General features: G+C 43.3%; 52 protein-coding genes, 2 pseudogenes, 1 riboswitch and 1 other annotated feature (2 of these 56 running past the window's edge). Of the genes and pseudogenes, 21 read left to right on the top strand and 33 right to left on the bottom strand.

Features of this window, described 5'->3' with window-relative positions:
* A protein-coding gene (locus tag M1K46_RS06455) for a DHH family phosphoesterase (RefSeq protein ID WP_256225412.1) crosses the window boundary here: on the top strand, nucleotides 1-389 show its 3' portion. It extends 883 nt beyond the left edge of the window; the window shows 389 of its 1,272 coding nt (coding positions 884-1,272); its start codon lies off the left edge, out of view; the stop codon is at nucleotides 387-389.
* Between the two features lie 32 nt (nucleotides 390-421).
* On the opposite strand, the gene M1K46_RS06450 is transcribed toward M1K46_RS06455, so the two are convergent.
* Both M1K46_RS06450 and M1K46_RS06445 read right to left on the bottom strand, forming a co-directional pair.
* Nucleotides 422-721: a DUF5658 family protein gene (locus M1K46_RS06450; protein ID WP_053354972.1), complete on the bottom strand. Its 300-nt coding sequence runs from the start codon at nucleotides 719-721 to the stop codon at nucleotides 422-424.
* Nucleotides 722-809: 88 nt separating this feature from the next.
* Nucleotides 810-1,436: a LysE family transporter gene (locus M1K46_RS06445; RefSeq protein WP_053354973.1), complete on the bottom strand. Its 627-nt coding sequence runs from the start codon at nucleotides 1,434-1,436 to the stop codon at nucleotides 810-812.
* Between the two features lie 154 nt (nucleotides 1,437-1,590).
* Between M1K46_RS06445 and M1K46_RS06440 the strand changes: the two genes are divergently transcribed.
* The 3 genes from M1K46_RS06440 to M1K46_RS06430 all read left to right on the top strand — a co-directional run bounded on the left by M1K46_RS06440 (nucleotide 1,591) and on the right by M1K46_RS06430 (nucleotide 3,137).
* Nucleotides 1,591-1,854: a hypothetical protein gene (locus M1K46_RS06440; protein ID WP_053354974.1), complete on the top strand. Its 264-nt coding sequence runs from the start codon at nucleotides 1,591-1,593 to the stop codon at nucleotides 1,852-1,854.
* 37 nt (nucleotides 1,855-1,891) lie between these two features.
* Nucleotides 1,892-2,923, top strand: coding sequence for a glycosyltransferase family 2 protein (locus tag M1K46_RS06435; RefSeq protein ID WP_256225411.1), 1,032 nt, complete (start codon nucleotides 1,892-1,894; stop codon nucleotides 2,921-2,923).
* Nucleotides 2,924-2,987: 64 nt separating this feature from the next.
* Entirely contained in the window at nucleotides 2,988-3,137 is a 150-nt protein-coding gene (locus M1K46_RS06430; protein ID WP_156418799.1) for a hypothetical protein, read from the top strand.
* A gap of 283 nt (nucleotides 3,138-3,420) precedes the next feature.
* Here M1K46_RS06430 and M1K46_RS06425 read toward each other — a convergent pair whose 3' ends face one another.
* The 14 genes from M1K46_RS06425 to rpiA form a co-directional block, all read right to left on the bottom strand.
* Nucleotides 3,421-4,350, bottom strand: coding sequence for an ABC transporter permease (locus M1K46_RS06425; protein WP_256225833.1), 930 nt, complete (start codon nucleotides 4,348-4,350; stop codon nucleotides 3,421-3,423).
* Between the two features lie 4 nt (nucleotides 4,351-4,354).
* Nucleotides 4,355-5,281 carry an ABC transporter ATP-binding protein gene (locus M1K46_RS06420; RefSeq protein ID WP_256225410.1) on the bottom strand — a complete coding sequence of 309 codons (927 nt, stop codon included), beginning with the start codon at nucleotides 5,279-5,281 and terminating at the stop codon, nucleotides 4,355-4,357.
* 14 nt (nucleotides 5,282-5,295) lie between these two features.
* Nucleotides 5,296-5,985, bottom strand: a complete 690-nt coding sequence (locus tag M1K46_RS06415) for an ABC transporter ATP-binding protein (protein ID WP_256225409.1) — start codon at nucleotides 5,983-5,985, stop codon at nucleotides 5,296-5,298.
* On the bottom strand, nucleotides 5,978-6,364 hold the full coding sequence (locus M1K46_RS06410) for a GntR family transcriptional regulator (protein ID WP_053354978.1): 387 nt from the start codon (nucleotides 6,362-6,364) through the stop codon (nucleotides 5,978-5,980). The genes M1K46_RS06415 and M1K46_RS06410 overlap by 8 nt, the downstream gene beginning before the upstream one ends.
* Before the next feature lie 3 nt (nucleotides 6,365-6,367).
* Nucleotides 6,368-7,126 carry a hypothetical protein gene (locus M1K46_RS06405; protein ID WP_256225408.1) on the bottom strand — a complete coding sequence of 253 codons (759 nt, stop codon included), beginning with the start codon at nucleotides 7,124-7,126 and terminating at the stop codon, nucleotides 6,368-6,370.
* 289 nt (nucleotides 7,127-7,415) lie between these two features.
* Complete coding sequence (locus M1K46_RS06400; RefSeq protein WP_256225407.1) at nucleotides 7,416-9,215, bottom strand: IucA/IucC family protein; 1,800 nt, start codon at nucleotides 9,213-9,215, stop codon at nucleotides 7,416-7,418.
* 144 nt (nucleotides 9,216-9,359) lie between these two features.
* Complete coding sequence (locus M1K46_RS06395; protein WP_256225406.1) at nucleotides 9,360-10,403, bottom strand: MFS transporter; 1,044 nt, start codon at nucleotides 10,401-10,403, stop codon at nucleotides 9,360-9,362.
* Nucleotides 10,382-11,722, bottom strand: coding sequence for a lysine N(6)-hydroxylase/L-ornithine N(5)-oxygenase family protein (locus tag M1K46_RS06390; RefSeq protein WP_256225405.1), 1,341 nt, complete (start codon nucleotides 11,720-11,722; stop codon nucleotides 10,382-10,384). The genes M1K46_RS06395 and M1K46_RS06390 overlap by 22 nt, the downstream gene beginning before the upstream one ends.
* Nucleotides 11,688-12,281, bottom strand: coding sequence for a GNAT family N-acetyltransferase (locus M1K46_RS06385; RefSeq protein WP_256225404.1), 594 nt, complete (start codon nucleotides 12,279-12,281; stop codon nucleotides 11,688-11,690). The genes M1K46_RS06390 and M1K46_RS06385 overlap by 35 nt, the downstream gene beginning before the upstream one ends.
* Nucleotides 12,271-14,031 (bottom strand): IucA/IucC family protein, encoded by a 1,761-nt coding sequence (locus M1K46_RS06380; RefSeq protein WP_256225403.1) that lies wholly within the window; start codon nucleotides 14,029-14,031, stop codon nucleotides 12,271-12,273. Before M1K46_RS06380 ends, M1K46_RS06385 begins: the two co-directional genes overlap by 11 nt.
* On the bottom strand, nucleotides 14,031-15,560 hold the full coding sequence (locus M1K46_RS06375) for a pyridoxal phosphate-dependent decarboxylase family protein (RefSeq protein ID WP_256225402.1): 1,530 nt from the start codon (nucleotides 15,558-15,560) through the stop codon (nucleotides 14,031-14,033). The genes M1K46_RS06380 and M1K46_RS06375 overlap by 1 nt, the downstream gene beginning before the upstream one ends.
* 8 nt (nucleotides 15,561-15,568) lie before the next feature.
* Nucleotides 15,569-16,921, bottom strand: a complete 1,353-nt coding sequence (locus M1K46_RS06370; RefSeq protein WP_256225401.1) for an aspartate aminotransferase family protein — start codon at nucleotides 16,919-16,921, stop codon at nucleotides 15,569-15,571.
* Between the two features lie 668 nt (nucleotides 16,922-17,589).
* On the bottom strand, nucleotides 17,590-19,509 hold the full coding sequence (gene thrS, locus M1K46_RS06365; protein ID WP_256225399.1) for a threonine--tRNA ligase: 1,920 nt from the start codon (nucleotides 19,507-19,509) through the stop codon (nucleotides 17,590-17,592).
* A 53-nt stretch (nucleotides 19,510-19,562) separates the two neighbouring features.
* Nucleotides 19,563-19,793: a binding site (T-box leader), on the bottom strand.
* Between the two features lie 332 nt (nucleotides 19,794-20,125).
* The gene (gene rpiA / locus M1K46_RS06360; protein WP_256225398.1) at nucleotides 20,126-20,800 is read right to left on the bottom strand and encodes a ribose-5-phosphate isomerase RpiA; all 675 of its coding nucleotides are present in this window, start codon (nucleotides 20,798-20,800) and stop codon (nucleotides 20,126-20,128) included.
* 176 nt (nucleotides 20,801-20,976) lie between these two features.
* On the opposite strand from rpiA, the gene M1K46_RS06355 reads away from it, so the two are divergent.
* Nucleotides 20,977-22,800 carry an APC family permease gene (locus M1K46_RS06355; RefSeq protein WP_062239796.1) on the top strand — a complete coding sequence of 608 codons (1,824 nt, stop codon included), beginning with the start codon at nucleotides 20,977-20,979 and terminating at the stop codon, nucleotides 22,798-22,800.
* Between the two features lie 54 nt (nucleotides 22,801-22,854).
* Here the strand turns inward: M1K46_RS06355 and M1K46_RS06350 are convergent, their stop codons facing one another.
* Both M1K46_RS06350 and M1K46_RS06345 read right to left on the bottom strand, forming a co-directional pair.
* Nucleotides 22,855-25,005, bottom strand: coding sequence for a type IA DNA topoisomerase (locus M1K46_RS06350; RefSeq protein ID WP_256225397.1), 2,151 nt, complete (start codon nucleotides 25,003-25,005; stop codon nucleotides 22,855-22,857).
* 113 nt (nucleotides 25,006-25,118) lie between these two features.
* On the bottom strand, nucleotides 25,119-25,658 hold the full coding sequence (locus tag M1K46_RS06345) for a DinB family protein (protein WP_256225396.1): 540 nt from the start codon (nucleotides 25,656-25,658) through the stop codon (nucleotides 25,119-25,121).
* Between the two features lie 159 nt (nucleotides 25,659-25,817).
* Here M1K46_RS06345 and M1K46_RS06340 point away from each other — a divergent pair, with 159 nt between their 5' ends.
* Complete coding sequence (locus M1K46_RS06340; RefSeq protein WP_053354993.1) at nucleotides 25,818-26,366, top strand: GNAT family N-acetyltransferase; 549 nt, start codon at nucleotides 25,818-25,820, stop codon at nucleotides 26,364-26,366.
* Between the two features lie 398 nt (nucleotides 26,367-26,764).
* Here M1K46_RS06340 and M1K46_RS06335 read toward each other — a convergent pair whose 3' ends face one another.
* Nucleotides 26,765-27,211 (bottom strand): OsmC family protein, encoded by a 447-nt coding sequence (locus M1K46_RS06335; protein WP_053354994.1) that lies wholly within the window; start codon nucleotides 27,209-27,211, stop codon nucleotides 26,765-26,767.
* Between the two features lie 202 nt (nucleotides 27,212-27,413).
* On the opposite strand from M1K46_RS06335, the gene M1K46_RS06330 reads away from it, so the two are divergent.
* Nucleotides 27,414-28,574 (top strand): SpoIIE family protein phosphatase, encoded by a 1,161-nt coding sequence (locus M1K46_RS06330; RefSeq protein ID WP_256225395.1) that lies wholly within the window; start codon nucleotides 27,414-27,416, stop codon nucleotides 28,572-28,574.
* Between the two features lie 47 nt (nucleotides 28,575-28,621).
* Here M1K46_RS06330 and M1K46_RS06325 read toward each other — a convergent pair whose 3' ends face one another.
* The gene (locus M1K46_RS06325) at nucleotides 28,622-29,479 is read right to left on the bottom strand and encodes a CheR family methyltransferase (protein ID WP_256225832.1); all 858 of its coding nucleotides are present in this window, start codon (nucleotides 29,477-29,479) and stop codon (nucleotides 28,622-28,624) included.
* Between the two features lie 15 nt (nucleotides 29,480-29,494).
* Nucleotides 29,495-32,239: a CHASE3 domain-containing protein gene (locus tag M1K46_RS06320; protein ID WP_256225394.1), complete on the bottom strand. Its 2,745-nt coding sequence runs from the start codon at nucleotides 32,237-32,239 to the stop codon at nucleotides 29,495-29,497.
* A gap of 169 nt (nucleotides 32,240-32,408) precedes the next feature.
* Nucleotides 32,409-32,601: riboswitch (cobalamin riboswitch) on the top strand.
* Between the two features lie 158 nt (nucleotides 32,602-32,759).
* On the opposite strand from M1K46_RS06320, the gene metE reads away from it, so the two are divergent.
* From metE to M1K46_RS06305, 3 genes are all read left to right on the top strand, one after another.
* Nucleotides 32,760-35,015, top strand: a complete 2,256-nt coding sequence (gene metE / locus M1K46_RS06315) for a 5-methyltetrahydropteroyltriglutamate--homocysteine S-methyltransferase (RefSeq protein ID WP_256225393.1) — start codon at nucleotides 32,760-32,762, stop codon at nucleotides 35,013-35,015.
* A gap of 1 nt (nucleotide 35,016) precedes the next feature.
* Complete coding sequence (locus M1K46_RS06310; protein ID WP_053354998.1) at nucleotides 35,017-35,511, top strand: acyl-CoA thioesterase; 495 nt, start codon at nucleotides 35,017-35,019, stop codon at nucleotides 35,509-35,511.
* 140 nt (nucleotides 35,512-35,651) lie between these two features.
* Nucleotides 35,652-36,026: a n-acetylglutamate synthase gene (locus M1K46_RS06305; protein WP_256225392.1), complete on the top strand. Its 375-nt coding sequence runs from the start codon at nucleotides 35,652-35,654 to the stop codon at nucleotides 36,024-36,026.
* 104 nt (nucleotides 36,027-36,130) lie between these two features.
* Here the strand turns inward: M1K46_RS06305 and M1K46_RS06300 are convergent, their stop codons facing one another.
* The 4 genes from M1K46_RS06300 to M1K46_RS06285 form a co-directional block, all read right to left on the bottom strand.
* Nucleotides 36,131-37,519, bottom strand: a complete 1,389-nt coding sequence (locus tag M1K46_RS06300; RefSeq protein WP_256225391.1) for an L-cystine transporter — start codon at nucleotides 37,517-37,519, stop codon at nucleotides 36,131-36,133.
* Between the two features lie 168 nt (nucleotides 37,520-37,687).
* Entirely contained in the window at nucleotides 37,688-38,128 is a 441-nt protein-coding gene (locus tag M1K46_RS06295) for a GNAT family N-acetyltransferase (protein ID WP_062239769.1), read from the bottom strand.
* Complete coding sequence (locus M1K46_RS06290) at nucleotides 38,115-39,065, bottom strand: nucleoside hydrolase (protein WP_256225390.1); 951 nt, start codon at nucleotides 39,063-39,065, stop codon at nucleotides 38,115-38,117. Before M1K46_RS06290 ends, M1K46_RS06295 begins: the two co-directional genes overlap by 14 nt.
* Nucleotides 39,066-39,102: 37 nt before the next feature.
* A complete protein-coding gene (locus M1K46_RS06285; protein WP_053355003.1) occupies nucleotides 39,103-39,291 on the bottom strand; it encodes a hypothetical protein in 189 nt (62 codons plus the stop codon).
* 221 nt (nucleotides 39,292-39,512) lie between these two features.
* On the opposite strand from M1K46_RS06285, the gene M1K46_RS06280 reads away from it, so the two are divergent.
* From M1K46_RS06280 to M1K46_RS06270, 3 genes and pseudogenes are all read left to right on the top strand, one after another.
* Entirely contained in the window at nucleotides 39,513-39,833 is a 321-nt protein-coding gene (locus M1K46_RS06280; RefSeq protein ID WP_053355004.1) for a hypothetical protein, read from the top strand.
* A gap of 218 nt (nucleotides 39,834-40,051) precedes the next feature.
* A pseudogene (locus M1K46_RS06275) lies at nucleotides 40,052-40,422 on the top strand (DUF4385 domain-containing protein); the annotation flags it as partial.
* 316 nt (nucleotides 40,423-40,738) lie between these two features.
* Nucleotides 40,739-41,848 carry an AI-2E family transporter gene (locus M1K46_RS06270; protein ID WP_256225389.1) on the top strand — a complete coding sequence of 370 codons (1,110 nt, stop codon included), beginning with the start codon at nucleotides 40,739-40,741 and terminating at the stop codon, nucleotides 41,846-41,848.
* A 104-nt stretch (nucleotides 41,849-41,952) separates the two neighbouring features.
* On the opposite strand, the gene M1K46_RS06265 is transcribed toward M1K46_RS06270, so the two are convergent.
* Nucleotides 41,953-42,366, bottom strand: coding sequence for a VOC family protein (locus tag M1K46_RS06265; RefSeq protein ID WP_256225388.1), 414 nt, complete (start codon nucleotides 42,364-42,366; stop codon nucleotides 41,953-41,955).
* Between the two features lie 131 nt (nucleotides 42,367-42,497).
* On the opposite strand from M1K46_RS06265, the gene M1K46_RS06260 reads away from it, so the two are divergent.
* Nucleotides 42,498-43,733, top strand: a complete 1,236-nt coding sequence (locus tag M1K46_RS06260) for an aminopeptidase (RefSeq protein ID WP_256225387.1) — start codon at nucleotides 42,498-42,500, stop codon at nucleotides 43,731-43,733.
* An 87-nt stretch (nucleotides 43,734-43,820) separates the two neighbouring features.
* On the opposite strand, the gene M1K46_RS06255 is transcribed toward M1K46_RS06260, so the two are convergent.
* The 3 genes from M1K46_RS06255 to M1K46_RS06245 form a co-directional block, all read right to left on the bottom strand.
* Entirely contained in the window at nucleotides 43,821-45,056 is a 1,236-nt protein-coding gene (locus M1K46_RS06255) for a sensor histidine kinase (protein ID WP_256225386.1), read from the bottom strand.
* Nucleotides 45,057-45,068: 12 nt separating this feature from the next.
* Nucleotides 45,069-45,740, bottom strand: a complete 672-nt coding sequence (locus M1K46_RS06250) for a response regulator transcription factor (protein WP_256225385.1) — start codon at nucleotides 45,738-45,740, stop codon at nucleotides 45,069-45,071.
* Between the two features lie 248 nt (nucleotides 45,741-45,988).
* A complete protein-coding gene (locus M1K46_RS06245; protein WP_091006026.1) occupies nucleotides 45,989-46,636 on the bottom strand; it encodes a C40 family peptidase in 648 nt (215 codons plus the stop codon).
* Nucleotides 46,637-46,876: 240 nt separating this feature from the next.
* Between M1K46_RS06245 and M1K46_RS06240 the strand changes: the two genes are divergently transcribed.
* On the top strand, nucleotides 46,877-47,410 hold the full coding sequence (locus M1K46_RS06240; protein WP_256225384.1) for a sporulation protein: 534 nt from the start codon (nucleotides 46,877-46,879) through the stop codon (nucleotides 47,408-47,410).
* A gap of 194 nt (nucleotides 47,411-47,604) precedes the next feature.
* On the opposite strand, the gene maa is transcribed toward M1K46_RS06240, so the two are convergent.
* Nucleotides 47,605-48,168 carry a maltose O-acetyltransferase gene (maa, locus tag M1K46_RS06235; RefSeq protein ID WP_256225383.1) on the bottom strand — a complete coding sequence of 188 codons (564 nt, stop codon included), beginning with the start codon at nucleotides 48,166-48,168 and terminating at the stop codon, nucleotides 47,605-47,607.
* 227 nt (nucleotides 48,169-48,395) lie between these two features.
* Nucleotides 48,396-49,409 (bottom strand): annotated as a pseudogene (locus M1K46_RS06230) (fatty acid desaturase family protein); the annotation flags it as partial.
* 348 nt (nucleotides 49,410-49,757) lie between these two features.
* On the opposite strand from M1K46_RS06230, the gene M1K46_RS06225 reads away from it, so the two are divergent.
* Both M1K46_RS06225 and M1K46_RS06220 read left to right on the top strand, forming a co-directional pair.
* Nucleotides 49,758-52,235 (top strand): DUF6359 domain-containing protein, encoded by a 2,478-nt coding sequence (locus M1K46_RS06225; RefSeq protein ID WP_256225382.1) that lies wholly within the window; start codon nucleotides 49,758-49,760, stop codon nucleotides 52,233-52,235.
* A 155-nt stretch (nucleotides 52,236-52,390) separates the two neighbouring features.
* Nucleotides 52,391-52,747 (top strand): hypothetical protein, encoded by a 357-nt coding sequence (locus M1K46_RS06220; RefSeq protein WP_256225381.1) that lies wholly within the window; start codon nucleotides 52,391-52,393, stop codon nucleotides 52,745-52,747.
* Here M1K46_RS06220 and M1K46_RS06215 read toward each other — a convergent pair.
* Complete coding sequence (locus M1K46_RS06215; protein ID WP_256225380.1) at nucleotides 52,744-53,040, bottom strand: hypothetical protein; 297 nt, start codon at nucleotides 53,038-53,040, stop codon at nucleotides 52,744-52,746. The two genes, M1K46_RS06220 and M1K46_RS06215, sit on opposite strands and share 4 nt — an antisense overlap.
* A gap of 286 nt (nucleotides 53,041-53,326) precedes the next feature.
* Nucleotides 53,327-53,590: a zinc ribbon domain-containing protein gene (locus tag M1K46_RS06210; RefSeq protein WP_256225379.1), complete on the bottom strand. Its 264-nt coding sequence runs from the start codon at nucleotides 53,588-53,590 to the stop codon at nucleotides 53,327-53,329.
* Nucleotides 53,591-53,784: 194 nt separating this feature from the next.
* Here M1K46_RS06210 and M1K46_RS06205 point away from each other — a divergent pair, with 194 nt between their 5' ends.
* The 4 genes from M1K46_RS06205 to M1K46_RS06190 all read left to right on the top strand — a co-directional run.
* Nucleotides 53,785-54,774, top strand: coding sequence for an NAD(P)H-dependent flavin oxidoreductase (locus tag M1K46_RS06205; protein WP_256225378.1), 990 nt, complete (start codon nucleotides 53,785-53,787; stop codon nucleotides 54,772-54,774).
* A gap of 256 nt (nucleotides 54,775-55,030) precedes the next feature.
* Nucleotides 55,031-56,359, top strand: coding sequence for an arsenic transporter (locus M1K46_RS06200; RefSeq protein ID WP_375162184.1), 1,329 nt, complete (start codon nucleotides 55,031-55,033; stop codon nucleotides 56,357-56,359).
* Between the two features lie 19 nt (nucleotides 56,360-56,378).
* Nucleotides 56,379-57,062: a DUF2642 domain-containing protein gene (locus M1K46_RS06195; protein ID WP_256225376.1), complete on the top strand. Its 684-nt coding sequence runs from the start codon at nucleotides 56,379-56,381 to the stop codon at nucleotides 57,060-57,062.
* A gap of 107 nt (nucleotides 57,063-57,169) precedes the next feature.
* Nucleotides 57,170-57,671 carry the 5' portion of an NAD(P)-dependent oxidoreductase gene (locus M1K46_RS06190; protein WP_256225375.1) on the top strand. 365 nt of this gene lie beyond the right edge of the window, so 502 of the gene's 867 nt are visible here — the first part of the coding sequence; the start codon lies at nucleotides 57,170-57,172; the stop codon falls past the right edge of the window.

The raw sequence follows: 57,671 nt of genomic DNA, 5'->3' as shown, positions 1-57,671 counted from the left end.
CCCTGACACCTGAAGGATTCCAGCGCTTCGTTCTTCCTGCCTTTGAGATTCCGCCAAGACGTCGTGATGCACACGACAACGAATGGAACGTGCGAGAAAATGTCTATGGTACACTATTTATTAATTACAATAGAGAAATTACAAACCTCTTTCAAACAAGCGACAAACAATGGAAGCTTATTCATAACAGCCTTCCCGTACCGAAATCATTTGAGGAATTTCAGTCTGCAGAAAATTACTTGAAACGACAGTACAATTCATGGCTTATGCCGGATGAAAAGTATATAGACTACATCAGTTCCAGCCTGGGGATTTCTCAGGACAAAGTAACTTCAGATTACAAAGAAATAATGGACAAACATCGATCCTTCTTTATCAAGGAATCATAAAACAAGCGCACAGACTGAGTCTGTGCGCTTCTTTATTGCATGGACAAAATCAGCAGTATGTAGATATGCCAGCCCATTATTAAAAGGTAGACAAAAAAAGCAATGTAAACAAAAAACTTTATCTTGCTGCGAAGCGGTAAAAAAGACAGAAGCAAAACAAGGAACGAAAACAAAATTTTCACCGCTATAAAGGCAAATGGATGAAAATCAAAGAGAAGCCGCATGACCGGGTTTAATTCTTCCCCGCCGTGCTTCAGAAGCCTGTAGGTCAGGAAAGCATCAGCCAGATTGAATAGTGCAAGTAAATAGCAAATCCATTTATAGAGTCTCAACTTCCTGCCACACCCATTGACTCATCTCCCTTCTCTACCATTGTATACCCAAATGATCCTCTATATTATCTTCTCAAAAAGGCACTGCCTAATTCCATAAAAATTTAAAGGCCTGATATCCGAAATAACAGCCAAAGCAGATGAGTGAAAGGCCAGATATACGTGAGATCAATTTAAGCAAGGAATCTGCCAAATACCGCCTGAAACTGCTGGCTACCAGAGCCATCGTAAAATCCCAAAGCAAAATTCCGCTGAAAATCGCCCCGCTGATCAGAAAAAGCTGCTGTTTATGATAAGTCGCCGCTGTCTCTGCCAGAACAGAACCATAAATGCCAAGCCAAAAAAGAATAGTCAGAGGATTGGTCAGTGACATGAAAAAGCCTGATAAGAAACATCTCCATGTTTTTTCGCTTCCCTGCTTTTTTGAAAGAACCATCACTCCAGAACTTTGAAAGCTTTCAATGCCTGTGTAGATTAAAACAAAACACCCAAACAGCCAGAGAAAGGCTTTGATGACGGGAGCATCCAAAAAATGAACCAATCCCATATAAACAAGAGCCATGTAGATTGCATCTGCTGTCGTTGCTCCAAGTCCCACCATCCAGGCATGCCAGAAACCGCTTCGTATACCTTTATCCATCTGTGCAGCATTAATTGGTCCAATTGGAGCGGCCAACGACAATCCTAAAAGCATGTATTTAAGTAAAATCCCCACTGAAAACCTCCGCCTGTAATTTCTGTTTGTACAAGTTTATTCAGCTATCAGAACTTGTACGCCTTTTTTGTGATGGGATTTATGGCATAAACGTATAACAAAATTCTCCAAAACACATGTTAAGAATAAGAAAAATAACAGGAGGAGTCGGCCGATGGATCATCAAAACCTATACAGCAATGCTTTAGAGTGCGTAGAGAATGCAAGAAAAGCCATTGAAGAATCACAAGGAAACAACAATCCCGAAGAATTCCAGCAGGCGAAACAATTGCTGGAATATGCCCACGAAATGGTTCAGCAATCCCGACAAACGGATGGATTGACAGAGGAACAGACAAAGAGGCTTTTTCATGCCCGTGAACATCTCCGTCATTTACAAGAAACAACAAATGCCATTGAAGCCACCCGTTACGAGTAAGCGGAGAGATGAGAAATAAGGAGGTCTTTACCATAGAATGAACAGTAATCGATTGCCCGTCTTGACGATTGTGGTTCCTTGCTATAACGAAGAGGAAGTGCTCATGATCACCGCAAGGGAACTGACATCCATACTCAAAGAAATGATTTCAGAAACACTTATTTCTCCAGAAAGCAGCATGCTCTTTGTAGATGATGGAAGCAAGGACAAAACATGGGAGCTTATTACCGCTTTACATAAAACAAACCACCATGCGAACGGAATTAAACTGGCGAAGAATGCCGGTCACCAGAATGCCCTCCTTGCTGGAATGGATACGGCAAAAGCCTATTCTGACTGCATTATCACAATCGATGCTGATTTGCAGGACGATGTGCAGGCGATACGGCAATTCATCCACAAGTATCGCGCAGGACATGATGTAGTTTACGGAATACGAAGAGAACGGAAAAACGACACCGCCTTCAAACGGCATACTGCTCAATGGTTTTACAGAGTTATGGAAAAGATGGGCGTCGAACTCATCTATAACCATGCCGATTACCGGCTGCTGAGCAAAAGAGCGTTAGAAGAACTTGGACGGTACCGTGAGAGAAATTTCTTCATGCGCGGGGTCGTCCCCCTTCTCGGCTTTTCTTCAGCAGAAGTTTATTATGACCGGAAAGAAAGAGCTGCAGGAGAATCGAAATATCCACTTCGAAAAATGCTCGCCTTTGCGTTCGACGGAATTACATCATTCAGCATCAAGCCAATCCGCTTCTTGACCATTTCCGGCTTCTTATTCTTAGTGTTCAGTGCAATCGCAGGGATTTTCGCTATAGTTCAGAAGTTTAACGGATACACTGTACCGGGCTGGACATCCATCATCCTGTCCATCTGGTTCATTGGCGGACTTCAGCTGATGGGAATCGGACTTGTTGGGGAATATGTTGGAAAAGTATTTAAGGAGGTCAAGCACCGGCCGCGTTATGGTATAGACAGCGGCCTTATCAGAAATACCTCACAACCCAAAAAACCCTCTGCCACACCCCTTCGTACCCGGCTGAGGTCGAGCAGAAAGCTTTCCTGACTCGCTCAATACGTGTAGCATCCACCACCGAAGGGAAAGGATAAAGAAGGGAGGTTTGATTATAATGAATAAGAAGAATAACTCAGAAAAGACACGCCTTGAAATCAACCAGGATACAGCCAATGACACCGATGGACTTAATCAGGTTCTTGAATTCATAAATGCCAAAGGAAACACTAGAAAATTAAACGATGCCGTGAAGGATGAAAAATAAGAAAGCTGGCGCATATCCATTGCGCCAGCTTTCCTTTTTTAATCGGCATTGTTAAAGCATATTGTTGATTTTCTTGGATATTGGGCATCGCATACTGATGCTTAAAAGAGACCCTCAAGTCTTTCCCCAATAATAAGGGGTGATCGCTGGCGATGATAAGAGCCGGCTGATTAGTGAAACAAATGAAGCGCGGGAAAAGCTTGCTTTTACCCTTCTGCTTTTCAAAAGGCGGTTCAATCACCCCCACCAAAAATCAACAACATGGACTAACAGAGCTTTTTAATTAAGCAGCCACGTCACGTTTCTTGAATACAATCCAGGTAAGCGCAATGAAGATGACGAAGTAAACTGCAAGTACAGTCAATGAAAAATTCAGGGTCATCCCTTTGATGAAAGGTGTTCCATCAAAATACTGCTTTAAATCCACATTAGCGAACAATATATATTTTACCCAGTCATACTTAGAAAAGAAGTTAACGATCAGTGTGCCTGAAAGCGATAAGAAGATAGAAAAACCGATCGCTAGCGAACTGTTGCGGAATACGGTGGACATCATGAAGGCAAAGGTAGCCATCATGACCAGCATGATGCTCGCAAAGCCGTATTCTTTCCACATGTGCCAGATCATGTTTTCCTCTACGACTTTACCATCCATATAACTGAGATAGGACTGAGGGCTTCCTTCGAACCCGAAGAGCACTCCGCCAAGCAGCCATGATACAACAAACGTGATGAGAATCATCAACAGTGCATAAAGAAGAGTAGAAATGTATTTGGAAGCGAGTATGGTCGTTCGGCTTACAGGACGAATCAGAAGCAGCTTAATCGTCCCCCATGAAAATTCACTGGCAACCATACCGCCCGCTATTATAATGGTAAAGATTAAGATAAACTGAATCGCATCCGGGCTTTCACTAACAAACGACCATTGATTTTTCATTTCCAGCGGCTTGATATTATGGGAGATACGATACTCGTTGATCGCGATCAAGCGCTCATTATGCTTCTTCATCATCGGCTCTTTTTTCAGCGTCTTTTCCATAGAAGCGTTGTCTACCCTAAGCTCCTGCTTCCAGTTGTCTTTTATTGGGGCCGATTTTTCTGTCTTTGTGATGATTCCGCTCAGGCCGATAAAACCGATGAGCAAAGCAAGCATGATCAGATTTCCGATACGCCGGTATATTTTCAAATTTTCATTGCGGATCAATCCCATGAAGTTAGACAATCTCTCTTCCTCCCGTCACTTCCAAGAATTTATCTTCCAGCGTTTTCGTTTCTGATGAGATTCCATAGACTTTTAGTCCTTCAACCACAAGAGTGGCTGTCACCTCTGGTATCAGTTCTCTTTCCATCTCTGCCTCAATATAGCCATTGCCAAGAGATATCCGTTCAGCCTTCACATGATGGCTCACGGCATGGCGTGCCGCAGCCACTTCATCCACAAGGAATCGCACTTTTCTCGTTCTGCCGCTTTCCACGAATTCCTTCGTGCTCTGAACGCCAATTAATTTTCCGTGCTGGATAATAGCAATCCGGTCGCACATGAGCTCCATCTCGGATAAAAGATGACTCGATACGATAACAGCAATGCCTTCTTTCTCAGCCAGTTCCCGAAGATAGTGGCGAATTTCCCGGATACCTGCTGGATCCAAACCGTTCGTCGGTTCATCTAAAATCAGAACAGATGGAGAGTGAAGCAAAGCCTGTGCAAGACCCAGTCTCTGACGCATCCCAAGCGAGTAGGTTTTTACTTTTTCGTGAATCCGATCTGTTAAACCGACCAGTTCCACCACTTGTGCAATCCTTGTCTTGCTTACCCCTTTCACCATTCGGCTATAATGGATGAGGTTTTGGTAACCCGTAAGAAACTTATACATTTCAGGGTTCTCAACAATAGCACCAATATGAGAAATCGCCTTCTTGTATTCCGTCTCAATATTTTTACCGTTAATTAAAATTTTTCCGCCGCTGAGCTTCATTAATCCAACCATCATACGAATGGTTGTCGTCTTCCCAGCCCCATTCGGTCCGAGGAAACCAAACACTTCTCCCCCATAAATATCAAACGATAATCCGTGAATGATCTCTTTCTTCCCAATCTTTTTCTTCACATCTTGCAGTTCTACCAAAGGTTTTCTGCTCATTGTCTTCTCCTCCATTACTCATATTCTTTCTTCATCCATTTCACGATGGACACATTCTGATGGATCCGGATTTCCTCTACTTCTTCCATGCGGAGTACCCTTCCATCCTTAATTAAGACGACCAGATCAAGAATAGGTTCAATCTCTTTAATCTCGTGTGTTGTAATAATGATGGTTTGAGTTTCAAAGTCTACAAAAGACAGCAGACCTTTCACAATGGAATCCCTTACCATAGGATCCAGCCCAGACAGCGGTTCATCCATGAGAATCACCGGGACTTCTCTCGCCAGTGTCACAGTGATCTTTAACCGGCCCCGGTTTCCTTTGGATAGGTTCTTCACTTTTTTGCTGCGGTCGAGCTTCATATAGTCCAGAATTTCTTCCGCCTTGCTGCGGTTAAAATCACTGTATATGGACGCGTAATAATCAATCGTTTCTCCAACGGTATAAAAGGAATAATACGTATCCAGTTCTGAAAGATAGGAAACTTTTCTGCTGATATTACGGGACACTTCCTCCCCATCAACTGATACACTGCCCTTAGAAGGCCGGATTAGTCCAGAGATTAATTTCATCGTTGTTGACTTCCCGCTGCCGTTCTCCCCTACAATTCCGATGATTTTCCCCTGCGGCAATGACAGCGAAAGGTTATCCACTGCACGATGGTTTCTATATTTCTTGGTCACATTCTTAAATTCAATCACGCTGTTCACCGCTTTCTTCGGATGAGATAAACTCTTGTAAGCCTGCCATCATTTCTTCTGCTGAAAATCCCATTTCTTTCATGTCGGCAAAAAAGGATGAAATCTGTTCTTTTTTCAAATTTTGCCGAAGTTCGTTTAATACTGATTGGTTTTCCGTTACAAACGTCCCTTGACCCCTTTTTGATTCCACACTACCCATCCTTTCTAATTCACTGTAGGTTCGCTGAACAGTATTCGGGTTGACTCCCGACTGGATCGCCATCTCCCTGACTGACGGCAGCTTCTGCCCGGTTACCAGTTCTTTACGAAGAATTTGGCGGTTAATCCGGTCGGCGAGCTGCATGTATATCGGTTTGGATGCATTAAAATCGTCTGCCATGTGCTACACCTCAACTTTTCGTTCGATTAACCAGCTGGCTGCAAGAAATAGTACAATTGCCAAAAGCAGATGGTAAAAATAATAGCCAATATAAACGTGCTTAAAGACTCCATATACGAAGTCGCTATATTTAAGGTTGACTTTCCCCCAGATAAATAGAGCATCAAATACTTTGGTATCTTCCCATTTTGCGAGAAGCCACGGCCCAAAGAAAAAGACTCCGAGCCCGATTACCCATCCGCTTACTTTACCGAGGTTTTTTGTGGTTACGAGATAAATCGCCCACAAAAACGTTAAACCTAGTCCAATGTAGAAAGAAATAAGCAGGATATGAATGACTAGAAAGGTGCCAATGTAAATGACATCAGACCATGCCATATCCGAATTGAATTGAAAAATGTCCATTACCATCGTTCCGGCAATAAGCGTTACAACGCTAGTAATGAATAATGAAAGTGCAAGAGCCGCGAACCCGTTTACCAGCTTTGCCAACAGCAGCTTACATACAGACATCGGGGTCTGCAGCCATATATGCAGTGTTTTTTGCTCGAGAAAGTAACTCACACATAAATATCCTGCCATATAGACTACATGCATCATCACCGCAAACGCACAAAATGCAAAAAAGGTTTCAGGCTTGCCCATCCTCCATGCTGTATACACTCCAAGTCCCAAATATAAAAACAAAGCAATTAAAGCACCGAGCACCCCGCCTTTTCCCAACCTGTATTCTTTTTTTAATTGTCCCAACCAAGGATTCATTAAACAGTCCTCCATTTCACATTGTTCGAATGAACTAGTGTACTAGTGATATAATACACTGGTATTCAAGAAAATGTCAAACCCATTTTTCGAGGTAGTTTACCGTAATATCAGTTTGGCTAGTATTATTGGGGTTTTGGACAGTAATTTTTTTCTTTTGGACAGTAAAATTCCGCTTTTGGACAGTATTTTGGGATTTCTGGACAGTATTTCTTCTGTAAGGCTTCCTGCCAAACAAAAAACCGGCTGATCTTCGTAAAAGATCGCCGGTTCTCTCCACATTACCTATTTATTTCGCTTCCTGCCTTGAGAAAAGGCTTAATGCATTGTTTACTTTTCCAAATTCTGAGGCATGCGGACGATCTTCACCATCACCATAACCGTAATCGACCATCCTATTTCGATTAAGACAAAGTTTGGTCATCTGCGGTTTAAAGAAATCAAAAAGCTCGAAACGGTCCTTGAGGGCTGGGAACCGATCTTGATAAGCATAAATTTCTTCAGCGAGCAGCTTCCAAAATTCCCGTTCATCCAATAGGTTGTTTTTTACCAGCTGATCGGATAAATAACGCAAGTGGCAAATGAATAAGCCGGTGAAAATAAACTGCGTCAAACCTTCAGGAGGCTCACTGCGCAAAACAGCTTTCAGCTCATTTTCAAGTCCCGCAAGCTCTGTAAATGGCTGGTCACTTATATTAACGTCATCAACAAAATCCTTAATCGCCAGCCGGTGGGGCTGATGATCCTTCAGCACCAAAATCGTGTTCTGGCCGTGCGGTGAAAAGACAGTACCATATTGATAAAGATAATGCAGCAGCGGCGGCAGAATCGTACGAAACAGCTGCTTGATCCATATTTCAGGCGACAGCCCGGATTTTTCCATCAAGCTTTGGACATACGGCTTTCCCTCCAGGTCGCTGTGTGTGAGAGCTGCGAGTGTGATCGCTTTTTCACCATCTTTCAGATACGTGTGAATACTCTCTCTCCAAATGACACCGAGCATTTCCAAGTACTGATATGGCGCTCCTTTCAGCTGCTGGAAGGAAAGCTGATCAACATTCAAGCTGGCGATTTCACCCGGCAGGATAGCCTCACATGTATCTTTTAAGAAAGAGTCTTTCTCTGCAATGCCTTTAATAAATTCAGTGATTCTTGGTGTGATCAGCGTCCGTTCAGCAGGCAACCCCCGATATACGAGCGTGTTAAGAATGCTCATTGGAAGCTTCACATGATGTTTATGCTTATGATCCGTATTCACAAACGTCCTGATGGACTGCTGAGGAAGATAAACATCCGGCCCTTCGCCAAGCGGAATGATATGGTCATTGGCGAGATCCTCCGGAAAATGCTGAATGATTATGTTCTTCCATTGCCATTCATGGACCGGCATAAAGAAATATTCTTCTTTAGAAACCCCTTTTTCACGTAGCACGTTCTCAAAAACATCTCGGGTACGCTCATCGAGTTCAGATTCAATCAGAAATTCATAACGGAGCCCGTCCACCGACTGAAACGAAGCCCGATGCTTTCTTACGGCCAGCCAGGAGAGGGTGGTTACCCGCTGATTCTCTGGAGCAAACTTCAAGTAATCATCGTACCCAAAACCGATTCGGCCTTTGTTGTACGTAATCCACGGATGTCCCGTCATCTCCCCCTCCAACTCCGCATAGTCCAGTTCTGCAAGCTCATCCGCTGTCTTTGTTTTCTTACTGATCAGATTCACATCTGCCAGCAGTGTTGCATTCAGTTCCTTAATCAAATGTCCCGCTGTTTCGGAGGACATTCTAATCAAGTGCTGAATGTCAAGAATGAACTGCACCGCACTTTCCGCCTGTTCCCAGGTTCCGTCGCTGTACCGTTCAATTGAATCCTCATGGACTGAGTAACTGTCAAACAATCTTGCCTCCGCTTCAAACCGGTAGTGAACATAGCCGCTTACCGTTAAAATATAATGAGCGCCCTCCACCCTTTCCGGTACGAGCATATCTTCATACATATATTCTGAAATCATTTTTGCCAACAGCCTTTGATTGGCTTGAAACCAATTTTTTTTGTTCAAATGGTTGCCGAGTTCTTCTTTAAATAACATTACGTCTCCTCCTATTATTGACATCCTTAAGCAGCTTTGGTTTGCGATTTGGATGGCTGCCAGCCGAAAGCAACAAATGCTGCAGGCAAATGAACAGCTAGAATCAATCCCGCTGCCCAAAAAGGTACAGATGATGCTCCATTCTCAGCCAGTGCTGGCACACTGACTGGAGCCAGCAGCAAGCCAAGGTTTTGACACGAGAAAATTAATCCGTAATGATGTCCTGCCTCTCTTCCTTTCTGAAACACGCTCAATATCCAGACTAGCCAGACAGATCGCCAGAAAAAATCCAAATAGACAGCGGCTGGCCGTGAACAGAACGATCGTTGAACTTGCTCCCTGGATGATGATTGAGATGAGTACCATTGCCCCCGAAATCATATACATTCTCTGCAAGTTTTCTGATTTCATCTTTTTCATTACAGGCAGGGCAGCCAATGTCATAACGCTTGGCAAAAGGAACAAGAACGAGCTCTCCCAGTAGGAGCTTCCATATGCTGCTTCGGTATATACGGTAAACAATGGCCTGATTAAAGCAACCGCAAAATGCAATGTAAAAACCGTAATAGCAAGCTTGATCAAGAAATGAAGATCTCCTCTTTTCCTGGCAGAACGTGCTGAGGATGAGAAGGGAGCTGCCTTGGAAAAAACAGCAAGGCAAATGATGGCCTGCAGCAGATCCAATCCGCCGATCCACCAGAATACAGCAAGCGGATTTTGAAGCTGGATCAGCCATGAACTGGCCAAAGCAGCTCCCGCCGCGGCACATTGCGTTAGACAGTGGTAGTTTGCAGTAACTGCTTTTTGATCTTGAGCCGATTGAATCAAGAGCGTATACAAAAGCAGATAGCTGCTCTTAAAGAGAAGCAGCACCAATGACCACATCATAAATTGAATTTCATTCGATGATATCGCCATCATGCCGCATGATATAGCAGTTCCGGCCTGTCCTATGAGCAGCAGTCTCCTGCTCTCCACTATTTTGGAGAGCCAACCCCATAGAGGTGATGCTGCAACAACTGCCAGACGGCACATGAAAAGGTATATTCCTGTAAAATGAAGGTCAGTAACTCCAAACACCTTTTGAAAAAATTGTGGATAGAACGGCGAAAACAGCACTTCAGTAAAGACGAACAGAAACACACAGGAGTATAAAGCAATCCGTGCTAACGGAGTAAAGCAACGCATCGCTCTCCACCTTGAAAGCTTTGAAAAACGTTCTTTTTTGATACTGGATACAAAGTCTCCTGTGCCATCTCATTCAGGATGACCGCATTCCGGTAAGCTCCAAGTCCGAGATCAGGTGCACCGACTCCATGTGTATGCATCTCGCCGTTTTGAATAAAGATCTCATTTTTCGTTAGCAGATGTGTCTTTAGACGGTAATTTCTCTCGATCCGAAACCTTCCTTGCTCATCCCACTCAATGTACTCCTCTAAGCTCTTAAAAAAAGAAGGGATAGCCGGCTTATAACCTGTCGCAAAAATGACAACATCTGATTCCAGCTCGAAGGTAACTTCTGTCATCCAATGTCTGCAATGGAGCACGTGAGATGAACCCTGCTGCTCTATTCCTGTCACCTCAGTCATCGATTGAAGCAGGAAATTCGGAGACTGGCTCCCCACCGATTTTTCATACATTAGATCATAGATCTCTCCAATGGTCTCTGCACTGATGCCCTTATACAGAAGGTCCTGCTCAAGCAGAAGCCTGTCCTTTTTCTCCTGAGAGAGTTGATAGAAAAAGTCGATATAATCAGGAGAAAAATATTCGAGGCCAAGCTTGGAATATTCCATAGGAAAGAACCCCCTGGACCGTGTCAGCCAGTTCAGCCGGGAATTATTGCAGTCCATATCCCGTGCAAGATCTAAAAAGATTTCTGCCGCACTCTGTCCCGATCCAACCACCGTCACAGAACGTGCGTTAAGACATTCCTCTTTTTTCTTTAAATACTCGGCGGAATGAAAGACTCGTTTCCATGCCGGCTCCTCTGAATAAGCAGGAAGATGTGGCCTCGTGCCGATGCCGAGCACCAAATGCCGTGCTAGATACGTTTCAAGCTCACCACTCGTCTCATTTCGAACATGAACTTCATAGAGGAAACCATCCTCAAAACCAAATGGAAGTACATCTTCCACCTTCATGCCGAACCGGCAGGAATCCAATTGCTCGGCTGCCCACTGGCAGTAATGGTTATATTCGTTCCTTGGGATATGGAACTTCTCAAGAAAGTAAAAATGATACAGCCGCTCATGCTGCTGAAGATAGGAAAGGAAGCTGTACTTGTTCGTTGCGTCTGCCATACTGACGAGGTCCGCCAGGAAAGGCACCTGCAAGGTTGTTCCGTTGATCAGCATCCCTTCATGCCAAAGAAATTCACTTTTTTGCTCAAAGAATACACAATCCAGCCCTGAACCTTCGGCAAGAGCTGCCAACCCTAAGTTAAAGGGACCTATACCGATTCCGACAGCATCATAAATGGGTCTGGAGCCAATGTTTGTCTTCATATTTCCACCTCCTATGAAACTCATTCCTGTCACAGAACATCAACAGTGCTGTCTTATCAGGGAGCGTGACCGGATGGACAGGATTGAACCCGCACTTTTCAAACACATGAATCATCTTTTTGTTGCGGATATCCGGTTCAGCAATCACCTTTGCAGTGTTCGGTTCATGGAACTGGTATCTCACCATCGCTTTGATCATCGAAAGTGAATATCCCTTTCCTAAGCAGTCTTTTTCACCGATCAAAAGATGAACACCCTGGTCGTAGGGATCTGCCTCGTACACTTCTTCAACCACATCCCCCTTGACCCAATAGCTTTCCCAATAGCTAACTGCCCTGTCGTTTAAGGAGCCGATATACAGCTTTTGATGCTCATCTTGAAGAGCGCTTAGCAGATGCTGATCGTACTGTTCTTTTGGGCCGTTCAGCTTCCAATACGGAATGACATGCTCTTCATTCATCCACTGATGAAGCAGCTCAGCATCTCCGTTGAAATCAACGCGCCGGAAAGAGATCTTGTTCTTTAGCTCATCATCAAAGGTTTCATAACTATACTCCATAAATAATGCCTTCCTTTTGAAAAATAGGATTCTCCACGTTTACGTAAACAGATTGATCTTCAAGCGAACCGACCAGCTCATCTTTATCGTATAGCCTCGTCAGAAGATTGGCCTTGCAGGGAAGCTCTTGCTCGTCCAGCAGACTTTTGAGCAGTGAGCTTGAGAGTTCTGCTGATTTGGCATGCTTCATGAGAGAAATCCTCAACTGTCCCAAAAGCTTCTTTTCATCCGCCAATCCCGCGGTTCCAAATCCGTTGATCAGCCCAAACAGATGATTAAAAAAGAGATAATACCTGAGCCTTTCATTCGCTACCTCATCTGAACATATCGTTTCACTTTTTCCGCTGAGGCCTGGAAGGAGGTCCCTCAACTCATGTGCCTTCGATTCAGCATAGTAATACCCTTGGTTGTCCCTATAGTAGAAGGCTGCAGGGTAACCATCCTGGAGCTGGATAATAGAGTTCTGCTGGTGCGCTTCCAATGCCAGTCCATAATTTTCATACAGCCAGAGCATCGGTTCAAGAGACAGTGACAGATAACGTTGAAACCAATCCTCGCTGACCTCCTGCACACTTCTGTTTTCTTCGTCCGCTAAGGATTTTATAATCGTATACAGTCTGTTTTCTCCTCCATAAGGATGGTCCTGGCAGAGTCCTGCAATCAGACTGATATTTTTCTCATTGCAATAAAATGGATTCTCCCGGATGACAACTTCAAATCCGGATTCTTTTTCTCCCGTATTTATATTCAAGCAGGCAGGATCTCTAACGATCTGAAACGCCGGAAACCTCTCTTTCAGCTTTTCTCCGATTTCTGTTTGTAATAGACGAGAGACCTCTACTCCTCTTTCAAGCTCTTTGGGCTTATTAGCTCTATGCGAATTTGTAATTTTTACAGGTACAGAGAACTTAAACATGTACCGGGATGCTTTGTTGTATACCGTACGCAACGATGAAGTGGGAGTAAAAGGAATACCCGCCTCCCCAATATCTATTATTTTCTTTTGTTTCATCAGTTGTTGAACAGCTGGCCGTTTTACAAGCTCTCTTGCCTGGAGCGGATGAGCAGGAACAAGGCAGAAATCTTTATCCATGCAATGCTCCATCACAAAATTATGAGAAACGGCAGGATCGTCAAGAATCATAGTTCTAACGATCTCTTCAGCAGACATGACGGCTGATGATTCTTGAAGGACAAGGGAACGATGAACTTTAAAATAGTGAAGCAGAAATTCCCCTTCTAATTCAGGCGTGTAAATTCGCTCTTCCCAAGGTGACATGCCCTGTTTGCTTTTGGGTGTTGGATGCATGAGGTGTCCGAGTATAAGAGATTGTTCTGCTTCAATAAATGTAAAGTCCTTCTCTGTCAGTTTCCCCGCATCTTTCATCCGTTTTTGGATGTACTCCTTCATGCTCTGGCAGCTCATAATGACCCTTAGAACGAGCTCATCTTCTGCATCTTCTCTTCCTTGCTGAAGGAGGAGTTCTTTTGAAATGAGAGAAACCAGGCTCAGGTAATCCGCAGGAATAGGCTTGCCTCCTCCCTTTGTCTGAAAAATGATCGGAAATGAAAACAGGTGCCTTCCTGTCGGTGACCAGTACTTTACTGGAATAAGAAGGTCGATGTTTTGATGATGCAATGTACTGATCAATGGTTGATCTTCCGGTTTTCCTTTAACTTTTGTCTCACGCAAATAACAGTTAAGAAAGCTTTGTATGGTGGCTTGCTCTGCAAGCAGCTTGCTGTTCACTACAGATGCCCTCCGTTTCTATGTAATGACTCTCCTAATTCTTCGATCTCATGAAGCATTTCCTTGATATCTTCTATCGATGTTCTTGGATTGAGCAGTGTAAATTTCAGGCAGACCCGGCCTTTATGAACCGTTTTTGCGAGCACTGCTTTTCCGCTATGCAGCATCGCTCTATGAATCTCCCTGTTTAGCTCGCAATTATCTTTTACGGCCGGGTGTTCATACCGAAAAACGATCGCATTCAATTCTGGAAGGGGATTGATCACCGTAAAGACACTTAACTTCTGCATTTGCTTTGACGTTTGATGAGCCAGCTCTATTGTATGGTCAACCATCTCACCAAACTGCTTTATACCGACTGAACGTAAGGACATAAACAGCTTCAACGCGTCAAATCTTCTCGTGGTTTGCACAGATTTATTTACAAGATGCCGCAAGCCTTCCTGTTCGTCCTCTTCAGGATTCAGATAATCTGCATGACAGTTAAGATAGTTGAAATTTCGTTTATCCTTCAGAAAAAACGCCCCGCAGCTGATCGGCTGATAGAACAGCTTATGGAAGTCTGCCGTGACCGAATCCGCCCTCTCAATTCCTTGAAATTTATAAAACCCATTCTTGCTTAGCAGCAGTGCTCCCCCATAGGCAGCATCGACATGAAACCAAAGACCGTTTGTTCTGGCGGCATCAGCCATTTCATTGAGCGGATCAATGCTTCCAAAATCGGTCGTCCCGCATGTTCCTACTAAAGCGAACGGCAGCAGATTCTCAGATTTCAAGTTTCTCAGTTTTTGTTCCAAGTCTGTAAGAGACAAGCGGCAGGAGCTGTCCGTCTCTACTTGAATGACAGCTTCCTCCCCTAGCCCGAGCTGTGACGCCGATTTCTTCACAGTAAAATGGGCTTCTTTTGAACAGAGAATCCTAAGCTTGCCAGCACGGGGGGGAAGCCCTTTCTTTTGGACATTCCAATTCCATTGTTTATCGCAGAAAGCGTCCCTTGCCAGAAGCAAACCCATATAGTTGGATTGTGTCCCTCCACTTGTAAACGTGCCGTCAGCTCTGCTCTCCATCCCAAGTCTGCGGCAGAGCCATTGAATCAGCTCCTCCTCAAGATAGGTCGCCGCAGAACTCTGATCCCATGAATCCATTGATTGATTGGATGCACTGATGACCATTTCTGCAGCGAGTGCAGGTATGAGGGGCGGGCAATGGAGGTGGGCAATGCATGCTTTGTGATTGACATGAATGCTGTGCAAAAGCATTTTCTCCACATCTTTCAAGACTTCTTGCAGGTCTTCCCCTCCCTCTGTGGCCATTCTCATCCCCTTGATCATCTCTTCAATTGAAGCAGCGCTTTCTCCGCAATATGTATCCTTCATCACACGTATTGTGTCTGCTATCATTTTTTTCGTGTCATCAACAGCTTGGAGATACGCTTGCTGGCCACTGATTTTTTCGTGGATAAATAGACGGTCAAAGGCATCTTCAAGTGTTGATTCAGGTAACGTTTTTTTATTTATAGCCGATAGCATGCTTCTGACTACTTCCTTCCCGCAGCAGCTTCGATCGCCTGGGTAAAGATATCCGTTATATCCCGCACTTGATCTTCTGTAATAATCAACGGAGGCAGGAATCGGACAACGCTGCCATGGCGCCCGCCTACTTCAAGAATTAATCCACGGTTAAAGCACTCCCTTTGAATGGCACTGGCTAAGGATGGATGAGCAGGATGGCTGCCGCTGTTTGCTTTCTTGCCTTTTGGATTTACAATTTCAGCTCCGATCATCAAGCCTCTGCCCCTGATTTCTCCGATTTCAGGATACTTCTGCTGAATGCTGGCAAGCTTTGAAACGAACAGATCGCCCATTTTTTCAGCATGTTCAGCTAAGTTATTCTCCTTGATATACCGCAAGGAAGCCATTCCAGCAGCCATTGCCATCTGATTGCCCCTGAAGGTTCCGATATGCGCACCCGGAGACCATTGATCAAGCTCTTTATCATATACAACAACCGAAAGCGGCAAGCTGCCACCTATCGCTTTTGAGAGAACCAATACATCTGGAGTGATGCCTGCGTGTTCAAATGCAAATAATTTCCCTGTTCTTCCGATTCCAGTCTGAACCTCATCGATGATCAGCGGGATGCCTCTTTCTTCTGTGATCCTTCTCATTTCCTTTAACCACTCGATAGGAGCTGGAATGCTTCCTCCTTCACCCTGAACGATCTCCAAGATCATCGCTGCTGGAGGAAGAACACCGCTTTCCGGATCGTCCAACAAATTTTCAATGTATTGGGAACTGATGCGCTGGCTTTCTTCTCCGCCAACGCCAAATGGGCAGCGATAGGTGTATGGATACGGCAAAAAGTGAACATCCGGCATTAACCCTCTCACTTTCTCCTTAGGACCCAGATTACCGCTCAATGCCATCGTACCGTGTGTTGAGCCATGGTACCCCCCCTGGAAGGAAAGAATGCTCTGTCTGCCGGTTGCTGTTTTGCATAGTTTTACCGCTGCTTCAATCGCATCGCCTCCGGTTGGTCCGCAAAATTGGATTTTGGCTCTTTTCGCAAAGTCACCCGGCAGGCTATCAAAAAGTTCTGTTACGAAATCTTCTTTTATTGGTGTTGTCAGATCGAGCGTGTGCAAAGGCCGCTTGTCCCGGATAACCTGTTCAATCGCCTCGATCACGACAGGATGATTATGTCCGAGTGCCAGAGTCCCTGCTCCGGCAAGGCAATCATAGTATTTCTTTTCATCTGCGTCTTTTACAAAAATGCCTTCCGCTTCCTCGATTGCAATTGGAATTCTGCGGGGATAGGACCTGGCATTTGACTCCCGGTGTTCCTGCTGTTGAAGAAAAATATCATTCCTGGACAGTTGCTTAGTCGCCATCTATAAAAACTCCTTTTTCTAATTGATAATGATTTTCATTACTATTTACAAGACTAACTCTAAATGAAAACCATTCTCATCGTCAATCATACTTGAGAACCATTCTCACTTAATTCTAAAATTTATTCTTCTCAGTCGGTCCAGGCTTTCAATACTTGTAAAATCCCGGCATATCAGTACTTTCAAAGTCATTCTTACTTTTATAAAAAAAAAACTTAATCCTGAAACGGAAATGGTTCTTTTGACCTATTAAGATTGTTTCTTCTAAAATAAATGCATCGAATTTTGTCGTATGATGTCGCGTATAAACGGTTTGAACATAAATGATGGGATTTTGAACATAAATCCGTATTTTTGAACAATAATCCTGTAAATTTGAAAATAAAAAAATGTCGTTACGATTTTTTCAGGTGTAAGGGACTAGTCTGGCGCTCATACCTCAGCAAAAGATCTTGAAGAAGCCAAAATACCCCACTGAATCATCTGGCTAAGGACCACAGCATGAAAATTTACTCAAAATCCTTCATTTTTTCATAAAAAATGACCATGTTGCTTCCCAATTGAATGGTTGTCCTAAAATATCCTGATTTCGCACAGCCATTACAAAAAAAAGAGGCGTTTTCTCATCACACCCCTTTAGCATGATAAGAAACTCCTCTTCTTTATGGTTATTGTCTATTTTCAACTTTCTCCTGCAGCTGTTTGATCAGCTGTTCCACTTCTATAAAACCGGAAGATTCCTCTCCATATTTCCTGGCATTTACACCCTGGCGTTTTATCTCTTCATCTCCGACAACTAAAATAAAGGGTGTCTTCTGTAATTGTGCTTCTCTGATTTTATAGCCCAGCTTTTCTTCTCTCACATCAGCTTCTACTCTTATTCCTGCAGATTTCAATCTCTGAACCACATCCTCTGCATAGGGCTGGTGATGCAATAATGACACAGGTAGAACCTTAACCTGGATCGGTGCCAGCCATAATGGAAACGCACCTGCATAATGTTCTATCAGAATTCCTAAAAAACGGTCAATTGAACCGAGAATCGCGCGATGAATAACGACCGGACGCTGTTTTTCATTCTTTTCATCAATATAATGCAGATCAAACTTTTCAGGCATCTGGAAATCCAGCTGCACTGTCGCGCACTGATGGCTTCTGTTTATGGCATCCCGGATATGAAAATCAATCTTCGGACCGTAGAATGCACCATCACCTTCATTGATCCTGTAATTCAATCCGGCTTTCTTCAGAACATTTTCAAGGGCATTCTCTGCCTTTTCCCAAAGCCTCTCATCCCCCATCGAATCCTCTGGACGAGTAGAGAGTTCAACCTCGAATTGAAATCCAAAAGTTCGGTACACCTCACCCACGACATCAAGCACTGACTCTAATTCGCTTTCAATTTGATCCGGTGCAACGAAGATATGGGCATCATCCTGGCAAAATGTTCTTACACGCAGCAGCCCGTTCAGCGCTCCGCTGAATTCATGCCGGTGCACCTGGCCGAATTCTGCGAGTCTTAAGGGAAGATCCCGGTACGACCTGCGTTTGTTTTTATAGATGAGCATATGCCCTGGACAGTTCATCGGCTTTAATGCAAAACCAGCCTGATCCACTTGTGAGAAATACATATTTTCCTTGTAATGATCCCAATGGCCCGATTGCTCCCACAGCCGCTGATTCAGCATAAGCGGTGTCCTTACTTCTTCAAAGGAGTGACTCATCTGAAATTCCCTCAAAAATCGTTCCAGTTCATTTCTTAACAACTGGCCCTTTGGCAGGAAAAATGGCATTCCAGGAGCCTCTTCAGAAAACATAAACAGATCAAGCTCTTTTCCGAGTTTGCGGTGATCTCGCTTTGCTGCTTCTTCAAGAAAGAGAAGATGCTCTTCGAGTTCCTTTTTTGAGGAAAAAGCAACTCCATAGATCCGCTGCAGCATTTGATTCTCCGAATCGCCCCGCCAGTAGGCTCCAGATACAGAAGTTAACTTAAATGCTTTAATAAGGCCAGTTGAAGGAAGATGCGGTCCTCGGCAAAGGTCCATAAACTCTCCCTGTTTATAAAATGTAATCTCTTCATCATCAGGGATATTGTTGAGCAATTCCAGCTTTAAAAGATCCCCTTTTCCACGCCAGTATTCCTCTGCCTCTCCCCTTGAAACCTCAATCCGTTCAATCTTTTTATTCTCTTTGATTATCTTGTTCATCTCTGCTTCAATGGCAGGTAGATCTTCAAGTCTGATCGAAACCGGCACATCCATGTCATAGTAAAACCCATTCTCAATGACCGGCCCCACTCCAAGTTTTACATTGTCATATAGCCGCTGAACAGCCTGAGCTAGGACATGTGCAGCGCTATGCCTCATGATGTTGATTCCCTCATAGGAATCAAGTGTTAAAATCTCTACGGCCGCGGCCCTCTCTATAGTGAAGCTCAGGTCGTAAAGGACATTGTCTATCCTTCCTGCTGCAGCCTTCTTTTTAAGACCAGGACTGATTGAAGCCGCAATTTCATCCATTGATACACCATACGGGTATTTTTTTTCGGAACCATCGGGAAATTGAATGCTGATCTGATTTTCTTTCATCTTATAACCCTCCAATTTAGTTTTTGAATAACAAAAAGCACACCCATCCCTAATCTAGGGACGAGCGTGCTTATGCCCGTGGTTCCACCCTGGTTCCCGCCATAATTGCAATTGACGGCTCCATTCGCTGTAACGCAGCTCATGCGGAATGGGCTAATGGAATCCAGTTTCACCCATTCAGCTCCCAGGCGGTAAATCACTCTCCTGTGTTAGGAAGTTCTCAGCTTTCCTTCCCTCTCTGTATAACCGGTTTGAGTCATTCTTGTCCTGTTCACAGCTATTTTCTATTTCGGGAAAGGAAAAAGAAAAAACGCACCCATCCCCGGCAATAGGGACGAGTGCGTTTTACCCGTGGTTCCACCCAGATTCCCATCAAGAGGTTTTACAACGAATAGTGCTTTAACGCAGCGGCTGCGGTATAGGCTAGTCTTATTTCACCGATACAGCTCATGGATGGTAAGCGATTCTCCTGCGTTGGGAAGTTCTCAGCACCCTTCCTCTCTGTGCAACCGGCCAGAATCACTCATGTTCCTTTCAAAGCTTTTCATAACGTTCAGTTTTATTAAGATAGAATATACAGTATTATCCACATTGATACAATCTTTTTTTTGAAAAATTATAATTTCTTTCGATGAATGATGGCTGGGCCGCCAGCCTCTCCTACGATCAAAAGGTCAGCCATATTTAAGAACAGCCCATGTTCCACTACGCCTGTGATCCCATCGAGCCAAGAAGCGGTTTTTTCAGGATGTTTGATACTTTCCATTTTTAAATCAATCACATAATGTCCGCTGTCTGTTATAAAATAGGCATCTTCCTTTTTTCGAAAAGACGGTTGGAGCCCTTCTTTTTCAAACAGACGGAAAACCTGATGAGATCCGAATGGCAGCACCTCTACTGGCAGGGGAAATGTACCGAGTGACTCAACCCGTTTAGCGGAATCAACGATCCATATGATTTTGGAAGAGATGCTCGCTACTACTTTTTCATACAGCAGGGCGCCACCTCCTCCTTTTATCCCATTCAATTCAGCATCTACTTCATCTGCTCCATCAATGGTAAGGTCGATTTGATCGATTTCATTAATGGAGATAAGCGGTATATTAAGTGACTCTGCCAATTTTGTTGTGGAATCTGAAGTGGATACTCCCTTAATCTGAAGTCCTTCTTTTACCCGCTCCCCCAGTTTTTGAAGCATAAAATAGACAGTAGATCCTGTCCCAAGGCCAATTGTCATTCCTTCTTCTATGAAATCAGCAGCTTTTTCGCCTGCCATCTGTTTTTCGTTCATCATTGTTTTCTCCTTTAGAACTCTGGGTATCTTATTTCATACTACCCTTTTTGTTCTTCGATTACGCGAACAAGTATAAGAATAAATGTAAAATGGGTAAAATTAAAAGATTACAACTTTCTTTTTTTTCAGGGTTTCATACTTTATCATTCAAAATTAATTCTTGGCGGTGAATCATGTTAACTTCATTGAAACGATTTTTAATCGGACGTCCGTTAAAATCTAACGAGGCCGGAGAACATAAATTGAATAAGTTGAAAGCGCTGGCAATTCTTTCATCTGACGCGCTCTCCTCTGTTGCTTACGGAACTGAGCAGATTCTCTTGGTACTCGTAACATTTGGGACGGTCGCCTTCTGGTATTCCCTGCCTATCGCAATTGGAGTCCTTGTACTATTACTGGCACTTATATTATCTTACCGGCAGATTATCTTTTCCTATCCTCACGGCGGTGGAGCCTATGTCGTTTCTAAAGAAAACCTGGGAGTCAATTATGGTCTGGTTGCCGGGGGATCTTTACTCGTTGATTACATATTAACCGTAGCTGTTAGCGTATCTGCAGGAACAGACGCCATCACTTCAGCATTTCCTGCCCTCCATGCGCATAACGTCGTGATTGCCGTAGTGCTCGTTATTCTCATTACGATTTTAAATCTTAGAGGCTTAACGGAGTCGGCGAGTATTTTGGCCTACCCGGTTTACCTCTTTGTTGTGGCCCTTATCATTATGATCGGGGTCGGTCTGTACCATATTGCAACCGGAGGTGTTCCGGTATCTGCACACACGCCTGTCGGTACACCGGTTGCTGGCCTGACGCTGTTCCTGCTTCTCAGAGCTTTCGCTTCTGGATGTTCTGCTCTTACTGGAGTTGAAGCAATCTCTAATGCTATTCCGAACTTTAAGGAGCCCCAGCCGAATAATGCTGCCAAAACGCTGATCATGATGGGATCATTATTAGCTGTTTTATTTACTGGAGTTACCTTCCTTGCTTATTGGTATGGCATCGCACCTAAAGTAGAGGAAACCGTTGTATCACAAATTGCTGCTGAAACGTTCGGCCGTAACTATATGTATTATTTTATCCAGGGAACAACCGCACTAATTCTAGTCCTTGCAGCCAATACTGGTTACTCAGCGTTCCCTCTTCTCGCTTATAACCTGGCGGCAGATAAATTCATGCCGAGAATGTACACGATGCGTGGAGACCGCCTCGGTTATTCAAATGGAATCATTACGCTCGGCATCGGTTCTATCATTCTGATTGTTGCGTTCAGAGGGCAGACTGAGAACTTGATTCCCTTATATGCCGTAGGGGTATTCATTCCATTTACCTTGTCACAAACCGGTATGATCTTAAAGTGGCTTAGAGAAAAACCAAAGGGCTGGATTTCAAAACTAACGGCCAATCTGATCGGTGCCTTGATCACACTGACCGTTCTCATCATCTTTTTTGTCACTAAATTTACTCAAGTCTGGTCCGTTCTGATCTTCTTGCCGTTAATTATCCTACTGTTCCACCGGATCCATCGCCATTATAAGGACGTCGGTGACCAGCTTCGCCTGGAATCAGAACATCCGCCTCTCGCCATCGAAGGAAATGTTATCATTGTTCCGGTTGCCGGGATGACTCGGGTGGTTGAAAACTCACTTAATTACGCTAGAACCCTCTCTGACCAGGTCATTGCCGTTTATGTAGCCTTTGACCGACAGGAGGAAAGACAATTTGAAGAGAAATGGGAGGAGTGGCAGCCGGACATCCGTCTCGTCACACTGCACTCACAATACCGGAGCATTATACAGCCGCTCACCAAATTTATCGATACTGCCCAACACAAGGCAAAAGAATCGAACTATTGGGTGACGGTGTTGATTCCGCAATTCATTACGAAAAAAAATTGGCACAACATTCTTCATAACCAGTCAAGTTTGCTCATCAGAGCTTATCTTCTGTATAAAAGAAATGTGGTTGTTACTACTGTTCCATATCGATTTAAAAAATAAGAAAAGGATGGCCAGCTTTCTGTCTGGGCATCCTTTTTTTATGTTATCAGTGTTCTACATTTTGAATTCAATTTTCCCGGTCTCTTTATTGAGGGTAAGGGCGGCCGCAAACGGTTTGCCCTGCTTGCTTTTAAACCCTTTTAACTTGGTGGTTTCGCCCTTTTCCAACAGGCGTTTCACCTGAGCTGCCGATAGCTTTTTCCGTGCGATCTTGCCGGAAATGGAAAACTTGCACCCTTCTTTATAACCGCTGCATCCATAGAAGTCATTTCGCTTAATATAGATGATTTCTTTTCCGCAGTACGGACATTTACCGATGGGTTCTGCAGTTTTAGACAACGGAATATTCTCTACCTTCCAGCTTGCAGCACCGGCAATGGCATCGCTGATCACTTTTTCTGTCATTTTGCGGGTCAGCTCCATAAACTGTTTCGCATCTGCTTTTCCTCTTCCAATCTCACGGAGCCGCTGCTCCCAAACCGCAGTTGTTTCAGCAGATGTCAAAATGGATTCTTCACCGATCGCGGCAATTAATCCCTTCGCTTTTTCGGTCGCAAATACTTGGTTTTTTTCTACTCTGATGTAATCCAGCTCTTCAATTTTTTTTATGATGCTGCTTCGTGTCGCCTCAGTGCCAAGACCTTGAACTTGTTCGAGCACCTTGCTCAGCTCTTCATCCTCAATCGTTTTGCCGGCTGTTTTCATGAGGGTGACGAGACTTCCGAGCGTGTAGCGTTTAGGCGGCTGTGTTTTTCCTTCCCGGATTGCAATGTTCTCCACTCTTCCTTTGTCGGCTTCAGTTAGATCCGGAAGAAGGGTGTTTTCATCGTCCTCTTTTTTATCTTCTTTCTTTTTGTTTTCAAAAAGGACCTTGCGCCATCCTTCCTGTACGATGACTTTTCCTTTTGACATGAATTCATCCCGCTCATTTACTTTTGTAACGATTGTAGTGGTATCCATAATCGCCTTATCATAGTGGGCAGCAATCACGCTCCTCACAATCAGATCGTATATGTTCCGCTCATCTCGGCTTAACTTTACAGGATTAGCCACGTTTTCCGTTGGAATGATGGCATAGTGATCAGATACTTTCGCAGCATTTACAAAACGCGGATTCCCTATGAGAGATCGCTTGGGTGAAGGAAGCAGATGTTTATATTCCTCAAGGTCACCCAGCTGCTTCAATATGCCCGGCATCATTTTCGCCTCTTCTTCAGTGATATACGGGCTATCCGATCTTGGATAACTGACCACTTTTTTTAAATAGAGATCACTTGTAATGTTCAGTGTTCTTTCCGGGGAGTACTTATACACTTGATTCGCTTTAGCTTGGAGAGCAGAAAGATTAAACAGCATCGGCGGATGGAATTCTTTTCTCTCCTTTTTTATGCTTTCCACGGAACTAGACTGATTTTCAGTCCGCTTTTTTATGTCCTCTGCCAGATCTTTCGTTTTGAGGCGGCTGCTGTTTTTATCATGCCATTTTCCGCTGTACTTCTTTCCATTCACATCAAATGAACCGATCACTTCAAAGAAAGGTTCCGGCTTAAACTTCTCGATCTCATGTTCGCGTTTAACAACTAGCGCGACTGTCGGTGTCATGACTCTTCCTGTCGGAAATGTCTCTCTAATTCCTTTTTTCTGCATTAAAAGTGTGTAGGCTCTCGTCGTATTCAACCCGACAAGCCAGTCGGCACAGGCTCTGGAATAGGCTTCAAAAAAGACCGGGAGTGTTTCCTGGCCTTCTTTCAGGTTTTTGAATCCATCCAAGACTGCTTTTTTTGTTAATGATGAGATCCATAAGCGCTTTACCGGTTTTCTGCAGTTCATATTGAGGAGAAGAGATTTGTAGATAAGTTCTCCTTCACGACCCGCATCGGTCGCACCGATGATTTCAGTAACTCCGGGTTCAAAAGCCAGCTTTTTAATCGTTTGAAATTGATCCCATTTAGAGGGAGAAACTTTATACCTGAAACGGTCCGGCATCATCGGCAGCGTTTCAAGTTTCCATTTTTCCCATTCCGGTTTATAGTCCTTGGGCGGCACCAGTTCCAGAAGATGGCCGACACACCATGTTAAATAGGCTCCTTCAGGAAAAAATTCCTGAGGAGGAATCTCATAATATCTTTTTAGTTTCTTAACCTTAGAAAAAGGCCCTGCAAGAGCTTGGGCCTGTGATGGTTTTTCAGCGATAATAAGTTTCATGGTTCACTCCTTGAAGCAGACATATATTCGTCATTATGCTTCATTTAATCCATAGATTCGAACATTTGTACTCTTTTTTATTATACCATTTTACTTTCATGAATAAAATGTTCTTACAGACTCGTCTCCCTGCTCTGTGCAAAAAGGTTCTGCTCTTCATACAAATAAAAAATGTAATCGGTAGACACACCTGCCCCGTCCATCTGTCTGAGCATGGCGGTAAGATTTCCTCTATGGTAGGTTCCATGATTGACAACATGCAGAATAAAATCCTGCAGCGGCGCCTTAGCTTCCCCGAATTTCGGATGCGAAATCGTGATCACCTGAAGTGGATCTTCTATCCCGTTTAAATACAGCTTATAGCTGCTGGATACTTCCATAAATAATTTCTCAATTTCAATCAATGATACGCCTTCCAGCCTCTTATTCCATTCATTCAGCGAGTGGATCGTTTCTTCGTATGTTCTTCCAGAAATCGTCCATAGCCAGATCAGATCCGTTTTCAGCATGTGGACCAATGTATCCATCAAGCTTGGAAACACACTTTTTATTTCTTGCTTCATCCGTTCTTCTGGCAGCTTCTTTAATTGTTCAAACCATTTCTTGTTGGCCCAGAGATGATAGTCCATCCATTTTGATGCTTGATTTTCCATATATTAAATCTCCTTTTATCATGGATTATTTTCATAGTAGTCCTTCGATATGACAATGAGATCTTCCTGCAACCCTGCCCTTTCTTCTTAAAACAAGGAAAATCTCTTCGGAAAGAAGAATAATCTAAATAAGGACACTACAGCTTGGAGGAACAACTCATGGCAGAGAAACAGACACAAAAGAGAATCCGATTACGAGAATTACGAAAAACCGACTGGAAGGATGTACATGCGTACGCTTCTCAGGAGAGCACATGCCGCTTTCAGCCGTGGGGCCCAAATGCCGAGGAAGATACGCTGGAATTCATATGCCAGGTTATAAAAGATACAAAGCATAACCCCAGGTCTCGCTATGCTTTTGCGATCATTGAAGAAAAAGATGAAAAACTGATCGGAGTGGCAGAACTGAACATCAGGGATTTCACTAACAAAATCGGAGAGATCGGCTATGTCATCCATCCAGATTATTGGGGCCGAGGCTACGCAACCGAGGCGGGCGGACTTCTCCTCCACTTGGGTTATACCGTGCTGCGTCTTCATCGAATCTATGCAACGTGCCACCCTGACAATGAAGGGTCAGCAAGAGTTCTCGAAAAATTAGGAATGACAAAAGAAGGTGTACTGAGAGAAGATCTAAAGATGGGAAGTGGATGGCGGAACTCGCTGCTCTTCAGTATTTTGGAGCATGAATGGACGGGTATGCCATAACGTTATGTGGTGTGTTCTTGAATAAACTCCTTTATCTCATACTCTCACTTGTACTGATCATACTGTTTTCAGCCCTGTGAGAAAGTGCAGCACCTAAAGTGCCTCTTACTGAAAATGCCAAAATCGCCCGGGATTATTTAAAAGAAAAAAAGTATAAACTTGTGCAATACTGAAGCTTTTGTCATAAGAATCATCCGCTGGACCATTGAAAAGACAGCGGAAATCAATTAGATGGCAAAACGAGAGTAAACGTCTTTATCATTGGAGGAAAAGTGGCTGGCGGCTCTTCTTTACCATCCATTCCAAAAGATAACGCATTGGCGGGCGGATACTGGTCACTGGATGGCAGAACAGACTAAAAAACCAGCAAGAAAATTTTCACATGCTGGTTTTTTGTTTTATGCAATTGTTATGGTTGCTTCGAGCTCCACTTCGACATTTCCTTGTATGGCTCTTGTGATCATGCATGAAGTTTCTGCTTTTTCAGCCAGTCTTTTGGCGAGCTGCTGATCTGCATGTGTCGCCCCAGTTTTTAAAACAATAACAGGGCGATGTATGATTTTCTTATACGTGATCACACCTTTTGTTACATCCACGACCCCAACTGAATCCATCGTAAGGCTTTCTTTATCCAGGCTGCTTCTATCCATCATGGCAGCAAGAGTAATAATATAACAGGTTGCTGCTGCACCAAGCAGCATTTCATCAGGATTGGTACCCACTCCTGGCCCATCCATTTCAGGAGGAATCGAGATTTTCATTTTCAGGTTCCCTGTTTCAATTTCACCTACATCATTTCGCAAACCAGGCCAGTTGGCTTTTAAATGAAAGGTATGTTCAGCCATATGATCAGCTCCTTATCTTGTTCTCCACTCTTATTGTAACCATCCTAGACCATTCACTCACTTAATCTGCCCTGAAAGACAAATAAAAAGAATTAATTATACCTTCTTCCCTGATTTTCAGTATAATGATAGAATAGTATCTTTTTACATATTCACAGTTTATTCTGTTAATAACAGAAAATGTTGAAGGAGAAAAGAAGACATGGCTATTCTTATGGTAGATGATAATTCCGTAAATCTATTTGTTATAGAAAAAATATTAAAAGGTGCCGGTTATGAGAATACGGTTTCGCTTTCATCCGCCAGCCAATTGTTTGATTACCTTGAAATGGGGAATCCCCACCCGAAAAAAAGTGATGTAGACTTGATTCTATTGGACATCATGATGCCTGAGATCGACGGAATTGAAGCCTGCAGACGTATTCAAGAGATTGAAAGGCTAAAAGATATTCCCATCATTTTCATCACCGCCCTTGAAGATACTAACAAACTTGCCGAAGCGCTTGATGTGGGCGGAATGGACTATATCACAAAACCGATCAATAAAGTTGAACTGCTAGCCCGTATACGGGTGGCGCTAAGGTTGAAGTATGAAAAAGACTGGCATATCGAGCAGGAAAAGAAGATCAGGGATGAGCTCGACCTTGCCATGCAGGTTCAGAGAAGTCTGTTAAATCCTCCGCTTCAGCAAGAAAATATCCAGATTAACGTCTCCCATCTTCCCTCATTTAAGCTTGCGGGTGACATGTACTACTGGCATCGCTTTAGTGAGCACCGGTATGGTGTCATCCTGCTGGATATGATGGGGCATGGGATTTCCTCCTCACTTGTATGCATGTACATTTCCTCTGTAATGAGAGATGCCATCAAGATGATTGAAGACCCGGAACTGGTAATTAAAGAGCTGAATCGCTATATGGCGCTGCTTTATAATCAAAAGAACTTCTATAATTACTATTTTACGTGCATTTATTTGGTCATTGATACAAAGAGCAAAACCGTAGAATATGTGAATGCAGGACATCCTCCTGGATTTGTACTCATTGATGGTGCTGAGCAATGCCTGCTTGAACGCGGCAGCTGTGCCGTAGGTTTCTTTGATCAATTGGAAGTGGAAAAATCAACGATCCATTTTGAAAAGGATATCCAGCTTCTTCTTTTTACTGACGGTGTTATTGAAGCGAACAAGGATGAGAATCTCTTACTCGATAAACTGCAGTTTATCGCTTCTCAAAAATGGAACCAAACCATCACGTCCCCCATTCATATGGTCATACCGGAAGAAGAGCTGGTGAACCAGCAGGACGACATGTGCATTCTAATGATTCAGGCAGCAGCCAGTAAAGTTCCTTCTGTCATTTAACATTTCAATAAAAAGCTAAAGACGGGCGATCAATTCGCCCGTCTTTTTTAATCTAGTTTTCTATATATTTTTTCAGCTGCATCAAACTCAGTATAGTATGGAGTCTTTTCGGAAAAGCGAAGAGATTCTTTGTTGCCGAGTCCAAGGAAGCCACTTGGACATAGACTCTCATAGAACAACCCTTGCACTTGATTTTGAAGTTCACTTGTAAAATAAATCAATACATTACGGCAAATAATGACATGAAACTCATTAAAGGAAGAATCGGTGACGAGATTATGCTGAGCAAAAATAATATTGCGTAAAAGGGAAGGATGGAAATAGGCAAAATGCTCATCGGCCGCATAATACTCTGAAAATGCCTCTTTTCCACCTGCCTGCATGTAGTTCTTTGTATAGGTCTGCATCTTTAGCAGAGAAAATGTTCCCTGCTTTGCCTTCTCCAGTACTTTTTCATTCATATCTGTAGCATAGATTGTGGTTTTATCGGCCAAGCCCTCTTCCTCAAGCAATATCGCCATTGAATAGACTTCTTCACCCGTAGCACAGCCCGCATGCCATATACGAATCTCGGGCATTTTCCTTAACTCAGGAACCACACGTTGCCGGAAGGCCTTGAAAAATTCGGGATCACGGAACATTTCAGTTACATTGATTGAAAAATCGTTGAGCAATTTTTCGAGAAAACCCTTTTCATGGATAACTTTCTCGAGCAGTCTCGTTATCGTTGGAATTCGTTCCATACGCATTCGGTTCTGGATCCGGCGGATAATAGATGATCTCATATATTTTCTGAAATCAAAACCGGAAAGCCGATAGATCGCTTCTAAAAGGAGATCGGCCTCCATGTTTTCCACGAATCCAATTTCAAGTTCTTCTTCACTTGCAATAATTTGATCATTCATCATCTATGTTCGTCCTTACTTGTTTGTAATCCATACCCTCATGACCGAAAAGAGCTGTTCAATCTTCAAAGGCTTGCTGATATAATCCGATGCTCCGGCTTCAAGACATTTCTCACGGTCATTCTTCATCGCTTTTGCAGTCAGAGCGATAATAGGGACACCGGAGTTTTCTTCGTTCTCCCGGATCCTTCTCATGGTTTCATATCCATCCATAACCGGCATCATGATATCCATCAGGATCATATCAATGTTCTGCTCCCTTTCCAGCAGTTCCAGACATTCCGTTCCGTTAGAAGCCGTAATAACCTTTATATTTTCGTTTTCCAGTGCTGTTTTTAAAGCAAAAATATTGCGGTGATCATCATCAACTATCAATACGGTTTTTCCTTTTAAGGAGCTGATATCAGCTGGAGCCTGTTCTGCAGCCGGCCTATCGTTCTTATTAAGTTCCTCAAGTACTTTGTTTTCTTCCTGAACTTCAGGAGAAATGGCAGCAGCAACCTCGCTCACTGCTTCATCCAGCTCTTGAACCGGCGCAAGTCCGTTAGGGAGGCTAGGAATATACAAGGTAAAAGTGCTTCCTTTCCCTTCTTCACTTTCGAGCTCCAGCCGGCCGCCCAGCAGTTTTACAAATTCAAGGGATATGGATAGGCCCAGGCCTGTACCGCCATATTTACGGACAGTTGCTCCATCTCCCTGCTGGAATGCTTCAAAAATTAAATCATGTTTGTTCTTGGATATTCCGATTCCCGTATCTTTAACCGTAATTTTAAGCAAGTGGTCTGCACCGTTCTGAAGGTCAAAAACAGGTTCTTTTTCGATATGCAGAGAAATCTTGCCTTCTTCGGTAAACTTAAAGGCATTGGATAGAAGATTTTTAATAATTTGCTGGAACCTCTTCTCATCCGTATAGAAAATATCTGGTACATCTTTCTCTTTAATGATTTCAAACTCAAGGTTCTTTTGATCGGCGACGGGTCCGAAATTCCGCTCAAACTGCCCAGGAAGCTCACTCATGTTCATCTCGCTGAAATACATTTCAAGTTTACCTGCTTCGACTTTTGAAAGATCCAGAATATCGTTAATCAGGTTAAGCAGGTCTTGGCCTGAGGAGTGAATCACCCTCGCAAACTCCTCATCTTCAGAAGAAAGGCTATTTGAAGAATTCTCAGCAAGCATCTCAGAAAGGATCAGGATACTGTTAAGCGGTGTTCTCAGCTCATGTGACATATTGGCAAGAAATTCAGACTTGTACCTGGAGCTTAATGTCAGCTGCTTGGCTTTTTCTTCAAGCTGTACTTTTGCGTTCTGAAGTTCTGCCGATTTTCCTTCTGCTTCAATGGAACGCTGTTCAAGCTGCTCATTAATCATGCGCAGTTCTTCGGATTGCATCTGCAGTTCTTCGGATTGTGTCTGAAGCTCTTCGGATTGTGCTTGAAGTTCTTCTGTCATCGCCTGAGATTCTTTCAGCAGGCGGACAATTTCCATTCTGCCAATCACACTGTCGATGGTCAGGCCAAAAGTTTTTGTTGCGTTTTCGATCAGCTCAATGTGCTGTTCTGTAAATGTGTCAAGTGAAGCAAGTTCCAAAACTGCGATCACTTCCTGCTCATTCAGAACAGGGGCAATCAGCAAGCTCTTAGGACGAACTTCTCCAAGCCCTGTACCAATGACTTGATAATCTGCCGGCAGCCTGTCCACCACAAGGATGCGTTTCTCAGACACACATTGCCCGATAAGGCCTTCCCCCTGTTTAAACGCCGCTCGCCCAGGTTCTCCGATCGGCTCTGAAAACGAACCTTTTTTTACGTATCGGGATTGTTCTCCGCTCCCTTCCCGGATATAGAGAGCACCCATGGAGGCCTGCGTTAAGTGGGCAACACCTGTAACAAATTTCTCTCCCAGCACTTTAATCGTAGATGTTCCCTGATATCTTTCGACTACCTGATTCGTGCTGGACTGCAGCCATTCCCTCTGCTCGACTTTATCAAGCAGTTCATTGGTCGCTTCAGCCAGGTCTTTGATTTCATCTTTCGTTTTTACATGTATACGCTGGGTAACGTCACCGTTAGATGACATAGCCGTAATGGAACTTACAACAGCCTTAATGGTATTAATGATCGAGCCTGAAACAAAAGACGCAATAAGTGATGAAACAGCCACAACAATAACCAATAAAGAAAAGAGCCCTGTTTTCAGGAATTTGTTCTGCTCGTCAAGCCTGTCCGCCCGTTCTTTCGTCAAGCCTTTTTCAGTGGTTCTGAACGTGTCAAACTGGCTGCGGATCTGTTCTACACTTTGGCTGCCTACATCTTTTTTAATAAGAGAGAGAACTTCTCCATCCTTGTTTTCCTTCTTCAGCTGAATGGACGGATTTCCTGTTGTCTGGAGCCAATTGTGAATGGATTTATTAATTTCCTCGAGCCTATTTTGCTGTGCTGGATTATCGGCAATCAGCCCATAGAGCTTTTTATAATCGTTTTCCAAACTGTTCACTGCCAGGTTAAAGGGTTTAAGATAGCTCTCATCCCCGGTAATAATAAAACCGCGCTGCCCGTTTTCCATATCGAGAACCTGCTTTTCAATCTCGTTTGTCAGCGAATGAATTTCTATGTCATGGTTGATAATAAAATTCCGCTCTTTTTGCATAGAGGCAATCTGATTATTTACTGCTACTATTGATACGATCAGACAAAGAATAATCACTAGATATCCGACAAAAATTTTTGCGCGGATTCCAAATCTGTTTCTCCCTATCATTCTATCATCCTGCCTTTATTATTTTCATAGTTATCCACCTTTATTATAAACAACATTTACCGATATAGATAGCTGGAAGTAAAGTATTTCCACATCTTCTCTCTGCTTTTGATGCGTTGACTTCCTATTTTAGATATGATAGGCTTGTCTAAATTTTCAAAATCAAATTACATAATAGTGGAGACAAGGTTCCATTGCACAAACGCAAAGGATGAAAAGGGAAGCCCGGTGAAAATCCGGCACGGTCCCGCCACTGTAAAAGGAAACGAGCTCATAATGACCACTGGCCGGCAGGCTGGGAAGGGATGCAGCTCGGTATAGAACCCTTGAGTCAGGAGACCTGCCTTGTTTCAACAACACTGTTTTAACCTACGGGAGATAGGGAGGTGTTAGATTCTTGCATACAATGGGGTTTACTCTACCCTTTTTTAGGCATTTCTAACGTTCTGTCACTGGCGTTGGGAATGCTTTTTTGTTTTTATTGCCATATTTAGTATCTAAAAGAATGGAGAGATGACACATGAAAACGAGCAACTTGGGATATCCCCGTATCGGCAGCAATCGGGAGTGGAAAAGAGCACTGGAAGCATTTTGGAAAGGAGAACTGACGGAAGCCAGTTTTCTGCAGCAGATGGAACAGATCAGGCTTGCAAATCTGCAAAAGCAAAAAGACATGGGCATAGATATTATTCCAGTCAATGATTTTACACTTTATGATCACATGCTCGATATGTCAGTGATGTTCGGGCTGGTGCCAAAAAGATTTGAAGCAGTGGAAAACCCTCTCTCCCTTTACTTTGGCATGGCAAGAGGAAAACAAGAAGCCGTCGCGTGTGAAATGACCAAATGGTTTAACACAAACTACCATTATATCGTGCCGGAATGGGAAGACCGTGCGCCGAGGTTAGTGGAAAACAGGCCTCTTACCGCTTACAAGGAAGCAAAGGAGAAGCTTGGGATTGAAGGAAAACCGGTTATTGTCGGGCCTGTTACTTTTATAAAATGTGCAAAAGGATACCTTCCCGAACAGGAAGACACGCTGCTTTCCCAACTTGTCCCGTTATACTGCCGAATTCTTCAGGAACTGGAACAGGCGGGCGCCCAATGGATTCAAATCGACGAGCCCATTCTCGTTACTTCCCTATCCGAAGAAGAATTATCAGCATCCAAGAAAATCTATGAACAGTTCCATAAAGCCGCTTCCGGTCTTAATATTATGCTGCAGACGTACTTTGAGAGCGCAGAGCATTACAAAGAAATCATTCAGTTTCCTGTCCAGGGGATCGGACTGGATTTTGTCCATGGCGAAAAAACACTGGATGAGATGCGTCTGCATGGGTTCCCAGAGGATAAAGTGCTGGGTGCAGGCATACTTGACGGCAGAAATATATGGCGTGCTAATTTGAGCCAAAAGCAAGAGCTTATACTCCAGCTTGAAGAACTGGCTGCATCCGAACGAATATGGATCCAGCCTTCCTGCAGCTTGCTTCATGTCCCTGTTTCAGCCAAACACGAGCATTCCCTTCTGCAAGAACTATACAACAGTCTTGCCTTTGCTGACGAAAAACTGGAAGAACTGCGATTGCTGTCATCACCTTCGCAACAAGAAGCAATAAAGAAGTATGATGATGCTCTTTACTTGCTAAACAGCTCTCCGGCAAGAAACCGGACGGAGGTTTTATGGGAGGTTGAAAAAGCTCAAGGCAAAGACCTTAAGCGGAATCAGCCGTACATGAACAGAAAACAAAAACAGCAGGAAGTTTGGAACCTCCCTCTCCTCCCTACGACAACCATTGGAAGCTTTCCACAGACCGCGGAAGTAAAGCAGGCCCGGGGGAAACATAAGCGAGGGGAATGGACGAAAGCACAGTATGATCAATTTGTTAAAAGCCAAATTGAAAAGTGGATTAAAATCCAGGAAGATATTGGCTTAGATGTTCTTGTTCATGGGGAGTTTGAACGAACAGACATGGTGGAATTTTTCGGACAAAAACTTAACGGGTTTGCTTTCTTAGAGAATGGATGGGTTCAGTCCTATGGATCTCGCTGCGTTAAACCGCCTGTCATCTACGGTGATGTCGATTTCAGTGAACCAATGACCGTAAACGAAAGTGTGTATGCACAGTCTCTGACCGATAAACCGGTAAAAGGAATGCTGACCGGGCCGGTGACCATCTTAAACTGGTCCTTTGTCCGAGATGATATTTCAAGAGAGAATGTCTGTTATCAAATAGCAAATGCCCTGCAAAAAGAAGTGCTTGCACTGGAATCTGCCGGCATTACCATGATCCAAGTAGATGAACCTGCATTAAGAGAGGGCCTGCCGCTGAAGAAAAGCAAGTGGCAGCATTATATAGACTGGTCTGTTAACTGCTTTTTGCTGACCACCTGCACTGTAAAGGAAACCACGCAGATCCACACCCATATGTGCTATTGCGATTTTAACGAGTTTCTTGGCGTCATCAGCAAGCTGGATGCCGATGTGATTTCTCTTGAAACATCCAGAAGCCATGGTGAGCTAGTCTCTGCCTTTACTTGGCAGTCATACGAAAAAGGAATCGGCCTTGGGGTTTATGATATTCACAGCCCTCGAATACCTGAAATTGAAGAGATGAGGGTGATGATTGAAAAAACTCTCGAAGTATTGCACGAAGACCAGGTATGGGTAAATCCTGATTGCGGACTGAAAACAAGAAACATATCAGAAACCATTCAATCTCTCAAAAATATGACAGCTGCTGCGGCTCTGGTCAGAAAGAAAGAGGCAGTCTCGTAACATGGCTTCTCAAATACCTGCCTCCTTTCCTTCTGAAGCAAAGACCGTCCAGCAATCGAAAACCTGCTTAACAGATTTAGTTTTCCCGCCGGATACGAATCACCACCATACTGTCTTCGGCGGAAAAGTCATGGCTTATGTAGACAAGATCGCCTGCATAACTGCCATGCGGCATTGCCGTAAACCGGTCGTGACTGTTTCGAGTGATTCCTTTGAATTTCTTGGCCCGATCAAAACCGGTGAAGCTATTAATCTTGAAGCTTATGTCACATGCGCCCACCGAACATCCATGGAAATTTTCGTTAAAGTAGAATCTGAAAACCTTCTAACAGGCGAAAAACGGCTTACGTCAAGGGCCCTGTTTACCATGCTTGCCGTAGATGCGGAGGGCAGGCCGTCACCGGTCCCTCCCCTCGTGCCCGTGAACCAAGAAGAAATTCATCGCTATCAGCAAGCAAAGGAGCGGTATGAAAAGCGCAAAAAGAAAAAAGCTTGATAAATGACAAAAAGACAGGTCCTTTTTCTCAAAATCGGGCCTGTTTTTACTTTTTGATTAAAAAAACGGAATTTTCTGTTTTCAAATACATATTTTTTTGTTATCATTGTCTTTAAAACTTTAAAGGGAGGACGCGTTAAATGGTTAACTATAATGGTCGGCGTTTTGTATCCGTGAAAAGTTCAGAGATTGGAGAATCATCTTCGAAAACCTATTTTACGTATAAACAAGAGGATGACATTTTAAGCGCAACGTATTCAGGAGGAGATGTTCTCAAGGGAAACATGATCGGCATCGTAAAAGAAGACGGCAGCATTGAATTTACCTATAGCCATATCAATCGAAAGCATGAAATCAAAAGCGGCAAATGTTCTTCCACTCCAAAAACTCTTCCGGATGGGAGAATTCAGCTTTTTGAAAGATGGAATGGATTTGGGATGGAAGACGCTGAAGAAGAATCAATCGTAGAAGAAGTTTCTGCCCTGGTGTTTACTCCGCAGATTATTTTTAATTAGATTGTGAATAGTCATATAAGAACAGCCGGGGATTATTAAGCTTATCCCCGGCTGTTTTTATTTTCTATTGAGATAGGCAATTAATTGACAATATTAATAAAGCTTTATGCTTCTGCTTTTAGTTCATTGACCGGTGCGTTGTAGACTTCAGTATCCAATTCTTTTCTCGCCTTGCTCGTCAGAATACCGGCAGTCATGGCCCCGCTAACATTCAAAGCGGTTCTTCCCATATCAATCAGAGGTTCAACAGAAATGAGCAAACCAGCCAATGCGACAGGAAGGTTCATAGAGGAAAGAACCAGAAGTGCAGCAAATGTTGCGCCGCCCCCAACGCCTGCAATCCCGAAGGAACTGATTACGACGATAACAATCAGGCTGAGTATGAAAGACGGAGTAAGCGGATCAATTCCTGCAGACGGCGCGATCATAACAGCAAGCATGGCCGGATAAATTCCAGCGCACCCGTTCTGCCCGATGGTAAGTCCGAAGGAGCCTGCAAAGTTGGCGATTCCTTCAGGTACTCCAAGGCTCTTTTGTGTACTGATGTTAAGTGGAAGCGCACCTGCGCTCGTTCTGGAAGTAAAGGCAAAGGACAGAACCGGAATCGCTTTGCGAATATACGTGACAGGACTTAACCCAGAGAATGTAATAAACAGCAGGTGAATGATAAACATGAGCGCCAATGCGACATAGGAGGCGATCACAAATTTCCCAAGTTTTGCGATGGCGTCCAGATCACTAAGAGCTACCGTTTTGGTCATCAGTGCGAGGACTCCATATGGTGTTAACCGGAGAATCAATGTAACAACCCGCATGACAATAGCATGAACCGCTTCCACAATACTGGCGAACAGTGCAGCTTGATCTGCTTGTTTCCGTTTGACTCCCAGGTAGGCTATTCCTACAAAAGCGGCAAAAATGACAATTGCAATCGTTGAAGTCGGACGTGCTCCTGTAAAATCAAGAAACGGATTTCCAGGAAAGAGGTCAAGAACCTGCTGAGGCAGTGTCTTGTCTTTAATCTGGTCAAACGTGGTCTGAAGCTCTGTTGCACGTGCGAGCTCTGGAGCGCCTTTCGTGATCTGGACCGCTTCGAGATGGAAGGATAGTGCAGCTGCAATTCCGATCGCAGCGGCGATGGCTGTTGTTCCGAGCAATATTCCGATAACCGAACCACTGATTTTGCCGACGTTGTTACTGAGTTTTAATTTTGTAAAAGCAGACAAAATAGAAACGAAAACAAGCGGCATTACCGCCATCTGAAGGAATTTTACATATCCTCCTCCCATGATGGAGTACCAGTCGGCCGAGTTGGACAGCACCTTGGAAGCAGGCTCATAAACAAACTGAAGAATGAGTCCAAACACAATTCCTGCAGCTAAAGCCGCAAAGACACGTTTTGAAAAGGATACTTTCTTACGCTGAAGGTAATACAAACCGCCAGCAAGCAGCAATAACACAACAATGTTCACGATGGTTAAAAAGACATTCACTGTTCTTCCCTCCTTTTAGTTTCCCGCTGCTCTCTCATGAACATAAAAAGGCTCACTTCTTTTGAATAAAAGAGTGAGCCTTCAGCATTTCTGATCAGCAGAGGTATAGTGATGTATTCACTTGATACACTATATTCTGGCTTTTTTTATCGTATTCTTAAATTTCTATTACGTTAACGTTTTATACATCACGATATGCGGTCCGATCGGCGGCAGATCAAACACCTCACCGTGTTCACGAAGACCAAGCTTTTTATAATAACCCGCCACTCCAACTCTTGCATTACACCACCAGGAATCAGTATGCTGCTTCTTCAGCATGTCTTCGGCACTTATTAGAAGTCTGCTTCCCGCCTTTTCTTTCCTGTATTCTTCAAGGGTCGCCATTCCGCGCAGACGGTACTGCACGTTTCCTTCAATATCAGGATGATTCTCTTGATAAAAGGAAGCGATAGAAATGAGTTTATCACCCTTATAGGCTCCAAGATGAAACGTTCCATGATCATGATCGCCAGGAAACTGGCAATCTTCCAGCGTTTGATTGGGCCGAAGCACTTTGTGTCTAATCTCGTAGGTTTGTTCAGCGGGAATCACTTTAATGTCCAGCATGAAGGTTCCCCTTTCTACTGGCAGGAAGAATTCGATTGAGAAAATGTGTCCTGAAACGTTCTGCATCAACTTCAATGCCGACAGAGATTCCCTGATCTGTTTCCACACCCCTGCTCTGGCCAAGCTTTTCCTGTTCTGTCGATACTCGGACATTCATCGGTTTTGTACTGATAAACGTGGGATCAACTGCAACTCCGACGGCTAATGGATCATGAAGAGCACAGCCGCCGAGACCTGGATTCTTTCTTTCATAAAAATCCATATAGAAACTGCACATATCCGCAAATATTTCAGCAGTATTTAATCCGCAGCCTCTCCACTCCGCCAATGTTTCTCTCAGCAACAGGGTCTTCATCGTCACATCCAGACCGACCAAAGTAATAGGCAGCCCTGAGTTAAGTACAAAATCCGCCCCCTCAGCATCCGCATAAAAATTGGCTTCTGCAGCAGGTGTAACATTTCCCGGGACAGTGACTGCGCCGCCCATAATCACGACTTCATTCACCAATCCTGTAATGGAAGGATCTTTTTCAACAGCGAGAGCCAGATTGGTCTGTGTACCAACCGTGATAAGAGTGATCTCATTTGGATGTTTTTTCACCATAGAGATGATAAAATCACTGGCATGCTGTCCTGGTGAGAAGGGTTCGGGCAGCGGCAGCTGAATGTTTCCCAAACCATCTTCCCCATGGACTTCATAAGCTCTATGGCGAGTGCTTTCTCTGCGAAACGGCCGTTCTGCGCCTTGAAAAACTGGAATATCTGCTCTCTCTAATAATTGAAGAACCTGAAGCGTATTTCTTGTCGCTTCTTCTGCTGATACATTTCCAAAACCTGTTGTAATGCCGAGTACGTTTAATTCCGGAGAATGGATCGCATAAGCGATCGCCAAAGCATCATCAATCCCCGTATCCACATCAAGTATGACAGATTTCATGGCTGTTCCCTCTCTTCATTTTCAGTTTCTCTTACATTTAACGGTTTCCGATATAAATGCCTAAACCGATGATACAGACGAGAATCAAAACAACATAAATTGCAGTAAGCCTGCTCAGATTATTTTTCGTTGAGGACCCGTATTTTTCATCCTTTTGGAGACCAATGGCAACGGTAAGCCCTGTTACGATCAAACCAGCAATTATAGCAGTCACGATATATCCCATACTCATCCCTCTTTCTCTTCAACTATACGTAACTAATGGTAATTCAAGGAACGGAAATTGCCAAGTAACCGGAGGCATTATTCACAAATTAGTTGAATAAAAACACAGTGGACAAACCCGAAAATGTAAAAAATAGTAAAAAATTCTTATGCAATTTTTCCTGTTCTCCTTTAGGATACAGATGGATGTGAAAATTATAGAGACTATTGGGGGCCGTTTTTATGGTGCATGAAACACTTCCTGACTGGGTCTGGCTGCTATTTTACTCTTTTATAGCGCTGACTTTATTGGCAACCATCACAAATCTGTTCAAAAAAGTACATATAAAAGCTTCCATTATTAATCTTACATTTGTCATCGCAACACCTGTAATCAGTTTTACTTTTGCTTTAGGACGTCCTGAAGGCAACACGGAATGGGATCATTTGATTACTGGTATGCTGAGCGGTTCCCCATGGGCCATCATCATTCTGCTAGGCTGCTCTTTTATGCTATATTGGTGGTTTAGATTTTCATTCCTCTTCGTCAGCCTTAATTCATAAAAAAGCAGGATGGCTCGCTTGCCCTCCTGCTTTTTACTGTTTAATAGAAAGGTAAAATTACCGGGTACGGACTACGCTGAACGGCACCAGATTTCTGTGGCTTCAAGCATCTGGGTACTGGACTTCGGGATTATGGTTCATGCTATGATAGCCATAGATTCTCGTTTTAAGACTCCCTATAAAAGGGAACAATGGTTGTAATAAGGAGGCGGTGCGAGATGGCATTAAATGACTTAGACTTCAAAACAATAAATTTTCGCAAGCATCCAGAAAAATACCGTGTCGGCCGTGTGAACAGGGAGTCCTTTTAGCAAAACCCTATATAAGTGAGATTCTGCCTCATTGGCGGTTTAAAACTCCAGAAATTGCATTGAAATCATCTCAAAAGATTTACGGACTCTTTTTGAACTACAAAGAGAAAGACGATCTTGTCGGAATGGATATGGCAAGAAAGTTTCTGCAGATGGGCTATACACGTGCCCGAAGATATGCCAACTACAAAGGAGGAAATAATTACGGTGAAGACGGCAAAGTCAACGAACGGCAAATCGATGACACAAAAGCAGAGTCTGCTGCTATTTTTATGAAAAGCTCTTTTCTAAAAGATTGTTGCTTTGGGAACATTTTTGTTAAGAGCCTTCATTGACAAGTTGATTGGAGTGTAAGGTGCGAGACTCCTGCGGGAGCAGCGGGACAGGTGAGACCCACAGGCGCATGCGCCGAGGAGGCTCACCGCACGCCCCGCGGAAAGCGAGCATCCTGAAACGGAAATCAACACCCCTAAGAGCAACAAAGGTTACGAAAACAGCCTTATGAAAAGATGGAAACAGGCAAGAGAAGTGGTTAAATGATAAAATAATACACATAGCTTTCATACTGCAAACAATCGAAACTGAGGTGATGTTATGCCAAACACAAAAGCTTTTCGGATAGGCTACGCAATTATCATTTTATTGGTCATTGTTTTACTCTCATCCAAGGTGGAATTTATCTTCCGTCCGGTGGAAATTATTTTTACGACCTTATTCTTCCCATTCTTGATCGGCGGGGTTATTTTTTATTTATTAAGACCGATCGTCTATTACTTAGATCGCCACAAGGTACCGAAAGTGCTTTCCATCCTGATCATCTATCTGCTGTTCATCGGGCTCGGGACTTTGCTTGTTTTCCTATTAGGCCCGCAGCTGCAGAGCCAATTTAAAAGCCTGATTAACAATGCTCCGCAGATCGTAGACTCGCTTAACGATAAAGTGAACAGCCTGAAGCAGAATGAATGGTTTTCACGTTTTCAGCAAAATGATTACATTACGATCGACAGCCTTACCTCCAAGGCAAGCGATTACGCCAAAGGCTTTGCCGGCAACATAGGCACCAAGATCTCCAGCCTGATCGGCATCATTACGAGCGTTGCTACAGTTATCGTTACGGTTCCGTTTATCGTGTTTTATTTGCTGAAGGATAGTGAAGGACTTGGCAACAGAGTAGAGAACTTCCTTCCCTATTTAAAAGCAGCAGAAGCGAAACGAATCTTAAAAGATATGGATGAGGCACTGAGCTCTTATATTCAGGGACAAGCAACCGCAGCCTTTTTAGTAGGTGTAATGATGTACATCGGCTACAGCATTATCGGCCTTGATTATTCTTTAATTCTTGCCATAGTCGCTATGATTACCAATATCATTCCGTTTCTTGGTGCGTTTATCGCCTTTATACCGGCTTTTATCATCGGTTTGATCATGTCGCCGCTCATGGCCTTAAAGGTAGCCATCGTGGTCATTGTGGTGCAGCAGATCGATGGAAACGTAACTTCTCCACTGATCATGGGAAGAAAACTGGATGTCCATCCGCTAACTGTCATCCTTATCCTGCTAGTTGCCGGCAACATGGGCGGTTTTCTCGGCATGATACTGGCCGTTCCATTTTATGCCCTTCTTAAGGTTATCGTCAGCCATACGTACCGCTTATATCAATTGAATAAAGAAAAAGACCGTAATGGTATTCAAATCGTTGATTAATTTAAAACAGTAAGCCGGTGTCCCGGCTTACTGTTTTTTTTGTGTACAAACCGTTTTCCTTCTGTTCACATAAACTATGACAAGCTATACCCTTTCAAAAGAAATTAATCATTGCTTCTAATATAATCACACAACTCAATAATCGTTCCCTGCGTGTGAACGGGATTGATGTAAATTAACCTTCTTCCATATGGATTGATCCGATAGGTATCTTTTAAAAATGTAATTCCTCGATCCTCATACTCTCGTATCGTTTCTTCAAGGTTGTCCACTTCATATGCCAGATGGTGGACACCTTTTCCTTTTTGGCGGATGAACCGTTCGATCGGAGATGTTTTACTCGTAGGTTCAAAAAGTTCTATGACTTGATTGTCCATTTCGATAACGGCGATATGTGTTTCAACCCCTGGTTTCTCGCTCGTATACTGATGAACCAGTTTGCCTCCCAGGTTGGTTGTGTAAAAATCAATCGCTTCATTTATTCTTCGTACCGCTATACCGGTATGATCCAATTTCATGAATAACACTCCCTTCTAGTGAACTAGTATACCCAAGAAGGATGATCCTTTACAAAATCTCTCCCCCTAAATTGTTCATAATAGCACCTTGTTCCTTACCTGTAGTAGAATCAAAGAATAGGAGGGATACAATGAAAACGTTTGAGGAAAAGTTGGACCAGTACGCAGAACTTGTTGTAAAAGTGGGCCTTAATGTCCAGGACGGCCAGCGTTTACTGATCAATTCACCCATTGAAGCTGCAGAATTTACGCGCAAGGTAACAGAACATGCTTATAAGAACGGCTGCAAGCGCGTCTTTGTAGAATGGTCAGATACAGAAACAAGCCGTATTCACTTAAACAACGCTTCTGAAGAGGTATTGAAAGATAATATTCCGCAGTGGCAAGTTGACATGCAAGAAAGTTTAATGGAAAACAATGACTGTATGCTCATGGTGACTGGGAATGATCCCAATGCCTTTCAAGGAGTTCCATCCGAGCGCTTATTGCTTGTGCAAAAGAACGCAGGTGAACGACTTGAAAAATTCACAAAAGCAAGACTTGCAGGTGATGTTCCTTGGCTAATCGCTGGAGCTCCGTCTGCCGGTTGGGCAAAGAGTGTTTTCCCTGAAAAAAATGAAAACGATGCCATTAAGGCCCTTTGGGAAGCGATTTTCCAAACGGTTCGTGTCGATCAGCCAGATCCAGTAGCAGCATGGAGAGAGCATGGAGAAACGCTGCTAAATAAAGTGAATTATTTAAATGAGCAGAAATTTAAAACGCTGCACTATAAGTCAGAAGGTACTGATCTTAGCATTGACCTTCATCCTGAACATGAATGGATCGGCGGCGGCCATCACTCCACATTCAACACGTTTTACATACCGAATATGCCGACAGAAGAAGTATTTACTGCCCCGCTTAAAGAGGGAGTAAATGGAACGGTATCAAGCAAGAAGCCATTATCGGCAATGGGGAACATTATCGAGAACTTCAGCTTAACCTTTGAAAATGGAAAAGTGGTAGATGTTAAGGCGGAAAAAGGCGAGGATACGCTAAAGCAGCTCCTTAACATCGATGAAGGAATGAAATATCTTGGTGAAGTCGCTCTTGTTCCGTATGACTCTCCAATCTCTAACTCAGGGATCGTGTTCAACAACACTTTATTTGATGAAAATGCTTCCTGTCATCTTGCATTAGGCAATGCTATCAGTATGAACATACCCGGGGCAGAGCAGCTAAGAAAAGAAGAGCTTGAAGCAAAAGGAGTCAATCAAAGCCATGGCCACACCGACTTTATGATTGGTTCTGCAGACCTTGAAATTGAAGCTGAATATCAAGATGGAAAACGTATCCCATTGTTCACCAAAGGTAACTGGGCTATCTAAAGTAGTAAAGCGTAAGCGCCCTGGCTTAAGTCCAACAAGCGCTGGTGCTGGACAAAACAAAAAACGAAGGGCAGCTGCCCTTCGTTTTTATTTTGGAAACGTGATGATAAACGCTGTACCGTTTCCTAACTCGCTCTCCACCTTCACCTTTCCGTTATGCTTTTCGATGATCCATTGTGCGATGGATAAACCCAAGCCAAGCCCTTCAGCATCCGTTCTTGCCTTATCACTTTGATAGAACCGGTCAAATATCCGTTCCCTTTCACTTTCTGCTATTCCGGGTCCGTTATCCTTCACCATCAGTTCGATCGAAGAAGCAGCTTCTTTTGCAGATAACAGGATTTGATCACCCTCTCCCGTATGCTTCATGGCGTTATCCAGTAATATAACGAGCAGCTGATGGATACGTTCCCTGTCTGCAGAAAAGGTGATCGGCAGCGATGCGTTAAGTGATATATTTTTGCCTTGGTAAGAGGCGATTTCTCCGTAATGATCTGCAATCTCCTGCAATAATTGATCAAGCTGAAACGACTGCTTTTTTAATTCGACCTGATTGGAGTCTGACCTGGCCAGCAATAAAAGCTGGCTGACCAGTTTTGACAGACGCCTGCTCTCTTTTGAAATGGCCGAGATATCCATGCTTTTGTCCTCAATCGTAGCAGATGGAGACCGAAATAAGAGATCGGTCTTCGCCTGAATGACGGACAGCGGGGTTCTCAATTCATGAGAAGCATCCGATACAAAATTCTGCTGTTTGTCCCAGGCCTTTTTTATAGGGATTAACGCACGGCCTGCAAGAAAGTATCCGCCCCCAATGGCACAAACAGCTCCGAACAGGCAGCCAGCAATAATGACTAGCAGCAGCTTATGAAGCAGCTCTTCCTCCGTCTTCACGTTTCTGATCGCCTGCACCGTCACCGTTCCGACAATAGGAAGCTTTTCTTTTACCGACTTGGTCCTGTATGTCGCTTCATCCGTATGAATGAATTCCAGCTTGTTCATTTTCTTCTGACGGTAACGATCTTCATTATCGAAAACAAAGAATGGCGGACGCGGCGTGTCAAGGAGCTCATGGTTCTTATCCCAGATCAGGATAGTTACCCTGGAATCCCTCGCCATAAAATCCCTGTCTTCAGGTTCTGGCCTGTGCTCACGGTGCCCTTTACCAGGCAGATGTTCAAGTTCCTCATTAATCGAATGATCAGCAGCAGTGTAGAGGCTGATCCTCGTATAGGAGTATACGAGAGTCCCAAGCAAACTCAATAAAACGATAAAAACAATAGAATTCAAAAGGGTCAGCCTGTTATGTGTACGTTGAAACATTTCGATATCCCCTTACTGCTCCTTGAGCATGTAACCTACACCGCGAATGGTCTTAATGTCTTTCTGATACGGATATGGTTCAAGTTTTTTGCGCAGGTGGTGCATGAATACTTCAACGATAGCAATAGTCGTTTCCGAATCAAATCCCCACACCCTGTCATAAATCTGTTCTTTTGTTAAGATCGTCCCGCTGTTCTGTATCATGTATTCCAGCAGTTCATACTGCTTAATGGTCAGCTTAATGGGATGGCCATCAACAATAATGTCATGCTCCGGCCCTAGTAATTCAATTCCCCGATAACGAAGGGTCTGATTTAACGTCAAGCTCCCGCTCCTCCGCAAAAGGGCGCGAAGCCTTGCTTTCAGCTCCGACGACTCAAAGGGCTTTACCAAATAATCATCACCGCCAAAATCTAAACCCTTTACCCGGTCCTCCAACGAATCCCTGGCTGTTAAAAATAAAACTGGAGTGTTAATATTCTCTTTCCTCATGCGCTGGATAATCTGAAACCCATCCATCTCAGGCAGCATGACATCAAGCACGATGGCGAAGATGTTCTGCATGGCTTCATACAGTCCATCTTCGCCATCCGCCGCCTGGTCTACCTTAAATTCATCAGACAGTATTTCAACAATAGAATCCAGCAATGCCAGGTTATCTTCAACGACTAAAATACGGAGCACGCTTCTCCCTCATTTCAATGTCAATACTTCAGAATTCGTTTTTATTCGATATCTTAGTGCAATATTTTATTATTTTAAAGGATGCTTTAGCTATTTGCACATATTTTCCAAGTTGTTTTTTAAAATCCGAATACAATATTGCCAAGCATACCAGGCATTCCTTAACATTTCCTTAAGCGGATAAAAAAAATGGTGCCAGGCACCACGATTACACACTTGTGTAATTGCGGTGCCTGGCACCGGTAAAACTATCTATAGCGCTTTGCACCTTCATATTTAGGGGCCCAGTAAGAGCTGTCCAACTCAGAAGTGGTTACTCCTTTAGAAGAAGAAGCATGCATGAATTTCCCATCGCCTACATACACTCCGGCGTGAGAAAGATTGCCGTTCCCTTCGATATCAAAGAAAACAATATCTCCAACATGCGGAGAATCTACAGAGGTTCCTTCTTCATGAATATCTTTCACGACGCGTGGAAGATCGATGTTCGCCGCTTTATCGAAGATGTAGTTTAAATAACCGCTGCAATCAAATCCATCCGGTGTTTCTCCGCCCCACTCATAAGGAGTTCCACGGTATTCTTCTGCTTGGTCCACAATCGCCTGCTTGCTGAATACACCGAGAGCTTTATAGACAGAATCTCCTGCGACTCCATCAACATTCATTCCTTTTTCTTTCTGCAATTTCTTTACTGCTGACTCTGTGTATGGTCCAAAGTAGTTAGTTGTTTCATGGTATGTAAAATAACCTTTCTTTTTCAACAATGCCTGGAGGTCCTGAACGTCTGAATCATGGGTTTCTGGCTTAAGCGTGTTGTCTCCAAGTGCTGCATGGCCTGCTACTGGATTGACGGCAAGAACACCTGCTACAATAATTCCCGAAACTAATTTTTTCAAAATAACATCCTCCTGTTTAATGAATTCCTAGCCAATTCTAACAACCCATTATGACATGAGGATGAAAATTAGATTACAATGAGATAACAATTAGTAACCAACTAACAAATATACCCTAATTTAATATATTGAAAACATATTAAGTGATTTTTTGGAATAAAAGTGTGCAGTCTTTAATACCAGAATGATATACTCCAAATAAATACATTTAGTGGAAAGTGAAATGAAGGAGGTGCTTGAATGCACATTCAACAAATGGCTGTTCCTTTGATGCTCATGGCATTTATCATTTATCGCAGAACGAAAAGGACCATCGGTTTTCAGCCCTATAAGCCAGGAAGGCTGGTTTTCAGGATGATCATTTTTGCTGTCATCATGTTGGCTTTTCTGGCAAACGCGGCCATGCATCCGACTACTCTCCTTTACGCGGTGCCTGGCACCCTGATCGGAGTTGTCCTTGTCGTATTTGCAGCCAAACACAGTACATATCAATGGCGGGAATCCCAGCTGTTTTACCGGACACACAAGTGGATCGAGGCTGCGGTCCTGATTCTCTTTTTGGGGCGTTTCTTGTACCGTTTCCTGCTTCTTGCCTCTTCATCAGGTACACAATCATTGCAAAACACGCAATATGGCCAGCATTTTACAAGAGATCCGCTGACTGCTTTTGTTTTCTTTATTCTGGGAGCCTATTACATTGGATTTAACGCATATATTTTAAGAAAAGGGAAAGCCTTGCAAAAAGAAGAGCCCCCCGTCCAACCTACTTTATAATTCACACAAACTTTTGAGGCCATTATAATGAAGGGTGATAAGTTCATGAAAAAGAAAAGACTGCTGGCCATCTTTTTTCTTCTGGTTCTGTGATACTGAATAAAGAAACGAATTCTGCATTTAAGGACGGACAGATAATAGACATCCCCTTCCCTGTAACTAGGAAAAGCCGCCCTGGCTGGGGCGGCTTTTTCTCATATTTCAATCGTTTTTATCATTCGAGCCGGATTTCCGCCCACTACCACATTTGCGGGCACATCTTTCGTTACTACAGCTCCGGATGCAATGATGGCATTATCACCAATCGTAACGCCTGGATTGATGACGGCTCTGCCGCCGATCCATACGTTGTCGCCAATCGTAACAGGTTTTCCAAACTCACTCCCTGAATTACGCTCAACAGGATGCAGCGGATGGGTTGCCGTATAAATATGGACACCTGGCGCCAATAAACAATTATCCCCAATCCTGACTTCACATACATCCAATATCACACAATCAAAATTTGCGTAGAAATTCTCTCCAACGTGGATATTATACCCATAGTCACATCGAAACGCCGGCTCGATATAAAGATTCTTTTTTGTACTTCCGAAAAGCTGCTTTAAAAGAAAAACTCTCTGTTCATCATCCGTTTCAACTGTCTGGTTATAGATTCGCGTCAGTTTTCTTGCTGCTTGTCTTTCATTAATCAGCTCAGGATCACCCGCAAGATACATTTCCCCGGCGATCATTTTTTCTTTTTCAGCCCGTGCCATTCTCTACCCATCCTTCCTGCTTACAATGTCTATTTACCATACCAAAAGACGAACAAAGAAAAAACGAAAGATAAAAATTCTCTCAAAATATTACAAAACATGCAATTATTCTCCAGGAAATAATGTTCCTTTATACAAAAAACCTTGGCTGTTGCAGCAGCCAAGGTTTAATTCGCAATTTATACTGGTTTTTTCAACCCATCAGGATGAGTTGGTTTTCCGGTAGCTAAGCCGTTGCCCAGCGTTCCGAACGTATTCTGCTTGTGCGGGTCAATCAATTCATTATCTTTAAAATAGATTCTTGGTGTATTCCATAGAGCCTTCATGGCCTTGCTCATTTTTATTTCGTGATACCGCTCTGGCCACATCTTTTTAATATGCTGCTTAACGATCGGGTAATATTTCGGGCTCATACTTGGAAACAAATGATGCTCCGTATGATAAGAAAAATTAAAATGAAGCACATTCACCCATTTAGGGACAATTACGGTAAGACTGTTTGCAAGCGGATCATTTACTGACGTTATCGGATTAAGCCTATGATTGGTGGAAATGTAGCTCATCACAATAAAATTAGCGATTAATAGAGGGATGAGAAAGGCAAACAACCACTTAATCGGCCCGATCCAGAACAATAGACCAATCCATGTTGCCCAGGGCAAAACGGTTTGCAGCAATACAGCCGGACGATTTTTCGGATTAAAGTCCTTGATATATTCAATAAACATCATGGTACCGTGAATCGTAAATTGAATACTTAACGATAAAAAACTAAAGAATGCGCGTACCCAAAAAGGCAAGCGGTATATGGCTCGAAGGAAAGAATTCCGAACAAACTTTTCATGATTTGGCCATGCATCGGGATCCTTTTCGTCGTGTTGTGTGTGTACATGATGATTCATATTATGCCATTTTCTCCAAAGTCTCGGACCTGTGCTAAGCGGCCAAAACGCCACGGCACCCAAAAAATTTCTAAGCCAGCTCTTCTTGACTACCGTGCCGTGAAGAATTTCATGGCCCAAGAAGCCCATACCGGCAAACGATGCACCCAATACGCCTGCAATCACTATATTTAAAACCATGTGGAGGTCAAAAAGCCCAATCGCTAAAAAACCAGCCACAACAATTAACAGATATGCAAATCCTCCCCACAGCCGACCTGGAGCAGGTTTAAAAACGTCTTTTGATAGATTCGGGGTAATACGGGATGCGTACCACCCAAACGAATGAAGTTCTTTAATGGGAATGTCCCCCTTCTTTGTAACAAGTTTTTCTAAGCATATAGGAGGTTGCGTGCATAAACAAGACATTCTTTGTTACAAATACTGAATTTTCGTAATATAGCTTCATTCATCCTATCTCCCTAAGGGTTCATGGCTCTCCACCATTACTTAGGTAAATGTTACTAATGAAGATTATTAACCAAGGTAATTTTCTTCATTTTTCCTCATAAGCCATTTGTAACCGTTTTTACATGATATATTTACAATAAACGACCTATTTTTTAACAAATGGGTGTTAGATTAATAAAGCTTTCTAAGCAAAATCCGCTTTTATATTTAAAAATATGAAGTAAAGGGTGAAAATTCATGAAGACAAAGAGCTACAAAAAGTTATTCAGCCTTGCATTGATTATGGTTTTTATCGTCAGCATGCTGTCTCCGATGGTTTCAAAAAAGGCCATTGCTGCTGATGTGATCTCGGTATCCGATGCCATTTCCAATAATACCGGATCCGATAAAACTGTCGAAGGATACATTGTTGGTGCAGTGAAAGGCGGAAGCGGAACATCTATTTCTTTTCAGCTGTCGGCTCCGTTCACGCAAGATACAAATCTGGCCATCGCAGATTCTCCTGCTGAAACCGACAAAGCAAAAATCCTTCCTGTACAGCTGCCGGCTGGGGCAGTGAGAGATGGTTTAAATCTTAAAGCTCATCCAGAAAACCTGGGCAAAAAAGTTCAGATTACCGGTGATTTAATGGCCTATTTCTCCGTTCCGGGGCATAAGAACGCCAAAAGCTTTTCTTTTACAGGAGATACGCCATCAGAACCTCAAGCTGAACCAGTTACTGCTTCCCCTGACTCTGGATTGGTGAAAAGCGGAACAAAAGTAGCTTTATCTACGGCTACCGAAAATGCTGCGATCTATTACACTCTGGACGGAACCAATCCAACATCCAGCAGCAGCCGATACAGTGAACCACTTACCATTAATGAAGATGCAACCGTAAAAGCGATCGCCATCAAAAACGGCCTTAAAAACAGTGAAATCTCTTCTTTTAAATATACGGTCGCATTAACAGGACTTCGAATTCACGACATTCAAGGAGCTTCACACCAGTCTCCATTCGCAAATAAATCAGTTGCGGATGTAGAGGGTGTTGTAACTCACGTGATCGATGCCAACAACTTCTATATGCAGGACACCACCCCTGACCTTGATGAGAACACTTCTGAAGGCATCCTGATTTACAAAAAGAACCACGGCTTAAAAAACGGAGATCTTGTGAAAACGACAGGCCAGGTAAAAGAATGGGTGCTTGACGGATATGCGGATAAATTAAAAACTGATCTTCCTGTTACTGAAATCAACGCAGAAAACGGGGGCTCTGTTACCGTAACGGAAAGTGGCCATGCCCTTCCAGCTACCGTGGTACTTGGAGATAAAGGCAGACATATTCCAACTCAAATCATTGATAATGACAATTTTGGGCTTTTTGACCCTAAAGAAGATGGAATCGATTTTTATGAAAGTTTAGAAGGCATGCGTGTCGAAGTGGATAACCCGAAAATCGTTGCTCCTCAAAACTACGGGGAACTGGTAGTTGTGACGAACAACAAAGGTAACACACCGTTTAATACCTCCGGAGCCATTAATATTTCAAAAGCAGACTACAACCCTGAACGAATTTTCGTGGATATTAACGACAGCAGCTTTATTGCTAAATCCGGAGATTACTTCAAAGGCAATATAACAGGGGTCATGAGCTACAGCTTTAGCAACTATAAAGTACTGACGAACAAAGACCAGCTCCCAACCTTTATGGAAGGCAAAACAAAGCCTGAAACCACAAAGCTGAGGGGAAAACATAAGAAATTAACGATCGCCAGCTTTAACGTAGAGAACTTCTCTGCCAACAAAGATGGCAAAGATGGGACGAGCGATGAAAAAGCGGGGCGAATCGCTGACTCGATCGTTCATAACCTGAATGCCCCCGACATTGTAGGATTAATAGAAATGCAAGATGGTGACGGACCAGTAAAAGATGGAAAGACCGATGCAAAGGACAGCGCTGATCGTCTCATCAATGAAATTAAAGCAAAAGGCGGACCTTCTTACGAATATACTGACATCGCTCCCATTGATGGCAAGGACGGAGGGATTCCTGGCGGGAACATCCGTGTAGCCTTTATTTACAACCCTGATCGCGTGTCTCTTGCCCCTGGAACAAAAGGAACAGCAACACAAGCTGTTGAATACAAGAATGGCAAGCTTTCATTAAACCCAGGGCGTATCGATCCGACGAACCCTGCCTTTGAAAGCAGCCGTAAGCCACTTGCTGCACAATTTATGTTTAACGGAGAAAAAGTAACCGTAATCGCCAATCATTTTAATTCAAAAGGCGGAGATCAGCCAATGTTCGGCAAAAATCAGCCGCCTGTATTAAGCAGTGAGGTTCAGCGTCTGCAAATTGCCGGCATCGTCAACAACTTCGTAAAAAGCATTAAAGCCGATGATCCAAAAGCAAATGTTGTACTGCTAGGTGATTTTAATGATTTTGAATTTACCCCTGCCCTTGAAGAGGTAAAAGGAAATGAACTTTCCGATATGATTCAGGAAGTTCCATACCCAGAACGCTACTCTTATTCTTACCAAGGCAATGCTCAGGTGCTGGACCACATCCTCGTGTCCAACAACCTGAAAAAAGACACAAATGTAGATATCGTCCACATTAATTCTCAGTTCATGGAACAGCATGGCCGTGCGAGTGACCATGATCCAGTTGTTGTTCAAGTGAAACTAAAGGAAGACTGCGGCTTGCATAATTTTAAAAAAGCCGACTAATAGAACGAAAAAAACAGGTGCTCTCGGGCATCTGTTTTTTATATCATGCAGGGCTTTTACATATGGTCTTTGAAATCGTAAAAAAAATATTTTTTATCAAGATGAACGTTTTGCCATCCCTATCCGTCACATTAATAAAAGGAGGTTTTCATAAAATGAGCAGACATATTGAATATTTAAATGATAAACTTATCATCCATTTTACAGGTTTGACGGTAGCGGCATCGCTCAAAAAAGAAATTGAGGTTCCTCTCTCATCCATAAGCAGTGTAAAAATAGATGACTTTAAGATCAACCCGTTAGCCTTCCGTGTAGGCACATCGGGAATCGGAAAAAACGTAAAGCACGGCCGTTTCCTCTATGACAGCGAATGGGTATTTCTCTCCTATTCCAACCATAAGAACGTCCTGATTCTGAATCTGGAAGGTTTGATTTATAAGAAGATTGTTTTGGAATTAGAATCACCTGAGGAAGCAAAGGCAAAGATTGAAAGCTTAATGGCTAAAGTTTAGTTTGTTGAAGTTCCAAGTTGCTCGCTAGTTAACATAAATCCATTTTGGCGGGTATTGCCTCCGTTTCGGCGGGTAAAATTAATATTTTGGCGGGTAAATGGATGATTTCCGCGGGCATTTCTTATGTTTCGGCGGGTAACTGGTTTTCCGCTCATCTCCCGCCCCTTTGCCAAAGCCCAAAATCTCAATTTAATAGCAAAAGCAACCCAATGTTTCAATTGGGTTGCTTTTTTACATCCAGCCTTTTTCTTCAGCGCTGCTCTTAAACGGCATCCCGATATCAAGCCAAACAAACATCCAGCTAAGAACGGAGTGCCCCTTGCGGTGGAGAGCTGCACTTCTTGCTTCCTTCCCTCAGCACCTGAACCGAATCCAAACGCGATGAAACAATCTCCTCTCTGTTTTTCTTTTTATAAATGCAGTTGACACTTTTTCCAGTAAAATTGACGACCGTGTATGATCCATCCAATTACTTCATAGCTCTTTTTCTGTAAAAAATGCTAAAGTTTCACTCAGAAACCCTGAGCCTCCTGCCAAAATCACTTTTTTGGACATATCATTATCCTTCCCTGAAATGAGTTAGATTGACTTCCATCTTTCCAATTTATGAAGCTTTCTTGTAAAGAACTTGGCCATAAAACGAGGAGCACCAAACTCCACAATCTTCCCCTGTACTCGCTCTTTCATCTCTTCTGCAGTAAGATCAGGGATTACAAAACTTCCATTCTCGTAACAATGGCTGCAATACATTCTGCTTTTTTCACCGTTTAGTTCTGTCCCTCCTCCTTTTTCATCCCTTGAGAAAGGCATTCCACAGCTTTGGCAATGTTTAAAAGTTTTCATTTTATCGTCATTCCTTTTTCGATTAGTATTTATTTCCATTCTATCATAGAAAAACTGGTATTTTTGTAACCGTTTGCTCTTGACCGAATTCCGGTGGTAGAGTACCTTAAATATAAGATATAGCCGTTTTGGTTTCTATAAATGAATGAGAGTTCATTCATTTATTTCAGCTAACAAAAGAGAGGAGAAATTCAATGTCCGCAAAATTGCCGGAACATTTCGTCAATCAGCTTGAATTGCCCGTTATCTCTGCTCCCATGTTCCTTGTTTCAAGCCCTGAACTCGTCATCGAAGGCTGCAAATCAGGCATCATCGGTTCTTTTCCGCTGCTCAATGCACGAACGAATGAGGTGCTCGATGAATGGATGCTTCGCATTACAGAAGAATTAAAACAGGCAAAGGCTCAGGATCCTGAACGTAAAATTGCTCCATGGGCTGTAAACATCATTGTACATAAAACAAACAAGAGGTATAAGCAGGATCTTGAGCTCATCCGAAAGCATCAGCCTCCTGTCGTCATCACCTCCCTCGGACATCCGGGGGAAGTGGTGGAAATCGTCCATCAATACGGCGGTCTCGTGTTCTCGGATGTCATTCATCTTGGTCATGCCAAAAAAGCCGTCCAAACCGGTGTTGACGGACTGATTCTGGTATGCAACGGCGCCGGCGGACATGCCGGAACCATTAATCCAATCGCCTTTATCGGTGCAGTAAAGGAATTTTGGGACGGAATCACTATCCTTGCCGGATGCATTAATAATGGTCAGGATATCCTGGCTGCCGAAGCACTCGGAGCTGACCTCGCCTACATGGGGACCCGTTTTATAGCAGCATCCGAAAGCTTCGCAAGCAATGAATATAAGGAGATGCTGATCGAATCATCCTTTGAGGACCTCATTTATACGGATGCGTTCAGCGGAGTAAACGCCAACTATCTCGTTTCTAGTATTCGCAATGCCGGACTTGACCCTGACCAGTTGAAGAAAAAAGAAGCTGTTGATATGTCCCATTTAGATTCCTCTGATGCCAGGGCATGGAAAGATATCTGGTCAGCTGGCCAAGGTGTCAACAGAATTAAAGAAGTAACGCCGGTTCATCAAATTATTGGCGATCTAAAAAGTGAATATGATCAAACACTGCAATTTTTAGTCAAAAAAACAGAGAATATCGTATCTAGCAAGTAAGGTACTTGTCCAATAGAAACAATAGCAGAGGAAGGTGCCCTCCTGTTCGCAGGGAGGCTCCTTTTTTTATTGATAAATAGAGTCCGCCGCACATTTCTAGTAAATTGTGTGAATGACTTAGGACAAGTTTTTTACTAGACACATATAATTACTGTATAGATGTACCTTAGTGATGAATGCTGCAGAAAGATAATTACTTCACTAGTTTCACCATCTTAGAAAGCTTAAAAAGGAAGTGAAGTTTTTGACTGAAATAATGGTGTCTATCACTGTTCTCTCCTTTCTTCTCACCTTGATTTTCATTTTTTGGCGTCCTTTTGATGTCAACGAGGCCGTGCCTGCAACGATAGGAGCGATCATCGTATTGTTGTGCGGAACCGTCTCCCTCCATGATCTTGGTAAAATAGCTGAAACTATCAGTGGTGCTGCCATTACCATCATGGCTACCATTGTAATGGCAATCGTTTTAGAGAGTTTTGGATTCTTTAATTGGATGGCACAAATACTGGCCGAGAAGTCAAAAGGCTCTGGTATCCGACTGTTTTGGAATGTGAATTTACTTTGTTTTTTCATGACTCTATTCTTTAACAACGATGGAAGCATTCTAATCACAACGCCCATCTTGATACTGCTCCTGAAACATTTTCGTTTAAAGAATCACCAGAAAATACCTTATTTGCTTTCCGGTGCACTCATTGCTACAGCATCCAGCGCCCCGATCGGAGTAAGCAATATCGTAAACTTGATTGCCTTAAAAATTGTGGGCATGGACCTCTATATGCACACAGCCATGATGTTTGTACCGGCAACTCTAGGGCTTGTTTTCCTCGTTCTTCTGCTTTATATGTACTTTTATAAGAAGCTGCCCCGCAAACTGCCACAGGGTCCCATTAATTTTTCGAATCCAAAATCACATCCACTGAAGCCTGAAAATACCCCCGTTCTAAAAAATCAAGATTCCTTCATGTACAAGATTCTCCTCTTCGTGTTTTGTGTAAGGATCAGCTTGTTCGTTGCTTCTTACATTGGCATACCGGTTGAAGCCATGGCTGTTTTTGGTTCACTTGTTCTCTTAGGATGGCGATGGATCTATCTGAAAATCAATCCTATGGATATGTTGAAAAAAACGCCTTGGCACATCCTTATATTTGCATTCAGTATGTATGTCATTATCTACGGACTCCACAATATCGGGTTAACGGATGCACTTGTTCATGTCCTGAAACCTTATGTGGCCAAGCATCACCTGTACGCAAGTCTGCTGATGGGCGGCACGCTCTCAGTCCTTTCCAATTTGTTTAACAATCACCCCGCTCTGATGGTAGGAACTTTGACGCTGACGAATATGGGCCTCGATCCCCTCACCTTAAAGGTAGCTTACCTTGCCAACGTAATTGGAAGCGATGTCGGATCCCTGCTCTTGCCTATCGGTACGCTCGCCACTTTAATGTGGATGCATCTGCTTAAAAAAGGCAATGTAAAAATCAGCTGGAAACATTATTTTAAAGTCACAATCGTGGTCATTCCACCGACTGTGATCTTCACCTTGGTCTGTTTATATTACTGGGTCCATTGGTTATTTTAATGGTTATGGAGGAAATTGAATGAAGAATGATCTAAGTAAAGAGTTTCAAGAATTATTGGACAATACCGTCTCAATTGAAGTATCTGGCGGGCACCATCACGCAGGAGTTCTAGTTGATTTGGGACCGGACATTTTTGTATTATTTAATGGAATGGAGTACCTATACATCCCCTCTATCCATGTCCATAACATCCGAAAAATAACTGAGCTGGCAGAAGAACCGATAGTAGCTCCTGCGGAAGTTCCGATTGACCATCATACTGATAAAATATCGTTCAGAAAAACGTTAATAAACGCCAAAGGGCTTTTTGTTAAAATCTATGTGACCGGGAACAAGACTCTACACGGCTACATTACAAGCGTCATGAATGACTATTTTGTCTTCTATTCCCCGGTATATAAAACAATGTATATTACACTCAGCCACTTAAAATGGCTGATTCCCTATAAAGATAACGTCACTCCTTATACGCTCAGTGTAACAAGTTTGCCGATCAGCCACAGCTCCCTCCCCCTTGCACGCACATTTGATGAACAATGCAAAAAACTTGAGAATCAAATGATCGTTCTTGATCTGGGAGACCATCTGCAAAAAACAGGTTTATTGAAAAAAGTCTTTGAACATAAGCTTGCACTAACCAATGCTGATGGCGAAACTGTCTTTTGGAACCTTCATCACCTCAAAATTATTTACGCGATATAACCCGCTCACCAATTCAACACGAATTGGTGATTCTTTTTGGCACAATGCCGTTCATTCGCTATCGCTCGGCTTGATGTTTAAAATAGAAGTATACAAGGAGGGATCACATGATTGGATTTATTGGACTAGGCATTATGGGTAGCCGTATGGCAGGCAACCTGATTTCGGAAGGACACAGGCTCACTGTCTACAATCGCACAAAAGAAAAGGCAGACGATTTACTGGACCAGGGAGCGTTGTGGGGAGAAACACCAAAAGAAACGGCCCAGCAATCTGATATCCTTTTTACAATGCTGACCAATCCTCATGCAGTCGAAAGCGTAGCTCTTGGCGAAGATGGTTTTTTGCACCATTTGCCAAAAGGATCCATATGGGTAGATTGCAGTACCGTCAATCCAACCTTCTCGAGACGCATGGCGGAAGAAGCCAGAAAACATGACATCCGCTTTCTGGACGCACCTGTTGCAGGCTCGTTAAAACCTGCTGAGAGCGGAGAGCTTGTCTTCCTGGTTGGAGGGGAGGCTGAGGTACTTGATAAAGTGCGTCCGTATTTAAATGTCATGGGGAAAGCCATCAGCCACCAGGGGAATCATGGCAGCGGCACGTCCA

It is taken from the genome of Fictibacillus sp. WQ 8-8, from assembly GCF_024494405.1.
GTDB lineage: Bacteria > Bacillota > Bacilli > Bacillales > Fictibacillaceae > Fictibacillus_C > Fictibacillus_C marinisediminis.
Note: the sequence above shows the minus strand (reverse complement) of the source record. Positions and strands in the feature narration are given on the sequence as shown.

Excerpts from the sequence above, each read along its gene's own strand:
- M1K46_RS06440 (WP_053354974.1), top strand. The coding sequence starts at position 1,591 with ATGGATCATCAAAACCTATACAGCAATGCTTTAGAGTGCGTAGAGAAT.
- M1K46_RS06435 (WP_256225411.1), top strand. The coding sequence starts at position 1,892 with ATGAACAGTAATCGATTGCCCGTCTTGACGATTGTGGTTCCTTGCTAT.
- M1K46_RS06430 (WP_156418799.1), top strand. The coding sequence starts at position 2,988 with ATGAATAAGAAGAATAACTCAGAAAAGACACGCCTTGAAATCAACCAG.
- M1K46_RS06425 (WP_256225833.1), bottom strand. The coding sequence starts at position 4,350 with ATGGGATTGATCCGCAATGAAAATTTGAAAATATACCGGCGTATCGGA.
- M1K46_RS06420 (WP_256225410.1), bottom strand. The coding sequence starts at position 5,281 with ATGAGCAGAAAACCTTTGGTAGAACTGCAAGATGTGAAGAAAAAGATT.
- M1K46_RS06410 (WP_053354978.1), bottom strand. The coding sequence starts at position 6,364 with ATGGCAGACGATTTTAATGCATCCAAACCGATATACATGCAGCTCGCC.
- M1K46_RS06405 (WP_256225408.1), bottom strand. The coding sequence starts at position 7,126 with ATGAATCCTTGGTTGGGACAATTAAAAAAAGAATACAGGTTGGGAAAA.
- M1K46_RS06400 (WP_256225407.1), bottom strand. The coding sequence starts at position 9,215 with ATGTTATTTAAAGAAGAACTCGGCAACCATTTGAACAAAAAAAATTGG.
- M1K46_RS06395 (WP_256225406.1), bottom strand. The coding sequence starts at position 10,403 with ATGCGTTGCTTTACTCCGTTAGCACGGATTGCTTTATACTCCTGTGTG.
- M1K46_RS06390 (WP_256225405.1), bottom strand. The coding sequence starts at position 11,722 with ATGAAGACAAACATTGGCTCCAGACCCATTTATGATGCTGTCGGAATC.
- M1K46_RS06385 (WP_256225404.1), bottom strand. The coding sequence starts at position 12,281 with ATGGAGTATAGTTATGAAACCTTTGATGATGAGCTAAAGAACAAGATC.
- M1K46_RS06375 (WP_256225402.1), bottom strand. The coding sequence starts at position 15,560 with ATGCTATCGGCTATAAATAAAAAAACGTTACCTGAATCAACACTTGAA.
- M1K46_RS06370 (WP_256225401.1), bottom strand. The coding sequence starts at position 16,921 with ATGGCGACTAAGCAACTGTCCAGGAATGATATTTTTCTTCAACAGCAG.
- thrS (WP_256225399.1), bottom strand. The coding sequence starts at position 19,509 with ATGAAAGAAAATCAGATCAGCATTCAATTTCCCGATGGTTCCGAAAAA.
- rpiA (WP_256225398.1), bottom strand. The coding sequence starts at position 20,800 with ATGAACGAAAAACAGATGGCAGGCGAAAAAGCTGCTGATTTCATAGAA.
- M1K46_RS06355 (WP_062239796.1), top strand. The coding sequence starts at position 20,977 with ATGTTAACTTCATTGAAACGATTTTTAATCGGACGTCCGTTAAAATCT.
- M1K46_RS06350 (WP_256225397.1), bottom strand. The coding sequence starts at position 25,005 with ATGAAACTTATTATCGCTGAAAAACCATCACAGGCCCAAGCTCTTGCA.
- M1K46_RS06345 (WP_256225396.1), bottom strand. The coding sequence starts at position 25,658 with ATGGAAAATCAAGCATCAAAATGGATGGACTATCATCTCTGGGCCAAC.
- M1K46_RS06340 (WP_053354993.1), top strand. The coding sequence starts at position 25,818 with ATGGCAGAGAAACAGACACAAAAGAGAATCCGATTACGAGAATTACGA.
- M1K46_RS06335 (WP_053354994.1), bottom strand. The coding sequence starts at position 27,211 with ATGGCTGAACATACCTTTCATTTAAAAGCCAACTGGCCTGGTTTGCGA.
- M1K46_RS06330 (WP_256225395.1), top strand. The coding sequence starts at position 27,414 with ATGGCTATTCTTATGGTAGATGATAATTCCGTAAATCTATTTGTTATA.
- M1K46_RS06325 (WP_256225832.1), bottom strand. The coding sequence starts at position 29,479 with ATGAATGATCAAATTATTGCAAGTGAAGAAGAACTTGAAATTGGATTC.
- M1K46_RS06320 (WP_256225394.1), bottom strand. The coding sequence starts at position 32,239 with ATGATAGGGAGAAACAGATTTGGAATCCGCGCAAAAATTTTTGTCGGA.
- metE (WP_256225393.1), top strand. The coding sequence starts at position 32,760 with ATGAAAACGAGCAACTTGGGATATCCCCGTATCGGCAGCAATCGGGAG.
- M1K46_RS06310 (WP_053354998.1), top strand. The coding sequence starts at position 35,017 with ATGGCTTCTCAAATACCTGCCTCCTTTCCTTCTGAAGCAAAGACCGTC.
- M1K46_RS06305 (WP_256225392.1), top strand. The coding sequence starts at position 35,652 with ATGGTTAACTATAATGGTCGGCGTTTTGTATCCGTGAAAAGTTCAGAG.
- M1K46_RS06295 (WP_062239769.1), bottom strand. The coding sequence starts at position 38,128 with ATGCTGGACATTAAAGTGATTCCCGCTGAACAAACCTACGAGATTAGA.
- M1K46_RS06290 (WP_256225390.1), bottom strand. The coding sequence starts at position 39,065 with ATGAAATCTGTCATACTTGATGTGGATACGGGGATTGATGATGCTTTG.
- M1K46_RS06285 (WP_053355003.1), bottom strand. The coding sequence starts at position 39,291 with ATGGGATATATCGTGACTGCTATAATTGCTGGTTTGATCGTAACAGGG.
- M1K46_RS06280 (WP_053355004.1), top strand. The coding sequence starts at position 39,513 with ATGGTGCATGAAACACTTCCTGACTGGGTCTGGCTGCTATTTTACTCT.
- M1K46_RS06270 (WP_256225389.1), top strand. The coding sequence starts at position 40,739 with ATGCCAAACACAAAAGCTTTTCGGATAGGCTACGCAATTATCATTTTA.
- M1K46_RS06265 (WP_256225388.1), bottom strand. The coding sequence starts at position 42,366 with ATGAAATTGGATCATACCGGTATAGCGGTACGAAGAATAAATGAAGCG.
- M1K46_RS06260 (WP_256225387.1), top strand. The coding sequence starts at position 42,498 with ATGAAAACGTTTGAGGAAAAGTTGGACCAGTACGCAGAACTTGTTGTA.
- M1K46_RS06255 (WP_256225386.1), bottom strand. The coding sequence starts at position 45,056 with ATGTTTCAACGTACACATAACAGGCTGACCCTTTTGAATTCTATTGTT.
- M1K46_RS06240 (WP_256225384.1), top strand. The coding sequence starts at position 46,877 with ATGCACATTCAACAAATGGCTGTTCCTTTGATGCTCATGGCATTTATC.
- maa (WP_256225383.1), bottom strand. The coding sequence starts at position 48,168 with ATGGCACGGGCTGAAAAAGAAAAAATGATCGCCGGGGAAATGTATCTT.
- M1K46_RS06225 (WP_256225382.1), top strand. The coding sequence starts at position 49,758 with ATGAAGACAAAGAGCTACAAAAAGTTATTCAGCCTTGCATTGATTATG.
- M1K46_RS06220 (WP_256225381.1), top strand. The coding sequence starts at position 52,391 with ATGAGCAGACATATTGAATATTTAAATGATAAACTTATCATCCATTTT.
- M1K46_RS06210 (WP_256225379.1), bottom strand. The coding sequence starts at position 53,590 with ATGAAAACTTTTAAACATTGCCAAAGCTGTGGAATGCCTTTCTCAAGG.
- M1K46_RS06205 (WP_256225378.1), top strand. The coding sequence starts at position 53,785 with ATGTCCGCAAAATTGCCGGAACATTTCGTCAATCAGCTTGAATTGCCC.
- M1K46_RS06200 (WP_375162184.1), top strand. The coding sequence starts at position 55,031 with ATGGTGTCTATCACTGTTCTCTCCTTTCTTCTCACCTTGATTTTCATT.
- M1K46_RS06195 (WP_256225376.1), top strand. The coding sequence starts at position 56,379 with ATGAAGAATGATCTAAGTAAAGAGTTTCAAGAATTATTGGACAATACC.